This is a genomic window from Bradyrhizobium sp. CCBAU 11434, from assembly GCF_028128895.1.
GTDB classification, from domain to species: Bacteria; Pseudomonadota; Alphaproteobacteria; order Rhizobiales; family Xanthobacteraceae; genus Bradyrhizobium; species Bradyrhizobium zhengyangense.
Genome location: NZ_LBJX01000097.1, coordinates 1 through 54,870, shown reverse-complemented (window position 1 = coordinate 54,870; position 54,870 = coordinate 1). Strand labels below are relative to the sequence as shown.

At 63.4% G+C, this 54,870-nt stretch carries 58 protein-coding genes, 2 tRNA genes and 1 pseudogene (1 of these 61 only partly in view); 22 read left to right on the top strand and 39 right to left on the bottom strand.

Annotated elements, in window-relative coordinates; all coding sequences use genetic code 11:
• The 3 genes in view from XI06_RS28310 to XI06_RS28300 are tightly spaced (at most 50 nt apart) and all read right to left on the bottom strand, a layout consistent with a single transcriptional unit that may run on beyond the window.
• Positions 1-471 carry the beginning of an ArnT family glycosyltransferase gene (locus tag XI06_RS28310; RefSeq protein WP_271607029.1) on the bottom strand. The gene continues 1,272 nt to the left of window position 1, outside the view, so 471 of the gene's 1,743 nt are visible here — the first part of the coding sequence; it begins with the start codon at positions 469-471; its stop codon lies beyond the left edge, outside the window.
• A gap of 50 nt (positions 472-521) precedes the next feature.
• The gene (pbpC, locus tag XI06_RS28305) at positions 522-2,729 is read right to left on the bottom strand and encodes a penicillin-binding protein 1C (protein ID WP_237869066.1); all 2,208 of its coding nucleotides are present in this window, start codon (positions 2,727-2,729) and stop codon (positions 522-524) included.
• Between the two features lie 8 nt (positions 2,730-2,737).
• Positions 2,738-7,945: an alpha-2-macroglobulin family protein gene (locus tag XI06_RS28300; RefSeq protein ID WP_271607028.1), complete on the bottom strand. Its 5,208-nt coding sequence runs from the start codon at positions 7,943-7,945 to the stop codon at positions 2,738-2,740.
• Between the two features lie 404 nt (positions 7,946-8,349).
• On the opposite strand from XI06_RS28300, the gene XI06_RS28295 reads away from it, so the two are divergent.
• Together XI06_RS28295 and XI06_RS28290 are read left to right on the top strand one after the other, a co-directional pair.
• Positions 8,350-8,426, top strand: a tRNA-Arg gene (locus XI06_RS28295).
• Between the two features lie 169 nt (positions 8,427-8,595).
• Positions 8,596-8,808: a hypothetical protein gene (locus XI06_RS28290; protein ID WP_237862501.1), complete on the top strand. Its 213-nt coding sequence runs from the start codon at positions 8,596-8,598 to the stop codon at positions 8,806-8,808.
• Between the two features lie 142 nt (positions 8,809-8,950).
• Here the strand turns inward: XI06_RS28290 and XI06_RS28285 are convergent, their stop codons facing one another.
• Complete coding sequence (locus XI06_RS28285; protein WP_237862502.1) at positions 8,951-9,253, bottom strand: hypothetical protein; 303 nt, start codon at positions 9,251-9,253, stop codon at positions 8,951-8,953.
• A gap of 152 nt (positions 9,254-9,405) precedes the next feature.
• On the opposite strand from XI06_RS28285, the gene XI06_RS28280 reads away from it, so the two are divergent.
• Positions 9,406-9,576 (top strand): hypothetical protein, encoded by a 171-nt coding sequence (locus XI06_RS28280; RefSeq protein ID WP_237862503.1) that lies wholly within the window; start codon positions 9,406-9,408, stop codon positions 9,574-9,576.
• Positions 9,577-9,881: 305 nt separating this feature from the next.
• Here the strand turns inward: XI06_RS28280 and XI06_RS28275 are convergent, their stop codons facing one another.
• The 3 genes from XI06_RS28275 to XI06_RS28265 all read right to left on the bottom strand — a co-directional run bounded on the left by XI06_RS28275 (position 9,882) and on the right by XI06_RS28265 (position 11,393).
• Positions 9,882-10,673, bottom strand: a complete 792-nt coding sequence (locus XI06_RS28275) for a hypothetical protein (protein WP_237862504.1) — start codon at positions 10,671-10,673, stop codon at positions 9,882-9,884.
• A 171-nt stretch (positions 10,674-10,844) separates the two neighbouring features.
• Complete coding sequence (locus XI06_RS28270; protein ID WP_237862505.1) at positions 10,845-11,081, bottom strand: hypothetical protein; 237 nt, start codon at positions 11,079-11,081, stop codon at positions 10,845-10,847.
• A 75-nt stretch (positions 11,082-11,156) separates the two neighbouring features.
• Positions 11,157-11,393: a hypothetical protein gene (locus XI06_RS28265; protein WP_237862506.1), complete on the bottom strand. Its 237-nt coding sequence runs from the start codon at positions 11,391-11,393 to the stop codon at positions 11,157-11,159.
• Between the two features lie 259 nt (positions 11,394-11,652).
• Here XI06_RS28265 and XI06_RS28260 point away from each other — a divergent pair, with 259 nt between their 5' ends.
• Positions 11,653-12,000, top strand: coding sequence for a DUF6481 family protein (locus tag XI06_RS28260; protein WP_237862507.1), 348 nt, complete (start codon positions 11,653-11,655; stop codon positions 11,998-12,000).
• 156 nt (positions 12,001-12,156) lie between these two features.
• Here XI06_RS28260 and XI06_RS28255 read toward each other — a convergent pair whose 3' ends face one another.
• Complete coding sequence (locus XI06_RS28255; RefSeq protein WP_237862508.1) at positions 12,157-12,402, bottom strand: pentapeptide MXKDX repeat protein; 246 nt, start codon at positions 12,400-12,402, stop codon at positions 12,157-12,159.
• Positions 12,403-12,748: 346 nt separating this feature from the next.
• On the opposite strand from XI06_RS28255, the gene XI06_RS28250 reads away from it, so the two are divergent.
• From XI06_RS28250 to XI06_RS28240, 3 genes are read left to right on the top strand one after another with little or no spacing between them, the layout of a single operon-like run.
• The gene (locus XI06_RS28250) at positions 12,749-13,771 is read left to right on the top strand and encodes a TRAP transporter substrate-binding protein (protein ID WP_237862509.1); all 1,023 of its coding nucleotides are present in this window, start codon (positions 12,749-12,751) and stop codon (positions 13,769-13,771) included.
• Positions 13,768-14,322 (top strand): TRAP transporter small permease, encoded by a 555-nt coding sequence (locus XI06_RS28245; RefSeq protein WP_237862510.1) that lies wholly within the window; start codon positions 13,768-13,770, stop codon positions 14,320-14,322. The genes XI06_RS28250 and XI06_RS28245 overlap by 4 nt, the downstream gene beginning before the upstream one ends.
• Positions 14,319-15,677, top strand: a complete 1,359-nt coding sequence (locus tag XI06_RS28240) for a TRAP transporter large permease (RefSeq protein WP_237862511.1) — start codon at positions 14,319-14,321, stop codon at positions 15,675-15,677. Before XI06_RS28245 ends, XI06_RS28240 begins: the two co-directional genes overlap by 4 nt.
• A 97-nt stretch (positions 15,678-15,774) precedes the next feature.
• Here the strand turns inward: XI06_RS28240 and XI06_RS28235 are convergent, their stop codons facing one another.
• Genes XI06_RS28235 through XI06_RS28220 form a run of 4 tightly spaced genes read right to left on the bottom strand, consistent with a single transcriptional unit; the run spans position 15,775 to position 21,462 of the window.
• Positions 15,775-16,686 (bottom strand): hydroxymethylglutaryl-CoA lyase, encoded by a 912-nt coding sequence (locus XI06_RS28235; protein ID WP_271607027.1) that lies wholly within the window; start codon positions 16,684-16,686, stop codon positions 15,775-15,777.
• 1 nt (position 16,687) lies between these two features.
• Complete coding sequence (locus XI06_RS28230; RefSeq protein ID WP_237862512.1) at positions 16,688-18,691, bottom strand: acetyl/propionyl/methylcrotonyl-CoA carboxylase subunit alpha; 2,004 nt, start codon at positions 18,689-18,691, stop codon at positions 16,688-16,690.
• A 4-nt stretch (positions 18,692-18,695) separates the two neighbouring features.
• Positions 18,696-20,300, bottom strand: a complete 1,605-nt coding sequence (locus XI06_RS28225) for a carboxyl transferase domain-containing protein (protein WP_237862513.1) — start codon at positions 20,298-20,300, stop codon at positions 18,696-18,698.
• A 34-nt stretch (positions 20,301-20,334) separates the two neighbouring features.
• A complete protein-coding gene (locus tag XI06_RS28220) occupies positions 20,335-21,462 on the bottom strand; it encodes an isovaleryl-CoA dehydrogenase (RefSeq protein WP_271607065.1) in 1,128 nt (375 codons plus the stop codon).
• Between the two features lie 159 nt (positions 21,463-21,621).
• Here XI06_RS28220 and XI06_RS28215 point away from each other — a divergent pair, with 159 nt between their 5' ends.
• Entirely contained in the window at positions 21,622-22,650 is a 1,029-nt protein-coding gene (locus XI06_RS28215; protein ID WP_237862515.1) for an AraC family transcriptional regulator, read from the top strand.
• A 92-nt stretch (positions 22,651-22,742) separates the two neighbouring features.
• Here the strand turns inward: XI06_RS28215 and XI06_RS28210 are convergent, their stop codons facing one another.
• The 5 genes from XI06_RS28210 to XI06_RS28190 form a co-directional block, all read right to left on the bottom strand.
• Positions 22,743-24,176, bottom strand: a complete 1,434-nt coding sequence (locus XI06_RS28210) for an HlyD family type I secretion periplasmic adaptor subunit (RefSeq protein ID WP_271607026.1) — start codon at positions 24,174-24,176, stop codon at positions 22,743-22,745.
• A complete protein-coding gene (locus XI06_RS28205) occupies positions 24,166-26,310 on the bottom strand; it encodes a type I secretion system permease/ATPase (RefSeq protein WP_271607025.1) in 2,145 nt (714 codons plus the stop codon). The genes XI06_RS28210 and XI06_RS28205 overlap by 11 nt, the downstream gene beginning before the upstream one ends.
• Positions 26,311-26,332: 22 nt before the next feature.
• Positions 26,333-27,277 carry a hypothetical protein gene (locus tag XI06_RS28200; protein WP_271607024.1) on the bottom strand — a complete coding sequence of 315 codons (945 nt, stop codon included), beginning with the start codon at positions 27,275-27,277 and terminating at the stop codon, positions 26,333-26,335.
• A 216-nt stretch (positions 27,278-27,493) separates the two neighbouring features.
• Entirely contained in the window at positions 27,494-27,991 is a 498-nt protein-coding gene (locus tag XI06_RS28195) for an Lrp/AsnC family transcriptional regulator (RefSeq protein ID WP_237862519.1), read from the bottom strand.
• A gap of 93 nt (positions 27,992-28,084) precedes the next feature.
• Complete coding sequence (locus XI06_RS28190; protein WP_237862520.1) at positions 28,085-28,390, bottom strand: ETC complex I subunit; 306 nt, start codon at positions 28,388-28,390, stop codon at positions 28,085-28,087.
• Positions 28,391-28,705: 315 nt separating this feature from the next.
• Between XI06_RS28190 and XI06_RS28185 the strand changes: the two genes are divergently transcribed.
• Both XI06_RS28185 and XI06_RS28180 read left to right on the top strand, forming a co-directional pair.
• A complete protein-coding gene (locus XI06_RS28185; RefSeq protein ID WP_237862521.1) occupies positions 28,706-29,884 on the top strand; it encodes an OpgC domain-containing protein in 1,179 nt (392 codons plus the stop codon).
• Between the two features lie 211 nt (positions 29,885-30,095).
• Entirely contained in the window at positions 30,096-30,521 is a 426-nt protein-coding gene (locus XI06_RS28180; RefSeq protein ID WP_237862522.1) for a translational machinery protein, read from the top strand.
• Positions 30,522-30,537: 16 nt separating this feature from the next.
• Here XI06_RS28180 and XI06_RS28175 read toward each other — a convergent pair whose 3' ends face one another.
• Positions 30,538-30,732: a hypothetical protein gene (locus tag XI06_RS28175; protein WP_271607023.1), complete on the bottom strand. Its 195-nt coding sequence runs from the start codon at positions 30,730-30,732 to the stop codon at positions 30,538-30,540.
• A gap of 305 nt (positions 30,733-31,037) precedes the next feature.
• On the opposite strand from XI06_RS28175, the gene XI06_RS28170 reads away from it, so the two are divergent.
• Complete coding sequence (locus XI06_RS28170; RefSeq protein ID WP_237890054.1) at positions 31,038-31,196, top strand: hypothetical protein; 159 nt, start codon at positions 31,038-31,040, stop codon at positions 31,194-31,196.
• Between the two features lie 389 nt (positions 31,197-31,585).
• On the opposite strand, the gene XI06_RS28165 is transcribed toward XI06_RS28170, so the two are convergent.
• The 4 genes from XI06_RS28165 to XI06_RS28150 form a co-directional block, all read right to left on the bottom strand.
• Positions 31,586-31,662 (bottom strand) — tRNA-Pro (locus tag XI06_RS28165).
• 131 nt (positions 31,663-31,793) lie between these two features.
• Complete coding sequence (locus XI06_RS28160; RefSeq protein ID WP_271607022.1) at positions 31,794-32,279, bottom strand: DUF192 domain-containing protein; 486 nt, start codon at positions 32,277-32,279, stop codon at positions 31,794-31,796.
• 162 nt (positions 32,280-32,441) lie between these two features.
• Entirely contained in the window at positions 32,442-33,074 is a 633-nt protein-coding gene (locus XI06_RS28155; protein ID WP_237862583.1) for a cold-shock protein, read from the bottom strand.
• A 199-nt stretch (positions 33,075-33,273) separates the two neighbouring features.
• On the bottom strand, positions 33,274-34,035 hold the full coding sequence (locus XI06_RS28150; RefSeq protein WP_271607021.1) for an SIR2 family NAD-dependent protein deacylase: 762 nt from the start codon (positions 34,033-34,035) through the stop codon (positions 33,274-33,276).
• Between the two features lie 270 nt (positions 34,036-34,305).
• On the opposite strand from XI06_RS28150, the gene XI06_RS28145 reads away from it, so the two are divergent.
• Positions 34,306-34,470: a hypothetical protein gene (locus tag XI06_RS28145; RefSeq protein ID WP_164933808.1), complete on the top strand. Its 165-nt coding sequence runs from the start codon at positions 34,306-34,308 to the stop codon at positions 34,468-34,470.
• Positions 34,471-34,542: 72 nt separating this feature from the next.
• On the opposite strand, the gene XI06_RS28140 is transcribed toward XI06_RS28145, so the two are convergent.
• Positions 34,543-34,827, bottom strand: coding sequence for a hypothetical protein (locus XI06_RS28140; protein WP_237862526.1), 285 nt, complete (start codon positions 34,825-34,827; stop codon positions 34,543-34,545).
• Between the two features lie 279 nt (positions 34,828-35,106).
• On the opposite strand from XI06_RS28140, the gene XI06_RS28135 reads away from it, so the two are divergent.
• Both XI06_RS28135 and XI06_RS28130 read left to right on the top strand, forming a co-directional pair.
• The gene (locus XI06_RS28135; protein WP_237862527.1) at positions 35,107-35,337 is read left to right on the top strand and encodes a hypothetical protein; all 231 of its coding nucleotides are present in this window, start codon (positions 35,107-35,109) and stop codon (positions 35,335-35,337) included.
• Between the two features lie 78 nt (positions 35,338-35,415).
• The gene (locus XI06_RS28130; protein WP_271607020.1) at positions 35,416-35,541 is read left to right on the top strand and encodes a hypothetical protein; all 126 of its coding nucleotides are present in this window, start codon (positions 35,416-35,418) and stop codon (positions 35,539-35,541) included.
• Here the strand turns inward: XI06_RS28130 and XI06_RS28125 are convergent.
• The 5 genes from XI06_RS28125 to XI06_RS28105 form a co-directional block, all read right to left on the bottom strand.
• Entirely contained in the window at positions 35,538-35,735 is a 198-nt protein-coding gene (locus tag XI06_RS28125; protein ID WP_237862528.1) for a hypothetical protein, read from the bottom strand. The genes XI06_RS28130 and XI06_RS28125 overlap by 4 nt on opposite strands.
• A 140-nt stretch (positions 35,736-35,875) precedes the next feature.
• Positions 35,876-36,226, bottom strand: a complete 351-nt coding sequence (locus XI06_RS28120) for a GrlR family regulatory protein (protein ID WP_271607019.1) — start codon at positions 36,224-36,226, stop codon at positions 35,876-35,878.
• A 464-nt stretch (positions 36,227-36,690) separates the two neighbouring features.
• Positions 36,691-36,831: a hypothetical protein gene (locus XI06_RS28115; RefSeq protein ID WP_237862530.1), complete on the bottom strand. Its 141-nt coding sequence runs from the start codon at positions 36,829-36,831 to the stop codon at positions 36,691-36,693.
• Positions 36,832-37,336: 505 nt separating this feature from the next.
• Entirely contained in the window at positions 37,337-37,633 is a 297-nt protein-coding gene (locus XI06_RS28110) for an HU family DNA-binding protein (protein WP_128962535.1), read from the bottom strand.
• 190 nt (positions 37,634-37,823) lie between these two features.
• On the bottom strand, positions 37,824-38,615 hold the full coding sequence (locus XI06_RS28105) for an AraC family transcriptional regulator (RefSeq protein ID WP_271607064.1): 792 nt from the start codon (positions 38,613-38,615) through the stop codon (positions 37,824-37,826).
• Positions 38,616-38,713: 98 nt separating this feature from the next.
• Between XI06_RS28105 and XI06_RS28100 the strand changes: the two genes are divergently transcribed.
• On the top strand, positions 38,714-40,255 hold the full coding sequence (locus XI06_RS28100; RefSeq protein WP_271607018.1) for a carboxylesterase/lipase family protein: 1,542 nt from the start codon (positions 38,714-38,716) through the stop codon (positions 40,253-40,255).
• 157 nt (positions 40,256-40,412) lie between these two features.
• A complete protein-coding gene (locus XI06_RS28095; protein WP_237862532.1) occupies positions 40,413-40,715 on the top strand; it encodes a hypothetical protein in 303 nt (100 codons plus the stop codon).
• Positions 40,716-40,763: 48 nt separating this feature from the next.
• Here XI06_RS28095 and XI06_RS28090 read toward each other — a convergent pair whose 3' ends face one another.
• The 3 genes from XI06_RS28090 to XI06_RS28080 all read right to left on the bottom strand — a co-directional run bounded on the left by XI06_RS28090 (position 40,764) and on the right by XI06_RS28080 (position 41,560).
• The gene (locus XI06_RS28090) at positions 40,764-40,928 is read right to left on the bottom strand and encodes a hypothetical protein (RefSeq protein ID WP_271607017.1); all 165 of its coding nucleotides are present in this window, start codon (positions 40,926-40,928) and stop codon (positions 40,764-40,766) included.
• Between the two features lie 6 nt (positions 40,929-40,934).
• Positions 40,935-41,141, bottom strand: coding sequence for a hypothetical protein (locus tag XI06_RS28085; RefSeq protein ID WP_237862534.1), 207 nt, complete (start codon positions 41,139-41,141; stop codon positions 40,935-40,937).
• Between the two features lie 98 nt (positions 41,142-41,239).
• Positions 41,240-41,560 (bottom strand): hypothetical protein, encoded by a 321-nt coding sequence (locus tag XI06_RS28080; protein WP_271607016.1) that lies wholly within the window; start codon positions 41,558-41,560, stop codon positions 41,240-41,242.
• Between the two features lie 73 nt (positions 41,561-41,633).
• On the opposite strand from XI06_RS28080, the gene XI06_RS28075 reads away from it, so the two are divergent.
• Together XI06_RS28075 and XI06_RS28070 are read left to right on the top strand one after the other, a co-directional pair.
• Complete coding sequence (locus XI06_RS28075; RefSeq protein ID WP_333909373.1) at positions 41,634-42,569, top strand: LysR family transcriptional regulator; 936 nt, start codon at positions 41,634-41,636, stop codon at positions 42,567-42,569.
• Positions 42,570-43,191: 622 nt separating this feature from the next.
• Complete coding sequence (locus XI06_RS28070) at positions 43,192-43,509, top strand: PilZ domain-containing protein (RefSeq protein WP_237862538.1); 318 nt, start codon at positions 43,192-43,194, stop codon at positions 43,507-43,509.
• 28 nt (positions 43,510-43,537) lie between these two features.
• Here XI06_RS28070 and XI06_RS28065 read toward each other — a convergent pair whose 3' ends face one another.
• From XI06_RS28065 to XI06_RS28045, 5 genes are all read right to left on the bottom strand, one after another.
• Positions 43,538-45,418, bottom strand: coding sequence for a hypothetical protein (locus XI06_RS28065; RefSeq protein ID WP_271607015.1), 1,881 nt, complete (start codon positions 45,416-45,418; stop codon positions 43,538-43,540).
• Positions 45,357-46,232, bottom strand: coding sequence for a hypothetical protein (locus XI06_RS28060; protein WP_271607014.1), 876 nt, complete (start codon positions 46,230-46,232; stop codon positions 45,357-45,359). The genes XI06_RS28065 and XI06_RS28060 overlap by 62 nt, the downstream gene beginning before the upstream one ends.
• Before the next feature lie 276 nt (positions 46,233-46,508).
• The gene (locus tag XI06_RS28055; RefSeq protein ID WP_271607013.1) at positions 46,509-47,144 is read right to left on the bottom strand and encodes a hypothetical protein; all 636 of its coding nucleotides are present in this window, start codon (positions 47,142-47,144) and stop codon (positions 46,509-46,511) included.
• 53 nt (positions 47,145-47,197) lie between these two features.
• Entirely contained in the window at positions 47,198-47,518 is a 321-nt protein-coding gene (locus XI06_RS28050; protein WP_271607012.1) for an AzlD domain-containing protein, read from the bottom strand.
• Complete coding sequence (locus XI06_RS28045) at positions 47,511-48,236, bottom strand: AzlC family ABC transporter permease (protein WP_271607011.1); 726 nt, start codon at positions 48,234-48,236, stop codon at positions 47,511-47,513. Before XI06_RS28045 ends, XI06_RS28050 begins: the two co-directional genes overlap by 8 nt.
• A 24-nt stretch (positions 48,237-48,260) precedes the next feature.
• Here XI06_RS28045 and XI06_RS28040 point away from each other — a divergent pair, with 24 nt between their 5' ends.
• From XI06_RS28040 to XI06_RS28030, 4 genes and pseudogenes are all read left to right on the top strand, one after another.
• Complete coding sequence (locus tag XI06_RS28040; protein ID WP_237869146.1) at positions 48,261-48,884, top strand: CGNR zinc finger domain-containing protein; 624 nt, start codon at positions 48,261-48,263, stop codon at positions 48,882-48,884.
• A 215-nt stretch (positions 48,885-49,099) separates the two neighbouring features.
• A pseudogene (locus tag XI06_RS28035) lies at positions 49,100-50,176 on the top strand (tannase/feruloyl esterase family alpha/beta hydrolase); the annotation flags it as partial.
• A 126-nt stretch (positions 50,177-50,302) separates the two neighbouring features.
• Positions 50,303-50,719: a tannase/feruloyl esterase family alpha/beta hydrolase gene (locus XI06_RS44010; RefSeq protein ID WP_442869481.1), complete on the top strand. Its 417-nt coding sequence runs from the start codon at positions 50,303-50,305 to the stop codon at positions 50,717-50,719.
• A gap of 220 nt (positions 50,720-50,939) precedes the next feature.
• Positions 50,940-51,758: a hypothetical protein gene (locus tag XI06_RS28030; protein ID WP_271607009.1), complete on the top strand. Its 819-nt coding sequence runs from the start codon at positions 50,940-50,942 to the stop codon at positions 51,756-51,758.
• Between the two features lie 122 nt (positions 51,759-51,880).
• Here XI06_RS28030 and XI06_RS28025 read toward each other — a convergent pair whose 3' ends face one another.
• From XI06_RS28025 to XI06_RS28015, 3 genes are all read right to left on the bottom strand, one after another.
• Positions 51,881-52,669, bottom strand: coding sequence for a hypothetical protein (locus XI06_RS28025; protein ID WP_271607008.1), 789 nt, complete (start codon positions 52,667-52,669; stop codon positions 51,881-51,883).
• Between the two features lie 60 nt (positions 52,670-52,729).
• Positions 52,730-53,755, bottom strand: coding sequence for a restriction endonuclease (locus XI06_RS28020; protein WP_271607007.1), 1,026 nt, complete (start codon positions 53,753-53,755; stop codon positions 52,730-52,732).
• Positions 53,756-54,135: 380 nt separating this feature from the next.
• Positions 54,136-54,798, bottom strand: a complete 663-nt coding sequence (locus tag XI06_RS28015) for a PIN-like domain-containing protein (protein ID WP_271607062.1) — start codon at positions 54,796-54,798, stop codon at positions 54,136-54,138.
• Between the last annotated feature and the right edge of the window lie 72 nt (positions 54,799-54,870).

Genomic DNA, 54,870 nt, shown 5'->3' with positions numbered 1-54,870 from the left:
CGCGGCAAGCACCGCCGCGCGCCGCGTGACGAAGCCCAGCGCCGTCCAATAGGTCATCAGCACCGCGCCGATCGCCCCGATCAACGAGGGCAGCCGATAGACCCAGATGCGCAATTCGGCCTTGGGCAGCTTCAGCGCCGTCGCCGCTTCGACGGCCGCCGATTGCAACCAGTAGATGCCGACCGGCTTCTTGTAGCGAACGTCCTCCTGGAAGCGAATGTCCACATAGTCGCGGCTCTCGACCATCTGCTTGGTGGCCTGCGCGAACCGTGCCTCATCGCGGTCAACGGGCGGGATGGTGAAAAATCCCGGCAGGAACAGCAGCAGCGCGCACAGCACCAGGAAGCCCACCGCACGGGCGTGGCTGGCAGTGACGACGTCGAGCATCAGCACGAGCCGACTGCCCGGATTCACGGGCGTTTTCGGCTCTCGCGGCGCTCCAAATCGGGGAGTCGGATAGGTCTCGGCCATTGGTTCCGCATACGCTGAAACCGCCATCGCCACAACCGCTTGAGCCGCTCTCATTGAATTCGAATGACGACTGTGTCCGCGGCGCCCGTGGCGTCGATCACCGTCAGCCGTGCAAAGCCCGGGCCGGGCGGATCGATCAGGCGCTGGCGGCGTCCGTCGATCTCGCCGCGCGCCGCACCGTTGACCATGACAGTCATCGGCAGCACCCCGCCGGCGACCTTGACGGGCATGGCAGCAGCGTCAGTGCCGCCTGAGCGATCCACATCGATCCGGGAGCCGTTGAGCGGGAACTGGATGTGGAGCGCCTGCTCGCCGCCGGTCCGGACGAGTTCCCCCACGGGGCGGAACCGCTTCAGCGGCAATGGCAACTTCGCGTTGCTGGCAAGCAGGGTGCCCTTCGGCGGCTTGGGCAGAGGGGTCAGCGTCTTTCCGGTCCGTGCGAAGGCATCGAACAGGATGGGCGCGGCGGCAACGCGGCCGATAAGTCCGGGAACCGGCGCGCCATCGGGGCGGCCGACCCAGACGCCGATGGTCATGCGGCCATCGAAGCCGACCGACCAGGCATCGCGATAGCCGTAGGAGGTGCCTGTCTTGAAGGCGATGCGGTTATGAGCCGCGTTCTCCGGCGGCGGGGTTCCCAGCAGCACATTGCCGACCTGCCAGGCCGCCACCGGGTCCAAGAGCCGCAGCGCCTCGCGATCATCCGTGGCGGCCATGATCTCGCGCAATGGCCTGGTGGTGCCGAGCCGGGCGAACCCTGCATAAAGCTGCGCCAGATCCTGGAGCGTGACACCAACGCCGCCGAGGCCCATCGCGAGCCCCGGCGCCTCGTCCTTGGGCAGAACCAGATTGCCGCCGGCCTGGCGGAGCCGCGAGGCCAGCCGGCTCGAGCCGACGCGGTCGAGCAGCACGATCGCTGGCACGTTCAACGAGAGTTGCAACGCCTTCTTCACCGGCACCGTGCCCTGGAACGTCATGTCGAAATTTTCAGGCGCGTAGGAGCCGAAGCGCACCGGGCGGTCGTCGATCAGGCTATCCGGATGAACAAAGCCGTCTTCAAAGGCGAGACCGTAGATGAAGGGTTTCAGCGTCGAGCCCGGCGAGCGGATGGCGCGGGTCATGTCGACCTGCCCTGCCCGACTCTCGTCGAAATAATCCGCCGAACCGACACGCGCGAGCACGTCGCCGCTCTCATTGTCGACCACGATGATGCCGACCGAGATGTTCGGTCCCAGCGCAACGGCGCGGTCGCGCGCCAGCGGCTCCAGCACCTTCTGCAGATTTGAGTCCAGCGTCAGCTTGATAACCGGCGCATCCTTGACCGTTGCCAGCGCGCTGTCGGAGGCGTGCGGCGCCAGGATCGGCATCGGCTTGCGCAGCGTTGGCACGGGCACGGCCTTGGCCTGCTTGGCATCGTCGATGCCGACCACATGCTCTTCGACCATGCGGTCGAGCACGCGATCCCGCGCGATGCGCGCGGCTTCCGGAAAACGGTCGAGACGACGTGTTTCCGGCGATTGCGGCAGCGCCACCAGCAGCGCAGCTTCCGCCAGCGACAGCCGCTTCGGCTCCTTGCCGAGATAGGCGATCGATGCGGCACGGATGCCTTCGAGATTGCCGCCATAGGGCGCAAGCGCGAGGTAGAGGTCGAGGATCTCGTCCTTGCTCATCGTCCGCTCCAGCTCGATCGCGCGGACGATCTGGTGCAGCTTTGCATAGAGCGAGCGCTGCCGCCGCGGCTCCATCAGCCGCGCCAGCTGCATCGAGATGGTCGAGCCGCCCGACACGATGTGGCCGCGCGTGGTCAGCTGCACCGCAGCCCGGCCCAGCGCCAGCGGATCGATGCCGTCATGGGCATAGAAGCGCTGGTCTTCATAGGCGAACAGCAGCTTCAGGTAAGTCGGATCGACATTGGCCTTGGCATCGACGGGCAGGCGCCACCGCCCGTCCGCCATCGCATAGGCGCGCAACAGCTTGCCGTTGCGATCGACAACGGTGGTCGAGACGCGGCGCGCTTCGTCGAGCGGCAGCGGGCCGAGGGAATAGACCCAGCCGACGAAGCCGATGAGGGCGAGGATGAAGGCGAGCGCGGCGATCGAGAAGAGACGACGGCCGTGCCCTACGGCTCGGCCGTCGTTCCGGGATGGTCCGAAGGACCAGACCCGGAACCTCGAGATTCTCAGGCGCGCAATCGCGCGCCTTAGTTCGGTGCTGCGCACCGCCCCGGAATGACGAGAAACGCGATCAGCCTCGCTCATCTCACTCCTCACTTCGCCGCCCGCACCTCGACTGTACCCGTTCCGGTGCGGCCGTAACGCGAGGGGTTGTACATGTCCTCGACATTGGCCTGCGGCAACACGTATTTGCCTGGTGAGACCACGCGCACGACATAGGCGACGGTGAAGACTGCCTTGGAGTCCGAGGCCCGGTCGACGGCCGCGGTGAAGCGGTCGTCGCGGAATTCGGTGTCTTCAGGCTCCTCACCATCCTCGATCCAGTCCAGCGTGCCGCTGTCGCCCGACGAGACCAGCTTCGGGTTGTCGATCTCGAGCCCCGCCGGCAGATAGTCGGACACCATGATGTGGCCGTATTCGGGCTTGGCTTCCGTAATCTTCAACACCACGGCAAAGCGATCGTTCTGCTTGACCTTGCTGATGTCGGCCGGCTTGCCGTCGAGCGTGAAGTAGTTCCGCTCGATCTTGAAGCCGTTCGACGCGGCCGGCTCCGGCGTCACCGGCGAGCCGGACACCGAGATCACCGCCTGCACCGGCGCATCGCCGGTGTTGGTGATCTTCAGCGGCTTGCCGCTCAGCGTCTCCGCCTTGTAGCTGCGGTAGAGCGCAGTCTTGATCGGCTGACCGTCGACCTCGATCGAGAGGTTTTCCTTGGCCAGCGCCCGCGCGGCCAGCACCAACCACGCATTCTCCTGCGTGGAGGTGTAGGGCGTGAGCCCGCGCGCGGTCTCGACCCGCGCAACGGCCTGCGTCAGCGTCGCCTTCGGCGCATTGCCTTCGCTCGCGAGCGAGACCAGCGCGGCGGCATCACGGAGCTGCGAGCCGTAATCGCTGCGGCCGAACTCCAGCACCGGCTTTGGCGCGAGGCTGTCGAGCGCTGCACCATAGACCCGCTCGGCGCGGTTGCGATCGCCAACCAAAGCGAGCGCCGCCGCGAGCTGAGACTTGGCGATCGGCGTCGCCAGATTGTTCAGCTTGGTGTCGGCGAGATAGCGGAGGTCGCCGATGGGAGCAGCGCCGTTGCGGGCGAGCACGTAGAGGCCGTAGGCGAGATCACGGCCGCCGTCCTTCTCCGGCTCGTTGCCGTTGACGACGGAGTTGCGGATGCGATCAAGCGCGTTCTTGAACAGGACGTCAGGCACCACAAAGCCCTTTTCGCGGGCGCGCGTGAGGAAGTCGGTCACGTACGCATCGAGCCAGGCGTCATCGCCGCCGGCCGACCACAGGCCGAACGAGCCGTTGGAGCCCTGGCGCGCCAGCAGCCGCTCGATGGCGTCGCGGATGCGCTGATCGACCTCGGTGTCCATGGCCAGATGTGCGCCGGCCGCGAGGTCGTTGACGTAGAGCAACGGCATCGCGCGGCTCGTGATCTGCTCCGAGCAGCCATAGGGATAGCGGTCGAGCGCTTTCAGGATGGTCGCCGCATCGAGCGCCGTGGACAGGCTCGCCGAGACCGAGACGCTGCCGGTGCCCGGCACCAGGTCGGAGAACATGTCCGAGGTCAGCGTCAGGCTCTCGCCCTTCGCCAGCGTCCGGATCGAACGCCGCGCCAGCACTTGCGTCGCCGCCTTGACGTCGAGCGCGTAGTGGCGCGCGAGCGTGAGGCCATTCGGCCCCTTGATGTCGACATCGAGCGTCGCCTGCCCGGCCGCGGTCGCATCGACCGCCAGCGCGAACGAATTGCGCTGCTTGGCGGCGAGCTTGACGGTGGTTGCGGGATTACCGGTCATCTTCACCGGGCCGCCGGTCTTGACGTTGATGACGTAATCGCCGGCCTGGCCTTCGACATTGTCGATCTCGAGATTGACCGTGCCGTGGTCGCCATTGAGCAGGAAGCGCGGCAAGGTCGTGGTCAGCACCACGGGGTCGCGGATCACGACATCGGTGTTGGCGCGGCCGAGCTTGGTCGCGGTCCACGCCACCGCCATGACGCGCGCGGTGCCGGCGAACTCCGGAATGTCGAAGCTGACTTCCGCGGTGCCGTCGGCGCCGACGGTGACGATGCCCGAATAGAGCGCCAGCGGCTTCTGCGCGGGCGGTGAGCCCTGCAGTTCAGCCGCACCCGCGTCGCCGCCGGATTTGATCTGGCCGCGCGTGCCGGACATGCCGTCGATCAGCTGCCCATAGAGATCACGTATCTCCGCAGTCAACTGGCGCTGGCCGAGATAATAATCATCCGGCGCCGGCGGCTTGTAGTTGGTGAGGTTGAGAATGCCGACGTCGACCGCGGCAATGACGATCTTGGCGTCTTCGCCGGGGTTGAGCCCGTCGAGCTTGACCGGGATCTTCAGCATCGAATTCGGCCGGATTAGATCCGGCGGCGACAGCTTCACGGCAAGCGTGCGCGCCTGCTTGTCGATCCCGAACCATTTCAGGCCGATCGCGCGGCCCGGCATACGCTGCGCAGCTGCATCGAGCGGACGGCGCAGCGTTGCCACAACATAGGCACCGGTGCCCCAATCCTTGCCGACCGGGAGCTTGACCTGCACGGTGCCTTCCTTGACGTCGACGGTCTGCGTCGTCAGCAGGCGGTCGCCGACCACGTTGACGGTGAGCTTGCCGGCGGAGCGGACGTTGACCGACACGGTCATGGTGTCGCCCGACGCGTATTGCGGCTTGTCGATCGAGGTCTCCAGCAAATCAGGCGTGTCGGCGCTGCCGTCGGAATACCAGCCGACATCGAACTGCACCGAGGTCACCGGGCCGTCAGCGTCATTCGACTTGACGTCCAGCCGGTAGCGGCCGGGGCGCGGCGCCAGCGAGATGCGGGTCGGCTTGTCTGCCGCGATCGTCACGTCACCATCGGCGACGCGCGAGGTCGACTTGACCGGCTCGTACTCCCAGTAATTGTTCTGGCGGTACCACTGATAGCGCGACTCCATCTTCAGGAGCTCGTAGCGCAGGCCGTCGCGGGGAAGCGTCTTGCCTTCCGGTGAGACGAACACGACGTCGAACTCGGCCTTGTCGCCTTCCGCGACGTTCTTGTCGCCGAACAGCGGCTTGACGCCGATCAGCGCGGTCGCCGGCGCGACCGGCAGCACCAGCTTGCGCTCGACGGCACGGCCGCCGGTCTCGACCATGCGGATGAAGATCTGCGCCTCCTGCGGACGCGTCGAGGACGGCTGCTTGTCAAGCGTCACCGGGAAGGTCGCAACGCCATTGGCGTCGGCCTCGGGCAGGTTCTCCAACGGTGTGCGCTCGTTCGACGTGGTCTGCTCGTCATCGACGCCGAACTGGTAGCCGGCAAAGCCGGGGCGACCAGCCGCCGCGGGCGCAATCAGCATGTCGCCTTCGAGGCTGAGGCCGGAGGCCGGCGCGCCGTAGAGGAAATGACCGTCCGCCTTAAGCTCCACAGGAGCGTTAGCATTGATCAGCTTGTCCTTGGCGGACAAGTCGAATTCGATCCTGTCGGGCACGTAGTCTTCGACCATGAAGGTGGTCTCGCCGACCGACGAGCCCTTCGGATCGGTGAAGGCGCGCACCCGCCATGTCCCGGTCGGAACGGCCGAATTGAGCGGCACGGCAAGCGTGCGGCCGCCGGCGCCCTGGTCCGCCAGCACGGCGCGGCGGAATTCGACGCCATCGGGACGCTCGATCACCAGGGTCAGCGGTCCGCCGTTGACGGCATTGCCCTGCCCGTCGCGCAGCAGCGCGGTGAGATAGACGGTCTCGCTCGAGCGATAGACGCCGCGCTCGGCGTAGACGAAGGCATCGGCGCCCGCAGGCACGGCGCGGCCCGCAACGCCGCGGTCGGACAGATCAAAGGCTGAGGTCTTCAGGCTCAGGAAAGCGTAGTCCGCCTTCTCGCCTGTCACCGTCAACATCGCCGGCGACAGGCCGCCCTCGCCCCGCGCGAGGCCCGCCTCGAACAGCACGTGACCGGCATCATCGGTCTTGCGCGTCGCCAAAATCTCGTTGTTGCGGGCGACCAGCCTCACCTCGGCTTTGCCGACCGGATCGGTCGAGGCCAGCGAATTGACGAAGACATGGATGCCATCATTGCCGGAATAGGCCGCGACGCCGAGATCGGACACGATGAACCATTGGGTGGCGAGCTGATAATCATCGTCGCTGCCCGGACCCTTGGCCGCCGCCGTCATCACATAGACGCCGGGCTGCAGCTCACCCAGCGCCTCGTCGACCGGGAATGCGGTGGTGACGTCCTGGTTCAGCGTCATCGCGGTCGCAAGCTCGCCGGACCAGACCTTGACGCCGCGCTCGTCACCGAGATCGCCGAGCTGGTACTTCGACAACGTCTTCTGGAAGTCGCTGTCGACCACCGTGTTGATCAGGTTGCGATCGCCGATCCGGAAAACATTAATGTTCACGGCAGGCGTGTTGACGCTGACCACGGGAATGCCGCGCTGGCCGGTGCGCGGCAGCACATAGGCGCGGCTGGTGAAGCGCACGAACGGCTTGCGGTCGCGCACATAGATGTTGAATTCGGCCGATTTCGGCAGGCCTTCCTTGACGGTCGATGGCAGGCCGGCGCGCAGATTGATGTTGTAGCGCTCGCCATGCTTCAGCCCGTCAACGCAGAGCTGCTTGCCCTCGGCCGACAGCGCCGGCTTGTCCTGACCTGCGAGCGCCAGAAACGGCGCGAAATCGGTGCGCTTGGCGAGTTCTTCCGAGAACTGGAAGCAGGCGCGCGGGCTCGCCGAATCCGAGTCCACGGTATAATCGAGCAAGCGGAAGCCGTGCTCGTCGCGCAGCTTTTCATATTGGCCGCGGACATCGGCGACCTCGCGCATGTCCAGCGACAGCCGCAATGCGTCGAGCGCTGGGCGAAACAGGTGCCGTTCGGCGAGCGACCTGCCGAGCACGGCGAGCGCATCGGCTTCCTCACCCTGATTGCCGGCGCGCATGTAGGCGATGTAGGCGGCGGTCGAGGCGCGCTCCCAGAGGAACGTCTGCTCGCTCGAACTCTTCGGCGTGATCTGGAAGATGACCTTTGCAAGCCGCAGCCAGTTGCCGGCGTCATCAGGCGTGGTGGCGGCAATCTGGCCGAGGACCGAGAGCCCGGTGCGGTAATCGTTGCGCCTGAATGCGGCGTCGGCGTCGGTCTTCAGCGTCGCGTTGGTCTTGGCGACCGGCCCCGCTTCACTCTTGATCTGCGCCTCGAGCTTGATCGCGGAATCGGCGAGATCGTCACGCTTGAATGCCTTGTCTGCTGCCTGCGCAGCGCAAAGGCCAAACGCCAGCACGGCGCAGAGAGCGACGGCGCGAACCAGACCAATCATGAAAGGACTCCCGGAAATCGCGGACGAGCGCCGCGGCGGCGATAATGTGTGCGGAAAGGTGACGGACTCATGGCGATGGAACCAAAGGTGCAAAACGTCGCATTCGCCATGGCAAGGCACGCCCAAAGGAGACCGATCGAGATACCGCCGCGCACGCCGTCCTGAGGCGCAGGCAACACCTGAAACAGTCGACCGGCGACCGTGTCCCGGAAGCTGGCCAGCGTTGCCGGCGACGTAATCCGTCGTCCAGTCCGCTGCCGCTCAACCCGGCACCCTGACACTCCGCCGTTCCGGTTTGTCGCTGCATTGAGGAAAACGGTTCGGTTCAGGCTTGGCGAAAGACCAGATTTTTCATATTGCCATGATATATGAACAGCCGGCCCCCAAACCGGGCTGGCCGGAACGGTCCCGTAGCTCAACTGGATAGAGCATCAGATTTCTACTCTGAGGGTTGCAGGTTCGATTCCTGCCGGGATCGCCAGGCGTCTGGTCGACATGCGCTGACGTTCATCATTAACGCGCCACCTGACTTCCTATCGCAAATCTGTCGTGTTTCACGAACGCGTGGGCCGCCTTGCCGCGGGCTTTGAACCCGGAGGGTGCGCCCTATCTAAGCGCGACGAGCGGTTGCGCTCAAACAAGGACTTTCGATGCCGCGGGCCGAATTGACGAGAATGGGGATCGCCGTTGCGGTGGCGCTGGTCGCGATGTCGTATCTGGCAATCGACGCCGGGCTCGTGGACCTCAGCTCCGGCGCGATCACAAAGCGCATCGAAATAGCCCAGGCGTCGATTGCCGATGCCGCCATGAGTCAGCATCAACTGGCCTCCGCTGTCCAGGCGTGGACGCACCGCGATCGTTAGAAGCCGCGGTCGGCGATGAGGTGATCTCGGTCTTTCGCGCCATCGCTGCGATCGCCAGCACTGCAACGCGCACGATGGCCGACGGTACTTTTCGATTCGATGGGGCGGCTGGGACCAAACGGGGCGGTAGGGCCGAATGCGGTCAGTCCGTGTCCGTGGGCTCGTCATCGCGACGATCGCGCGCAAGCTGATGCCAGGCCAGCGCCAGTTCGATGAGGCGTTGCCGGTCGGGGCCTTCCGACGCCGCGGCGCGCTTCATTGCCGCCTCGGCTTCGTGCTGTGGATCGTACTTGGTACACATGAGTGCCGACTCTAACCGCTCGATCCGGACAAGTGCGTGGCAATTTCGTCCGTATGATTGCGGATAATTGGGCGTGTTACCGACGATTTCGGCACGCTCTAATTGTGACCCGCATAGAATTGCACTGGCGGTTTCAAACCGCACGCAAATCCCCTGCTGCGCGCGATTGTGACGATCATACGCACAAATCGGTGAGGCCCGTTCATTTGCGCCGATCTGTGAATTGCATCACAGCCGTGGCCCGGCGCGTTCGCTAAGAAGCAACATAGTACTCCGCAGAACGCGACAGAGGATCGATGGCTGTCCCCCTCACGAGACGAGAAGCCGAAGCGCAAGCGCCCACGTCAACGCGCAAGGCCGACCTGCACGGCTTCGCCTTTCTCGCAACAATCGCCGTCGTGATGACCGCCTGGATCGGCGCCCTGGTCTGGGCTGCGATGGCGTTCCTGACCTGGCTTGTCTCGTAGCGCGGATCGCGCGCTATAACAGACAGTGCACGATCTGCACCGTCTTGATCCCCCCGCAAACGATCATGGCCCACAGCGCCAAGCTGATCTGGATCGCGTCCAGCATGTTCCCGTCCCCTGCGACTCACCTTTGATTTTTTCTTTGATCAATCGCGTGATGCCGCAATGAGCGCTAGTGGAAATTTGAGGCAGTTGTTGTGCGCCGCCACAAGGGTTCACCTGCAAAAGCGCAGGCTTCGGCGACCTCCGGAACAAATGAGGCGGACCTGAGCCCGCCTCATTCAGTTCAGATCTCGCTCGAGCGCTCAGTAGCAGGCGCGCGGATCGGCCTGCACGTACTGGCCACTCGGATAGCGATAGTAGCAAACGCCCTCGGCGACATAGTAGCCGGGACGCGAAGCGGCCGTTGCTCCAGCGATTGCGCCGGTCGCGCCACCGATGATGGCACCCGCGGCTGCGCCCGAGGCTCTGCCGGAAATCAGTCCGCCGAGCACACCCCCGACGATGGCGCCGCCCAGCGCGCTCGCGCCGGGATCGGGGGGCGGCGGCGGGGGCGGCGGCGGTTCGTAGGCCACGGGCGGGCCCGGTGGCGGCGCGTAGGCCACCGGCGCGTCGTCCACATAGTCCTCGGAGATATAGGCGGGCGGGCCATCCATCCGTTGCGGATAATAATACCAGACGCCGCCGACATCCCACCACCAGCCGGGACGGCCATTGTGAACCTCGTGACGCCAGCGTCCGCCCTCCCAGGCGAGATTGCCGCGGTAGGCGTGTCCACCCCAGTCGCGCGCGGGCGCCGGACCGCGCGCCATGGTGCGGCCGGGCCCCGGGGGCGGCGCAGCGGCACGGTGCGGACCGGGACCCGGTCCGGGCGCCATATGGGCCTGACCACTGGGTTGCGTCACCGTACGCCCTGCCTGCGGCGGCGGACCTTTGCGCGCGTTCTGATTGGTCGGCGGCGGGCTGCCTGCGCCCTGCCCTGGCGGCTGGCCGGCACCCTTGGGCGGACCGGCGTCCTGCGCCTGCGCGGACAATGCCAGCAACGACATGGCCGAAACCACGGGAATGATGATCTTCATGCGGCTGGACGCACTCATCGGTGCCTACCCCTTACTTTCAGAAATTGCCGTGGCCCACGCGCGATAGACGAATCGGATCGCATTTGGCTGATGCCGGCTGACATAATTGACCTGCCAAGGCCATTTATGTCCCGTTACAAATGTTTAAGATCGCGGCGAATTTTCGTCCGGACGGGCGGCGGGCCGGGCTTAGCGAGCCGGCTCGATCACATCGCAATTGCGTCGCCCCGACATCAGGCAATCCTGCATCTTGCTGGCGGCGGTGAGGTCCCGAGCGAGCCACAGGCCGAGCGCGAGAAGAACGGCAGCAATGATGAGACCCGCGATCGCTCCGCGACGACTGTCGCCGGATGGGCGCTTGGGCGAAGGATTCGGCGAAGCTTTGGGCTTCCCTACGGGATCGGGCATCGAGTCCGGCTGGGACATGGCGACCTTGGCGCTCGGCGAGGCCGTTTATCACCTCTGCGACCTCGCGTCACATCCCCGCGCGGCTTTCGCCGTTCAACCCTTGGTCTGCCTCACCGCTTCCTTGCGCAAGGTCTCGACCGCCGGGATCGCCTGCTGGGTGCGCGGCGCGCAGCTCGTCAGGATGAATGCGGTTTGGGTGCACTCCCAGGCGGCTCCAAGAACGGTACTTTCGATGGGCTGCGGACGGGCAGCCAGCAGCACCGCGCCTACGACCGCCACTGCGGCGACCACGATCGCAAGGGCTTTCAGGCTCAGCCGGAAAAAGATCATGCCCGTGCTCCGTCTCGTATGGCGGACGCTAGGCGCCGCCGCTGGGTGTCCTTATGAGGGACATCACAATTCGGCAGTTTTTCCGGGCTACGAATGGTCGGCTGGTTAAGCGATTTCGTGGACCTGATCGGCTGCGATTATGGGTGGCTTCACGGCGCGTGGCGATGTACACGCTTCTGCGTCGTGTGGTGCCTGCTTGTGCCCAGCCGACGTACCAACAGTCACCCATTTAGGATTGAAAGCGAGGAAGGCAAGGCCCGTGAGTGGATTTAGGGAACCAGGCTTCACCGACCGGCAGAAGGCGGCGCAGGAAGCGCGCAAAAATCTTTTGAACAAATTCAAGTCGCAGCCGGGGCACGACGATCCTGCGGTGGCGGCGAAGCGTGCCGAGCGCGAGGCGCTTGCAGCCAAGCGCACCGAAGCCAAGGCCGCGCGAGAGGCCGAAAAGGCCGAGCAGAAGCGCCTCGCAGAAGAGGCCAAGGCCGCTGAAGCTGCACGCCTTGCGCGTGAGGCCGAGGAAGCGGCCGCCAAGGCGGCAGCGCTCGAGGCCGAGCAGAAGGCCAAGCGCGACGCCCGCTACGCCGCCCGCAAGGCCAAGCGGAAGTGATCGTCAGCAAAATTTGACCTGAGGCGCGTGCGCTTCAGGTCAAATGATGCCGGACCGGTCGCGCCAGCGCGCAACCGGCGATGGACCGTGGGCGTACACTGATCAAACGCAGGCCGGGCTCGCCTCGTTGGAGGCGGCCGGCATGACGACAGGAGATCAGTTTTTCTTCATCATCCCGTCGTCTTTCTTCATGCCATCCTTGGACATCGTATCTTTCTTCATCATGCCGTCGTCCTTGGACATGTGATCCTTCTTCATACCGTCCTTGGACATCGTGTCCTTCTTCATCATGCCGTCGTCCTTGCCCATCTTGTCCTGGGCAAAAGCGGCCGGCGACAGCGCCAGGCCAAGCGAGAGAGCGGCAGCCGAGACGCCGAGCACGATGCGGGTGCGAATGGTCATGAGAAATATTCCCTTCGAGATGGTGTTGTGAAAGCGACAGGTGCCGCTACTCAATCTCGACGGATCGGCACGCATGCTTGTTACGCGGCATCGCGAACTTTTTTCGTAAGCCGCCTGACGCCTGCGCGATCGCTCCTTGACCAAAAGCGTTAACGACCGAAACACGAGGGCCCGGCGAGTGCAGCGCAGCAAGGCGAACACTTGCCGGAGCCTTCGGTCTCGAACTATCAGATGAGAGAAGTTCGGGTGAAAGACCGGCTAGGATGGGCCTCTGCGCCGGTCTCTTGATCCACCCAAATTACGTCAAACAAGAACCGTCCCAAGAAACCGTCGAAGGGGATACTCCATGTTCACGCGTCGTCACCTGCTCGCGACTGCTGTCGCAGCCCCCGCCATTCTCCGCTTCGGCATCGGCACCGCGCATGCCGCGACCACGCTGAAGATCTCACACCAGTTTCCCGGCGGCACCATCGACAAGGGCGATTTCCGCGACCGGCTCTGCCGCATGTTCGCGGCTGAAGTCAGTAAGCGCAGCAATGGCGACATTGCCGCCGAGATCTATCCGAACTCCTCGCTGATCAAGACCAACGCGCAGTTCTCCGCGATGCGCAAGGGCGCGCTCGACATCTCGCTGTATCCGATGCCCTATGCCGGCGGCGAACTGCCGGAGACCAATATCGGCCTGATGCCCGGCCTCGTCACCACCTACGACCAGGGCATGCGCTGGAAGAAGGAGCCGGTCGGCAAGGCGCTCTCCGACTTCCTCGCCGACAAGGGCATCATCCTGCTCTCTTGGGTGTGGCAGGCCGGCGGCGTCGCCAGCCGCTCCAAGCCGATCGTGGCGCCGGAAGACGCCAAGGGCATGAAGGTGCGCGGCGGCTCGCGCGAGATGGACATGGTGCTGCAGACCGCCGGCGCCTCGGTGCTGTCGGTGCCGTCCAACGAAATCTACGCGGCGATGCAGACCGGCGCATGCGATGCCGGCATCACCTCCTCCACCAGCCTGATCTCGTTCCGCCTCGAAGAGGTCGCGAAGTCGCTGACCTCGGGCGCGGGTACGTCCTACTGGTTCATGCTCGAGCCTCTGATGATGTCGAAGGCGATCTTCGACAAGCTGCCGAAGAACCAGCAGGACATCCTCGTCGCCGTCGGTGAAGAGTTAGAGGCCTTCGGCCGCAAGGGCGCGCAGGATGACGATATCGAGGTCGCCAAGGTCTATGAGAAGGCCGGCGCCAAGGTCTCGGCGCTCGATGCCGCCACCGTCGGCAAATGGCGCGACATCGCCCGCGATACCGCGTGGAAGGATTACGGCGCCAAGACCGCGACCGCCGCCAACCTGCTCAAGCTCGCCTCCGACGTCGCTGCATGAGCCACGGCCCTCTGCCGGATCGTGACGATCAGGCGAGTGCTGCCGCACGGACCGGCCTTGCGGCAGCGCTCGATCGCGGTCTCGCGATCCTCAACCGCATCATCCTCGTATTCGCCGCACTGGCGCTGGTCGCGGCCTGCGCCATCCTGAGCTACAGCGTGCTGAGCCGCGCGCTGTTCAAGGCCGCCAATTACTGGCAGGACGAGGCCGCCGTGTTCCTCCTGGTCGGCGCGACCTTCATGACGGCGGCCTACGTGCAGCAGAACCGCGGCCATATCGGCATCGAAGCCTTCGTCGGCCTGCTGTCGCCGCTGGCAAACAGGATCCGGCTCTGGATCGTCGATGCCGCAACGTTCCTGTTCTGCGCCTTCTTCACCTGGAAGTCGTGGACGCTGACACATGAGGCCTATGTCGACGGCCAGGTCTCGAACTCGATGTGGTCGCCACCGCTCGCCGTTCCCTATTCCCTGATGGCGCTTGGCATGAGCCTGCTCTGCGTCCAGATCCTCGTGCAGCTGGCGCTGCCCTTCGCTGGAGCCAGGCGGTCATGAGCGTTTTCGGCATCGGTATCGCTTACGGAGTGGCGACGCTGCTCGTGATGTTTTCGGGCATGCCGATTGCGTTCGCGCTCGGCGCGGTCGCGGTCGTGTTCATGGGGATCTACATGCCCTCGGCCTCGCTCGATACGGTGACGCAGAACGTCTACGAGGAGATGGCCTCGATCACGCTGCTGTCGATCCCGCTCTTCATCCTGAAGGGTGCGGCGATCGGCAAGTCGCGCGCTGGCCAGGATCTCTATTCCGCGCTGCACGCCTGGCTGCACCGCGTGCCCGGCGGCCTCGGCGTCGCCAACGTGTTCGCCTGCGCTTTGTTTGCGGCAATGGCGGGCTCAAGCCCTGCGACCTGCTCGGCCATCGGCTCGGCCGGCATCCCCGAGATGCGCAAGCGCGGCTATTCCGGCGGCTTTGCCGCCGGCATCATCGCCGCCGGCGGCACGCTCGGCATTCTCCTGCCGCCCTCGATCACCATGATCCTGTTTGCGGTCGCCGCCGAAAAGTCGCTCGGGCGGCTATTCCTCGCCGGCATCGGTCCCGGCCTGTTGCTGGTCTCGCTGTTCGGTTTCTACGCGGTGTTCCGCTTCCGCCGGGAATATGCCGCGGCCGAAGCGGCCTACAAGAACGGCGGCCCGGAAGCGGCAATCCTTGCCCGCGACGAATACACACTCGCCGAACGTTTCAGCGTTCTGCCCCGCGTGATCCCGTTCGTGCTGCTGCTCACCGGTGTCATGGCAGCGCTCTATGGCGGCTTTGCCACGCCGTCGGAGACCGCCGGCCTTGGCGGACTTTTGGCGCTGGGGCTGATCGCGGCGATCTACGGCGTGTGGCGGCCTGAGGATCTCGGCCCGATCATGAAGTCGACGGTCCGGGAATCGACCATGCTGATGATGATCATCGGCATGTCGCTGCTCTATTCCTACGTGATGAGCTATCTGCACATCTCGCAATCGGCCGCCGAATCCGTCGTCGCGATGCATCTGCCGCGCTGGGGGCTGCTGTTCGCGGTCCTCGTCATGGTGGTCGTGCTGGGCTTCTTCCTGCCGCCGGTCTCGATCATCCTGATGACCGCGCCGATCATCCTGCCGCCGCTCCGCGCCGCCAATTTCGACATCATCTGGTTTGGCGTGGTCATGACCATCGTGATGGAGATGGGGCTGATCCATCCACCCGTCGGACTCAACATCTTCGTCATCCGCAACGTCGCCCCGGATATTCCGCTGAGCGAGGTGATCTGGGGCACACTGCCCTTCGTGCTCCTGATGATGGGCGCGGTGCTGCTGCTGTGTCTGGTGCCGGAGATCTCGACCTGGCTGCCGGATTTGGTGATGGGGCCGGACGGAAGCAGGTGATGCGCTCACCACCGTCATTGCGAGCGCAGCGAAGCAATCCAGAGTCTTTCCGCGGTGGGATTCTGGATTGCTTCGCTGCGCTCGCAATGACCGAGGACTAGGAGGCAGCCCGCTTCTTCTTCGCATTCAGCGCCGAAGCCACGCGGCTCACCGGCGGCTTGCCCAGCACGACACTCATCGCGTTCGTCGCCGCGAGCAGCTTGTCAATATCGACCCCGGTCCTCACGCCCATGCCCTCGAGCATGTAGACGACGTCCTCGGTCGCGACGTTGCCCGTCGCCCCGGGCGCGTAGGGACAGCCGCCGAGCCCACCAGCGGCAGCGTCAATGACGCAGACGCCCTCCTCCAGGCCAGCATAGAGATTGGCCAGCGCCTGGCCGTAGGTATCGTGGAAATGCATCGCGAGCTTTGCGGCGGGAACGTTGGCGGCGACCACGCGCAGCATCTCCTTGGCCTTGGCAGGCGTGCCGACGCCGATGGTGTCGCCGAGTGAGATCTCGTAGCAGCCGAGGTCCCACAACGTGCCGGCGAGATCGGCGACCGCCTTCGGCTTGATCTCGCCGTCGAAGGGGCAGCCGAGCACGCAGGAGATATAACCGCGCACCTTCACGCCATCGTCCCTGGCGCGCGCCAGCACCGGCTTGAACCGCTCAATGGACTCCGCGACCGTGCAGTTGATGTTGGCGCGCGAGAACCCTTCCGAGGCGGCCGCAAACACCGAAACAACTTTCGCGCCGGCCGCGCGGGCGGCGTCATAGCCCTTCTCGTTCGGCACGAGCACGTGGAATTCAGCGCCCTTGACGTGGCTGACGCCGCGCAGCACGGCGTCGGAGCTCGCCATTTGCGGGATTGCCTTGGGCGAGACGAAGGCGCCGACCTCGACGGTATGAAGTCCAGCTCCAACCAGCGCCTCGATGAAGGCGATGCGGGCCTCAACGCCGACCAGCGTCTTCTCGTTCTGGAGCCCGTCGCGGGGCCCCATCTCGACGATGCGGACGGGATCGCTCATGTCACTCTCCGGAAGCTTCGACCACGGCGAGCTCGATGCCTTCCTGCACGATGTCGCCGACCTTGCACTTGATGGACTTCAGCACGCCGGCATAGGGCGCCCGCAAGGTCTGCTCCATCTTCATCACTTCCAGCGTAAGGATCGGTGCGCCCTTCTCGAGTTTGGCGCCCTCCTCGGCCAGCACGGCGACGACAGTACCCGGCAGAGGCGCTGCGATCTTGTCCGCGCCGGTCTGCTCGTCGGTCTCGCCGCCGAATGGATCGACCCAGTGCAGGTCGAAGCGGCCGTTGCGCGTACGCAAATACAGCTCGTGGCCGTCGATCACGGCGGCGACGGATGATTTGACGCCATCCAGTGTCAGATCGAAGCCGCCGTCCTTCGGCACAACAGTGAACGCCAGCTCACGCTCGCCGATCACGAGCGTCGACGGCCCGCTGCCATAGTTCAGCGCGATTTTCTGCTCGGGGCCATGGCCGACGCGCAAGGCGAAGTTGCGCTGGCGACGGCCGACCGGCTGCCAGCCAAAGGTCTGCCACGGGGAGTTTGCCTCGCCTTGCGCCGCCCGCCGTTCGTCATTGACGATCGCGGCAACTGCGGCGCAGAGCTCGAGCTCGCCAGGCGCTGGCGCTCCCGAGGTGAGCGCCGCCAGCTCGCGCTCGATGAAGCCGGTGTCGATCGCATTGGCCCGCACCTTCGGGTGCGTGATCAGCGCGGACAGGAACGGGATGTTGGTGACGATGCCACGGACGTCGGAGTCTTCCAGGCCACGGTTGAGGCGGTCGATCGCCACGTCACGCGTCGGCGCCCAGGCGATCATTTTTGCCAGCATGGCATCGTAGTACGGCGAGACGCTATCGCCATCTCGATAGCCGGCATCGATGCGCAGGCCGCCCGTCTCCGCCGGCAATCGCCAGGTCGATATCCTGCCGACCGACGGCATGAAGTTCTTGGTCGGGTTCTCGGCATAGACACGAGCCTCGACGGCGTGGCCGTTGAGCTTGATCTCGTCCTGTTTCAGCGGCAGCGCCTCGCCGAAAGCGACGCGCAGCTGCCACTCGACGAGGTCGACGCCCGTGATCAGCTCGGTGACGGGATGCTCGACCTGAAGACGCGTGTTCATCTCGATGAAGAACACGTCCTTGCCGTCGGAGACGAATTCGATGGTGCCGGCGCCGACATAGTTCACCGCGCCTGCCGCCTTGCGCGCGGCAGCGCAGACGGTCTCACGCTGGGCGGCATTGAGCGTCGGCGACGGCGCTTCCTCGATCACCTTCTGGTGCCGGCGCTGCAGGGTGCATTCGCGCTCGAACAGCGACAGCAGATTGCCGTGGCTGTCGCCGATGATCTGCACCTCGATATGCCTGGGATTGTCGACATATTTCTCGATCAGCATACGGTCGTCGCCGAATGCCGCCTTGGCTTCGCGCTTGGCGCTGACGATCGCCGGCCCGAGTTCGGCAGCCGAACGCACGATCCGCATGCCGCGGCCACCGCCGCCGGCGGAGGCTTTCACCAGCACGGGGAAGCCGGCCTTTTCAGCCGCCTTTGCCAGCGTCGTATCGTCCTGCGCATCGCCGTGATAGCCGGGCACCAGCGGCACCCCGGCCTTCTCCATCAGCGCCTTCGAGCCTGACTTCGAGCCCATCGCATTCATCATCTCGGCGGTCGGGCCGACGAAGACGAGGCCGGCGTCGTAACAGGCCTGTGCGAATTCGGCATTCTCCGACAGGAAGCCGTAACCGGGATGCACGGCCTCGGCACCGGTCTTGCGCGCGGCTTCGATTAGCCGTTCGACACTGAGATAGCTGTCGCGGGCGCGCGCGGGTCCGAGCAGCACGGCCTCATCGGCGAGCGCGACATGCATGGCATCACGGTCGGCCTCGGAATAGACGGCGACCGTGCGCAGCCCCATGGCACGGGCGGTGCGGATGACGCGGCAGGCGATCTCGCCGCGGTTGGCGATCAGGAGGGTGCGAAAGCGGCGGTAGAGTTTTGTGCGGTCCATCGCATCACATCCTGAACAGGCCGAACTTCGTCGGCTCGATCGGCGCATTCGATGCCGCCGAGAGGCCAAGGCCGAGCACGAGACGCGTGTCGGCCGGATCGATCACGCCGTCGTCCCACAGACGCGCGGTCGCGTAATAAGGATGCCCCTGGCTCTCATACTGATCGCGGATCGGCTTGCGGAACTTATCTTCCTCCTCCTTCGACCAGCTATCGCCTTTGGCCTCGATATTGTCGCGCCGGACCTGGCTCAGCACCATGGAGGCCTGCTCGCCGCCCATCACCGAGATACGCGCGTTCGGCCACATCCAGAGGAAGCGCGGCGCGTAGGCGCGGCCGCACATGCCGTAATTGCCGGCGCCATAGGAGCCGCCGATCACGACAGTGAATTTCGGCACCGAGGCGGTCGCCACCGCCGTCACCAACTTGGCCCCGTCGCGCGCGATGCCACCGGCCTCGTATTTCTTGCCGACCATGAAGCCGGTGATGTTCTGCAGGAACACCAGCGGAATGCCGCGCTGGCAGCACAGCTCGATGAAATGCGCGCCCTTCAGCGAGCTCTCGCTGAACAGGATGCCGTTGTTGGCGATAATGCCGACCGGATAACCCCAGATATGGGCGAAGCCACACACCAACGTCGTGCCGTAGAGCTTCTTGAACTCGTCGAACTCGGAGCCGTCAACCACACGCGCAATGATGTCGTGCACGTCGAACGGCTTGCGGCCATCGACGGGCACCACGCCGTAGATCTCCTCCGCCGCAAACAGCGGATCGCGCGGCGGATGCATGTTGAGGTTCGGCCGCGCGGACGGCTTCAGTGTGCCGACGATACGGCGGGCAATGCCGATCGCATGGGCATCATTCTGAGCGTAGTGATCGGTGACACCGGATTGCCGCGAATGCACGTCGGCGCCGCCGAGCTCTTCGGCGCTGACGACCTCGCCGGTCGCGGCCTTCACCAGCGGCGGGCCGCCGAGGAAGATGGTGCCTTGATTGCGCACGATGATGCTCTCGTCCGACATCGCAGGCACGTAAGCGCCGCCGGCGGTGCAGGAGCCCATCACGATGGCGATCTGCGGAATGCCTTGGGAGGACATCTGCGCCTGGTTGTAGAAGATGCGGCCGAAATGCCGCTCGTCCGGGAAGATCTCGTCCTGCAGCGGCAGGAAGGCGCCGCCGGAATCGACCATGTAGACGCAGGGCAGATTGTTCTGCCGAGCGATGTCCTGCGCCCGCAGATGCTTCTTCACGGTCATGGGATAATAGGTGCCGCCCTTGATGGTGGCATCGTTGGCGACGATGACGCATTCGCGGCCCGAGATACGGCCGACGCCGGTGACGATGCTCGCCGAATGCACGTCGCCGCCGTAGAGGCCGTGCGCCGCCAGCGGCGACAACTCCAAGAACGAGGTGCCGGGATCGACCAGCAGATCGACGCGCTCACGCGCCAGCATCTTGCCGCGCGATGTATGGCGGTTGCGCGAGGCCTCGCCGCCGCCGCCAGCGACCTGGGCGAGCTTTTCACGCAAATCCGCAACGAGGCCGCGCATGGCATCCGCATTGCGCGCGAAATCGGATGACGATGGATCGATGCTGGAATGGAGCGGCATGTGGTCCCGCGTTTCTGATGACGTGGTTGAGGGTTTAGGCGGTTTCCGACATCAGCTCACGGCCGATCAGCATGCGGCGCACTTCTGATGTCCCCGCGCCGATCTCGTAGAGCTTCGCGTCGCGCCAGAGCCGGCCGACCGGAAATTCGGATGTATAGCCGACGCCGCCGAGCGCCTGGATCGCCTCGCCCGCCATCCATGTCGCCTTTTCGGCGGAATAGAGAATGGCCGCCGCCGCGTCCTTGCGCAGTGTGCGCGCGTGGTCGGCGTGGTCGCAGGCCTTTCCCACGGCGTAGACGTAAGCGCGCGTAGCCTGCCAGGTCGCATACATGTCGGCGAGCTTGCCCTGCATCAGCTGGAAATCGCCGATCGGTTGGCCAAATTGCTTGCGCTCGTGCATGTAGGGCACGACAGCGTCCATGCAGGCGGCCATGATTCCGAGCGGTCCGCCCGACAGCACAGCGCGCTCATAGTCGAGGCCCGACATCAGCACCTTGACGCCTTCGCCGACCTTACCCATCACGTTCTCTTCAGGCACCTCGCATTCGTCGAAGAACAGCGGATAGGTATTGGAGCCGCGCATGCCGAGCTTGTCGAGATGCTGGCCGTGGCTGAAGCCTTTAAAGCCCTTCTCGATCAAGAAGGCGGTCATGCCGCGCGGGCCGGCCTCGGGATCGGTCTTGGCGTAGACCACCAGCACGTCGGCATCGCCGCCATTGGTGATCCACATCTTCGAGCCGTTGAGCACATAGCGATCGCCGCGCTTGTCGGCACGCAGCTTCATCGAGACGACGTCGGAGCCGGCGCCCGGCTCGGACATTGCGAGCGCCCCGACATATTCCCCTGAGATCAGCTTCGGCAGATAGCGCTGGCGCTGGGCGTCACTGCCGTTGCGGCGGATCTGGTTGACGCAAAGATTGGAGTGCGCGCCATAGGACAGGCCCACGGCCGCGGAGCCGCGCGATATCTCCTCCATGGCGACAATATGGGCGAGATAGCCCATGTTGGAGCCGCCATATTGCTCCGGCGCGGTCATGCCGAGCACGCCGAGGTCGCCGAGCCGCTTCCACAGGTCGGCCGGGAACAGATTGGCCTTCTCGATCTCGGCGGCGCGCGGGGCGATCTCCGCCTCTACGAAGGCGCGCAGCGTGTCGCGCAGCATGCTGATGTCGTCGCCCAGATCGAAATCGATGCTCGGGATGTTCAAGGCGATTCCTCCTAGATCTTGTCGGGTCCGAACCTACCCCCGCCCGGGCGTTCTGGCGGTCGAAAAGGTTGCATTTTCCGCCAAGTTTGGCGAGGATTTTCCAAAGGACATCCAATGCCTTTCCAGGCCGCAACAGCCACGCCCCGCCGCGCCATGACCCCCGCCGCTTTCGTCCTCGGCGTGGTCGCGGCCTATGCCCGCCATGGACGGGATCCGGCTGAGGCGCTCGCCAAGGGCCAGGTCCCATCCGATCTCGTTCGGTCGGCCAACGGGCGGATTACGGCCGCCCAGTTCGAGGCGCTGGCCGGCCACGCCATGCGCGAGCTCGACGACGAGGCGCTCGGCTGGTTCTCGCGCCGCCTGCCGTGGGGCAGCTACGGCATGCTGTGCCGTGCCTCGATCACCGCGCCCAATCTCGAGGTCGCGCTGAAACGCTGGTGCCGGCATCACCGCCTGCTGACCGAGGACGTGCTGTTCGAGCTTGCGGTCAGCGGCGAGACCGCGACCATCTCCATTCGCGAACAGCGCGATCTCGGACCTTTGCGCGAATTCTGCCTCGTCACCCTGCTCCGTTATGTGCTCGGCTTCTCCTGCTGGGCGGTGGATTCCGCAATTGCGTTACGTGCGGCGGAATTTCCTTATGCAGAGCCCGCCCATGTCTCGGTCTATCCGACCATCTTCTGCAAGCACATCCGCTTCGACGCGGACGCGGCATGCATCGTCTTCGACAAGCATTATCTCTCGCTGCCGCTGACGCGCAGCCCCGCCGACCTCGACAGCATGCTCAAGGGCGCGCTGCGCCTGACGGTCCTGCCCTATCGCCGCGACCGCTTGCTGGTCGAGCGTGTCCGCCGCGTGCTGCGCGAGGGGCGCGGACGCATTCTCGGCGCAGAGGATGTCGCAAGCGAACTCGCGCTGTCCACCCGCACCATGCATCGTCGGCTGCGCGAAGAAGCAACTTCGCTGCGCGACCTGAAGGAAGAAGCAAAGCTCGAGCTCGCCAAGCAGGAGCTGATGCGCGGGCGCACGCCGATCAAGCGGATCGCCGAGATCGCCGGCTTTCGCAACGAAAAGAGTTTTTCCCGGGCTTTCCGCTCCTGGACCGGCGCGAGCCCGCGCGAGTTTCGCGACCGCTATCGCTAAAACGGCGAGCGACCTCATTGTCAGCTCACGAACGCCCGCAATCACGAGTGTTTCGGCGGCGCGAGCGGCTGTGCCCATGCCGGGCAAGCCCCTCACCTCTCGCGCAAGGATTCCTGCTCGTACCGCAGCAGCGGCGAAAGAAGATATTCGATGATCCGCCGCTTCCCGGTCTTGATCTCGGCGGTCACCGCCATCCCCGGCTCGAGGTCCGTCATGCGGCCGTCGACGAGCATGCTCGTCCGACCAAGCGCAATGCGGGCGGCATAGAGGAGGTCCTCCCCCGCCGGCGCGCTCGCCGCAGCGTCGCCGGACCTCTGCGAACTGCCGCCATGGGCGGTCGCCTTGTCGCGGGTGATGGCATCGCGCGATAAGCTCGTTACTCTGCCGCGCAGCACCCCATATTTGGTGAAGTTGAAAGTGTCGACCTTGATCTCCGCCTCGTCGCCGTCGCGAACGAAGCCGACATCGCGGTTGGCCAGCATCGCTTCGATTTCAATGGTCGCCTCGGCGGGGACCACCACCAGCAGCGGCTGAGCCGGCGTGACGACACCGCCGACCGTGTGAACCGCAAGCTGTTGCACGGTGCCGTCGATTGGCGCCCGCAGGATCTGGTCCTGCATGCGCCGCTCGGCTTTGACGAGGTCCTCGGTGAGCTGCGCCGCCTTCTGCTCGGCCTCGACGAGGTCTGTCGTCAGTCCGCGGACATATTCGGCACGGGCCTGATCGCGCTGGCCGACGGCCGAGCGTTGTGCGGCCTCGACCTCGGCGAGACGCCATCGCTGCACCACCAGCTCGCGCTGCAGCTCCGTCAACCGCACCTTGGCATCGAGATAAGCGATCCGGTTGCCGTATTGAATGTTCATGGCCTTCTCGCGCACCTCGGCGGCCTCGGTGACGAGCGGCAGCTCGGCTTCGACCTTGTCGATTGCCGCCTTGACGCTGTCCGCTTCCGCCCGCTTTTGCGCGATCTGCTGCTCGAGCGCCTCGATCTTGGCGATCTGCTGCTCGGCCTGCGCGGTCATGACGGCCCTGGCCCGCGCGACCTCCCGCGCCCGCGCCTCGGGCGGCGGTGCAAAGTTGACCGGGTGCAAATCTCCGTCGAGCCCGGCAATGAGCGCCGAGAGCCGCGCAACGTCGAGCCGGACGCGCTGCAGCTCAGGCCGGATGCGATCGCGGTCCGCCATGCTGGCCGTCTGATCCATGGCGATGAGGACGTCGCCCTGCTTCACACGGTCGCCGTCCCGGACGTTGATGCTGGCGATGACGCCGCTGTCCAGGGGCTGGATGGACTTGACCCGATCGGTCGGCACCACCTTGCCTTGCGCGGTCGCGACGATGTCGATGTGGCCGAACGAAGCCCAGGCGATCGCTATCAGGAGCGAGGCGCCGATGGTGGCGGCGATGGCGCGGCCGAGCGGCGAAGCAGGCGTTTCCATGATCTCCAGCGCCGCGGGCAGGAACTCGCGCTCGTCGCTGCGGAGACCGTTTCCGCCCCAGGCGTCCCGCGCAATGGTGCTAGCCGACATCGCGGAGCCCTCCCTGCAGGCGGTGGAGATTGGCATAGCGCCCGTTGCGCTGGATCAACTCGTCATGGCTGCCGTCCTCGACGAGCCGGCCGTGATCCAGCGTCAGGATGCGGTCGGCGCGGCGCACGGTCGAAAGCCGGTGCGCGATGACCAGCACGGTGCGGCCGTGCGCTATTCTGTGCATGTTGTCCTGGATGATACGCTCGCTCTCATAGTCCAGCGCCGAGGTGGCCTCGTCGAAGATCAGGATGCGGGGGTCGCCGATCAGCGCGCGCGCGATGGCGATGCGCTGGCGCTGGCCGCCGGACAGGCTCGCGCCGCGTTCGCCCACGATCGTATCGTAGCCCCGCGGCAGCTCCAGAATGAAATCGTGCGCGCCGGCGAGCTTTGCAGCCACGATCACGCGCTCCATCGGGAACGCGGGATCGGCGAGCGCGATGTTGTCGCGGATCGAGCGGTTGAGCAGGAAATTCTCCTGCAGCACGACGCCGATCTGGCGACGCAGCCAGGCGACATCGACGAGCGCAAGGTCCGTGCCGTCGATCATGATGCGACCGCTCTCGGGCACGTAGAGCCGCTGCACCAGCTTCGTGAGCGTCGATTTCCCGGAGCCGGAGGGACCGACGATCCCCACCACCTGCCCCGGCGGCACGTGCAGGCTGACCTCGTGCAGGACCTCCGGTCCGTCGATCCGATAGCGGAAACCGACACGTTCGAAACTGATCCCGCCCTTGATGGGTGGCAACGCGGCGTGACCGGTGAGATGGGCCGGCTCCGGCGCCGTGTTGAGAATATCGCCAAGCCGCGCGATCGACAGACGCGCCTGGTGGAAGTCCTGCCACAGCTGCGCGAGCCGCAGCACCGGCTGCGACACGCGGCCGGCGAGCATGTTGAAGGCCACGAGCTCACCGACCGACAGCGCGCCCTCGATCACGAGCCGGGCTCCGAAATAGAGCGTCAGCGCAGTGACGAGCTTGCTGATCAGTTGCACGGCCTGGCTCGCCCAGTTGCCGAGCGCGAGCACGCGGAAACTCGCACTGACATAGCCGGCGAGCTGCTCCTCCCAGCGGCGCTGCATCTGCGGCTCTACCGCCATGGACTTCAGCGTCTCGACGCCGGCGACGCTTTCGACAAGAAAGGCCTGGTTCTCGGCGCCGCGGTTGAATTTCTCGTCGAGCCGCGCGCGAAACAGCGGTGTCACCCCGGCCGACAGCGCCACGTAAAGCGGAACCGAGCCCACCACGATCCAGCTCAGGAGCGGCGAGTAGGAGAACATCACCGCCAGGAACACGATGGTGAAGACCAGATCGACCACCAGCGTCAGGGCCGAGCCCGTGAGAAAGTTGCGGATGTTCTCCAGTTCGCGAACGCGCGCCACGGAATCCCCGACCCGCCGCGCTTCGAAATAAGCGAGCGGCAGCGCCAGCAGATGTCGGTAGAGCCGAGCGCCGAGCTCGACGTCGATGCGGTTCGTGGTATGCGCGAAGAGGTGGGTACGCAGCGCCGCGAGCAGCGTTTCCAGGACGGATACCGCGATCAGCCCGAACACCAGAACGTCGAGCGTGGTGAGGCCGCGATGCACGAGCACCTTGTCGATCACCACCTGGAAGAACAACGGTGAGATCAGCGCGAAGACCTGGAGAAAGAACGAGGCGGCCAGCACCTCGGCGAACAGGCCGCGATATTTGTGCATCGCCTGTAGGAACCAGCCGACGTCGAAGCGCCGGACCAGCTCGCCGAGCGAGGCGCGGCGCGTCATCACGATCAACCCGCCGCCCCATGCCGCCTCGAAGGCGGCGCGCGGCAGCAGCTCGGGCTTTCCCGTCGTCGAATTGTGGATGATGACCTTGTCCTCGGACAATTTCGCCACGATGACGAAGCTGCCGTCGCGCCATTCCGCGATGGCCGGCAACGAGGTCTTGCAGAGTCGCGTCCAATCCTTCCGGACGCGACGTGCCTTGAGGCCGAGATCCCGGGCGCAGCGCAAAATCTCGGTCGTGCCGAAGCGCACACCGCCAAGTCGGTGCCGAAGCTGCTCCGCATCGCCGGGGATGCCGAAGAAGCGGAGCAGCAGGGTCAGCGACTCGAGCCCGCTGTCAGGCGTGACGGCGACGTCTGACGACGTTGTGGGCATGACCCTGATCCCCGACCCGGCTCTAGGAGACGTGGGCCGCGGCTGCGATCACGGCCCCGGCCGGAGGGCCTGCGACCATTTCCACCGGATGCGAGACGATCACACCGCCGCTGCCGTCGGCGGACAGCGCGAAATCCGCATTGGTGAACTGCCCGATCAGATTGAGCTTGGCGACGGTCGCGCCGTCGGAGATCGTGAGCACGCCTCCCGTGTTGGCGGCATTCTCCGAAAACGCAAAGGTGGCGCCGGCGCCGGACTTGATGTTGTGCAGGTCGATCTTGTCCGCCGCCTGCCAGCCCGAGATGTATCCGGTGAAGTCGCTGGCCAAGGCGAGATCAAGTGTCGCGTTGGTGCCACCGAAGGCCATGTCCTTTGCCGTGCCGCCCGCCTGGACGGACAGGAGGCCACCGGTCTCGACCTTGGTTTCGTCGGCACGGCCGCCCTTGAACACGATCTCCTTGCCGCCGGCGCCGATGTCCGTTTCCGCGGTGCCGCCCCAATCGTAGAGCACGCCGCCTTTCTCGACGTACGTGAAACCCGCCCCGCCCCCCGACTTGACGACCTGCGCCCCGCCCATCAGGTAGGTATAACCTGCGATACCGCCGGACTCGACGACCTGAAAGCCGCCGCTGTGGATCACGGCGGTGTTGGAGGCGCCCCACAGATCCTGCACACCGCCGCTGTTGACGATGGTGTCGAAGGCGTTGCCGTGAGCGTCCTGCACGCCACCGGAATTGATGACCGTGTTGTACGCGGTCGCGCCCTCCCGGAGGTTCTGGAGCCCGCCGTCGTTGATCGTTACGTCGTGCGTCCTTCCGCGATGATAGACATCTTGAACGCCGCCGTCGTTGATCGTCGTATTGAAGACGTCACCGCCGACGACGATTTCCGTGCCGCCATTGATGACCGTGTCGGCGTCAGCCATGCCGACCACTCGGATCTGGCCCTTCCCGATAGTGCCTGCCATTTTGATCTCCATAAATTTTGTCAAATGCCTGAAGCGAACATGTCGCTGCGCAAATGAGTTTTGATGAACCGTAGCGTCCGGTTGGTCGCGTCCGGAAACCGGCGGTTCAAACGAATTTTTTTGCGGAGATTTTCCGGGATTATAGGGAAATAAAGCAGGACTATGCGGAAATCCGAAGCGTCGTCGGCGACCCCGTCGCCCTCTCCCTCCCACGCGCTAGCCGGCCGAAACGGTCCCTGCCGCAAGCTCCTCAACCGGCAGCGGCACGTCCTTCGCAACGCCAAGAACCGGAAAGCTGCGGACGTTCTTCACGTTGGGCATGGCGGCGAAATGCAACAGCTGCTGGCGCATGCTCTCGACGCTCGGCGCCACGCATTTGAGAAGATAGTCGGTGTCGCCCGAAATCCGCCAGCACTGCTGTATCCGCGGGATCGCTGAGATCGAGCCCTCGAAGGCCGCGAGCACCGGCTGCGCCTGGCTGCCGAGCTGGATCGAGACGAACGACACCACCTCATAGCCGAGCAGCCGTTCGTCGATGACCGCGCGCACGGCGCGGATCACCCCGCGCCTGAACAGCGATTTGAGCCGTCGCAGGCAGTTCGGCGCGGACACGCCGACGCGCAGCGCCAGCTCGTTGTTACGGACGCGCCCGTCCTGCTGCAATTCGGAGAGTATCTTCAGATCGACGCTGTCGAGCTGGTCGCGCCCGGCCATCCCCTACCTCGTCATGGTCCCGTCATAGGACCAGCGAAGCACGGGGGGCGCGCAGTGCCAAGGCCCGTTCCGTCGGACGGCCGAAGGAGCCCCTTAATGCGTCCAGGGCTCACCGCGGCGGAAAGAGAAATTGTCGGCGTAGGCGACCTGGCGGTGCAAGGAATCCTTGGGCTCGATCACCTGGTAGGCGATGCCCTTGCGCTCGCAATAGGCGACCGCCTCGTCCTTGGTGTGGAAGCGTAGCGTGATCTGCTGCTTCATGTCGCCGGACGAGGTCCAGCCCATCAGCGGCTCGACCGAACGGGGCTGCTCCGGCTCGTAATCGAGCTGCCATTCCTTGGTCTTCGACCGGCCGGATTGCATCGCGTTCTTGGCGGGCTTGAAAATGCGTGCGGTCATTGGCGGTCCGGCCTCTTCGTCTTTCGTTCGATTTTCATGCGTCACGGTAGCGATTGGTGCAAACCGCGGGCATAGTATAGAGACACCTTTCGGGAACTGATCGGTGATTCCGGCCCTCCCAGGTCCCTCACCGATGGGTATAGTCATTATGCTGCACTGTGACAATTGCGTACCCGCCTTCCGTCCGGGAATCCCGCCCGGCGGCCAAGCCTTGCCAACACAAGCCTTGCCAACACAAGCCTTGCTAACACCTGCCTTGCCAACATTCGCCTCGCCGACCTCAGCGTATCCGTCCCTTTCGAGAGCTTCCGTCGCATGGCCTTCCTGAACATCAACGCCACGCTGCCCGAAAAGGGCCGTGACCTCAGGCTCGACCTGTTTCGCGGTATCGCCAACTGGGCGATCTTCCTCGACCACATCCCCGACAACATCGTGAACTGGATCACGACGCGCAACTACGGCTTTTCGGACGCGGCCGATTTGTTCGTCTTCATCTCCGGCTACACGGCTACGTTTGTCTACGCCCGGATGATGCTGGAGCGCGGCTTCATCGTCGGCGCCACCCGCCTGACCAAGCGGGTCTGGCAGCTCTATGTCGCCCACATCATCCTGTTCGTGATCTATATCGCCTCGATCAGCTATCTGGCGCTGCGCTTCGGCGATTCCGAGATGATCAACGAGTTCAACGTCGCCGGCCTCGTCGACAACGCCACCGAGACCTTGCGCCAGGGCCTGTTCCTGCGGTTCAAGCCGCTCAATCTCGACGTGCTGCCACTCTACATCGTGTTGATGGGCCTGTTTCCGCCGGTGCTGTGGTTCATGCTGCGCAAGCCTGATCTGACGATGGTGCTGTCCATTGTCCTGTGGCTCTCGGCGCGACACTTCGGCTGGAATTTGACCGCCTATCCGGGCGGCCAGTGGTATTTCAACCCCTATTGCTGGCAGGTGCTGTTCGTGTTCGGCGCCTGGTGCGCGATGGGCGGCGCACGCCGTTCGGGCTGGCTGATCAATTCGTCGGTTACGTTGTGGGTCTGCCTCGCCTATCTCGCCTTCGCGCTGGTCATGACCATGGCCGGCCGTTTTCCGGCGCTTGGCGGCATGTTCCCGGAATGGCTGTTCTCGGCGTTCAATCCGAACGACAAGACCAACCTTGCGCCCTACCGCTTCATCCACTTCGTCGTGATCGTGATCCTGGTGATCCGCTTCGTGCCGAAGGAATGGCCGGGGCTGGAGTGGAAGGTCTTCGATCCCGTGATCGTCTGCGGCCAGCAATCGCTCGCCGTGTTCTGCGTCGGCGTGTTCCTGTCCTTCGTCGGCCATTTCGAGCTGTCGATGAGCTCGGGCTCGCTGTTCGCGCAGCTGTTCGTCTCCATCGCCGGAATCGCGATCATGACGACGGTGGCCTATTACATCTCGTGGTCGAAGCGGCAGGACAAGCCGCTGAAGCCGCCGCCGGCGAAGTCCGCAGCTCCCCCCGCGGCAAAGGCCGCCTGAGCCGTCGAACGCCCGCTGGTTCAAGCGAGCGTTCGACGTCCGTTGCCATATCCGGCTTGTGGGGATCAGGCTGGCCGGGTCAACTTGACTTGGGTCAACCAGGAGCGATGCCGATCAGCCTAGGGTTATCGTGACACGCGCCGCCGCACTGATATCGGCGGCCTTCCCTCGGACAAGGCCCAAGGACAAGGCCCAAGGACAAGGCAAGCACATGCCCTCTCATTTTCACGCCGTGGTCTGGATCGATCATTCGCAGGCCCGGATCTTCCATCTTGGCCTGAGCGGCTCCGACGAAGTCACCCTGCATCCGCAGCTGGCAACGCGGCATCTTCATCACAAGGCCAACACGATCGGCAGCGGCCACGCCGCGCCGGACAAAACCTTCCTCGCCGAGGTGACCAAGGCCATCGCCGATGCCGGAGAAATCCTCATCATCGGTCCGGCGAACGCGAAGATGGAGCTCGCCAGCCACATTCGCGCCCATGCGCCCGATCTCGCCAAGCGGATTGTCGCGGTGGAAGCGGCCGATCATCCCACGGACAACGAGATCGTCGCTTACGCCAAGCGTCACTTCAAATTGCCGCTCCCGCGCATACAGGCCCCCGGCGCCGCCGCGGGGGAAAGACATCAGGGCTGAGCGAAGCGCCTCCGTTTCAGGCCGCCGCCTCGCCGTCATACTCGGTGAATTTCTTGTAGATCCAGTCGCGGCCGTCGTGACGACGCCAGACCTTGCCGTAGACGAGCTGCCCATTGATTGAGCGGCGCGGCACGATGACGGTCCAGAGATGCCAGATCTCGGTCCAGGTCGGCCGTTGGCGGGATGTTTTCGTGGTGAGATCGAAAGCCATGACGGACAACTCGCGCGAAACGAAACACCGCGGCGAATGTGATCTCGTGTGAGCCGCTGCTGGGCGTCGTCGCGGGCCGGGACCAGTTGATATCATCGGCCAAAATGACCGCAACGATGGTCCGCGCTTAACCTAACCGATCAACCTTACCCGTCGTCGGAAGGCCGCGTTGCCAGTTGAAACGCCTGCCCATCTTTCCTAAGATGCATGCGCAATTTGAGAATGAATGCGCCGTTTCCGAAGAGCGCACCGGGGCTGATTTCAGGCTGATTTTTTCAAGCGACTGACTGCGCGGGTCGACGATCATGAATTTGCAATGTGCCTATTTGCGGCTGGCAATGGCTTCGCCGCCCCCGACACCGGTCGCTATGCGGCCGCCGGATCAATCGCCAAAGGCTGTCAACGACAATCATCCGGTCTGGCCGCTGATCCCGTTTCCGGCGGGCTGGTACGCCTCGGGCTAAAAGCCCCGAAAAGCGCAACGCCGCGCAAGCGGAGTATCCTCGCTTGGCGGCGTCCGTTAGGCATTGGGCGCTGAAATCCCCAACACCGATATGTCTATGGCGACGTCCAAAGGTTCGATGAGGCTTTGGTCATTCTGCGCGCGTTAGCTTTGGTGTTTCAGAAGGTTGTCCATCTGGTCTGAACCTAGGAAGCTGAGGTTGCGAAGCTTCAACGTTCCAAGGAAAGACCAGATGAACGTCCACAAGAATGCGCCTTTGACGCCCAAAGGTCGAGAGGCGATGGAGTGCAGCGTCGTCGAGGACGCGCTGAGCCAGGCCAACGTGTGCGGTCGGCTAACCTGTGTCAGCGCTCTTGGATCTCTGGGGATGAAGAGGGTCCACGCCCGGACTGGTCGGGGCAGCTGGATTCGAACCAACGACCTGCAGTACCCAAAACTGCCGCGCTACCAGGCTGCGCTATACCCCGAATGTCCGGCGAGCCCCGTCGATACACGCTTCCCGGGGGGGCATCAAGCTTTCCAAGCCGCCAGGCAAGCGAAGCCGCCGACAGGATACCTCCCGGATTTACCGGGCCGGGCCGCAATAGCCCTACCCGACCTATTTGCTGCCGAACAAGGGGTGTCCGACGTGATCGCCGGGGCGGATACCGTATTTCTGCGCTGTTCCCGCCACCACCTCAAGGACGGCCCGGGCGGGCCCCTTGGACGAGATAATCTTGGTCGAAAGCGGTTCGGTGTTTTCGGCGATGCGCAGGATGCGGCCGTCGGCGCGAATGAAGATCATGTCGAGCGACACATAGGTGTTCTTCATCCACATCGACACTTCCTGCTCGGGATTGAAGTCGAACAGCATGCCTTTGCCGTCAGCCAATTCCTTGCGGTACATCAGCCCGGTCTGCTTCTCCTCATCCGTGGTCGCCATCTCCACCGAGAACACCTGGACGCCGTTCTTGGTGACGATCTCGAGCGGCTGGAAACTGGCGGCGCGAACGGGAGCGCCGGCGACGGCGAAGCCGACAATGACGAGAGCGGCGGCAAGAAAGCCCCGGGCAACGGACCGGACGGCCTTTCGATCAAAGCTCATGGCGGGGATACTCGGCAGGAAATGCGGCAAGAAAGTCAGGACCACAATGACTGGCCCAACGGTTACGGATTGCGACATCCTTACGCGGCCACCGCCCCAAAAGCCAGAAGCGCGCAGGCCACCCCGCGCGCTTCTGCCCACCAATACGGAAATTTGAAGCTTCTAGTGCGACTGGAGACCCGGCGAGCCGGTCTCCGGATGGATCTCGGCCGCCATCATCCCCTTGGAGCCGGGCCCGAAGCGAACCAGCACATACTGGCCCGGGCGCAGCTCGGTCATGCCGAAACGGCGCAGCGTCTCCATGTGCACGAAAATGTCGGGCGTGCCCTCGCCGCAGGTCAGGAAGCCGAAGCCCCGCAGCCGGTTGAACCATTTGACCTGGGCCCGCTCGAGGCCGCTGGTCGCGGTCACCGTGACGTGGGTGCGCGGCGGCAGCATCTGCGCCGGATGGATCGCGGTCGACTCGTCCATCGAGACGACGCGGAAGGCCTGGTAGCCCTTGGCGCGCTGGATGCACTCGACGACGATGCGGGCACCCTCATAGGCGGTCTGGAAGCCGTCGCGTCTAAGCACGGTAACGTGCAGGAGGACGTCGGGCCAGCCATTGTCGGGGACGATGAAGCCGTAGCCCTTTGATGCATCGAACCATTTGATGACGCCATGAACCTCGACGAGGTTGGCGCTGCCCTCACCTAGCCCGGTGAAAGGACTGAGCGCATTGTCGCGACCGGCGCCGTGCTCGCCCGACGCGGGAACTCCCAGCTTCTTGGACTCAAATCCGTCCGACGACCCCATAACCCCGGACCCCGCAACTGCCATGCAACCCGCCACATTGGCGGTGCTCGAATCACGCGTCTTAAGAGAATCTTCTCACCTCGACGCGACGCGAATCTTTCGACTCAAAAGATAACACTCCCGGTTGAGACGCATAGATAAAAAAGAGATTCGGCGGAACCTATGAACAGCTTGCACAGCCGCGAATCAAACTAACGCCTCAATTGCCGACAAAGGGTCCGAGCGTTTCGCCGATGTCGTGGCGGATGACGAGGTCGGCGATGTCGTCCTGCTCGGTCGGCTCGCGATTGATGATCACCAAACGTGCACCCGAGTTCTTCGCCATCATCGGGAAGCCGGCCGCCGGCCACACCACGAGCGAGGAACCGATCGCGATGAACAGATCGCAGGCCTGCGCCAGCTCGGTCGCGCGTTGCATTTCATCCTCGGGCATCGCCTGACCGAATGAGATCGTTGCGGTTTTGACCGGCTCGTCGCAGGCAGTGCAGTTGGGCGCCGCACCGTCCGCGTCGAACCGGCGCTTCACCCAGTCGAGCTGGTAGGTCTGCCCACATCCGATGCAGCGCGCGTAAGTGGTATTGCCGTGAAGTTCAATCACGCGATCGGCCGCGAAGCCCGAGGCCTGGTGCAGATTGTCGATGTTCTGGGTGATGACCGCCGGGATCTTGCCGGCACGATGCAGCGAGGCGAGCGCGCGATGGCCGCGTCCGGGCTTGGCTACGGAAAACACCTCCTCCATCGCAAAGCGCCTTCGCCAGGACTCGTCACGCGCCTCCTGGCTTGCGACGAACTCGTCGAACTGGATCGGACGATTGCGAGTCCAAATTCCGCCCGGCGAGCGGAAGTCGGGGATGCCGCATTCAGTCGAGATGCCCGCGCCGGTGAACGGCACGATGATTTTTGCGCGCGCGATCATGTCGTCGAGCCGTTCGACGCCGCTCTGAAGATTTTCTGCAATCACGCGCCGCCTCCCGATTCAATTTCGCGCTAGCTGCAACATGTGCAAGCGGCAAGATTGTTGACGCTCTTATCCACCGGCGTGCAAGAGTTCTGCAACGACAGGGCGGCAATTTTTTCCGACCCTCGCTTATCACAATCCTGCAATGCCTCCTCCCCATTGACGCCCCAATCAGAAGCGCCAATGCATGTGTTGACGCGACTCAACGTGATTGCGGCGGCAGTGCTTGAGTTCACAAGTGCACACATACTCAGGTGTAGTGGGGATTTTGACATGACCGAGGACGAACAACGCAAGATCCGCGAACGCGAAGAGATCGCCGCCCGTGTCGCCGCCTTCCGTGCCACGCAAGAGAAATTCAAGCGCGAGCGCGAAGAGTATTTCGTCTCGACGCTGGAGAACGCGCGCAAGGTGGAACGGCCCTCGCTCTGGCCGTGAGCGCATCGCGCGGGACAGGCGCCAACGAAAAAAGCCCGGAGCATCGCTCCGGGCTTTTCGATTCCTCCACCGTTACCAATGACGGTAGTAGCGATGGTGCCGGTAATACGGCCCGCCATAATAGGCGTACGGGCCAGGGCCGTAATCATAATAGGCCGGGCCGCCGTAATAGCCGTAGCCCGGGCCGTAATAGCCATAGCCGTACGGATGGGACGCGGCGACGGCGCCGGCTGTGATCGCACCGGCGGCGAGACCGAACGCGAGGCCCGGGCCAATACCGCGCGCCTGTGCAGGGGCCGCAACCGCGGTCACGCCGACGGCGGCGACGGTGGCAAGGATTGCGAGTGTCTTTTTCATGATCTCCTCCTTCGCATCTGGGCGGACAACGCGAGCTGACGGCAAAGGTTCGCTCCGGATGGAACCGCAGCGGGCAGAAATAATCTCGCGGCGGATGGAACGATTTGGCGGGCGGTGGATTGATGCTGTACATGCGAAGGCCTCCGCCATCCGGGTGGGGCAAGAGCATGAAGACCCCGTCAGCATCTCCGCGGTGCTGGCGGGGTTTTCAATTTCGCGGACAAGAATGGCAGCAGACATCAACGGCTGCCAACGGGGCGGGAGGCCGAGGAGACAAGATTGCCGATATCCGCTTTGCTCGCCCGCATCCGCAGGCTCGTTCCCACAACCAACACGCAGCACTACGACGAGATCGTCCGGAGCTTCGGCGTCGGTGCGCTCCGCCCGCCGCCAACGCCGATGAGCGACGGCGAGCTCGCCCGCGCCATCGCCGAGTTTCTCAAATCATCGCCGTCCACGGAATCGGTTGCGACGCTCGGCCGGCGGCTCGATCCCACCTCGCCGCTTTGAGCGGCGTTTCCTCGCAAGCGGCGGAACAAGCGCCTCGCGCGCGGGTTGAAATCGTCTCCCCGCAAGAGGAGGCTCATCATGCCCGTCTGGCTCGAAGTCTTGCTCAATCTGTCCGGCTATGCCGGCTTCGTGGCGCTCGCAACAAGCGGCGCTGCGTGCTCGCGCAATTCCGCCGAGGACGAGACCTACCGCAGTAAACGCTAATTCGCCGGCGGCGCGTGACCCGCGGTGCGCACCAGCCGGTCGGCCTTGAGCGCGACGCGCGTGTCCTCGTCCTGCGGCCGCAGCGAAACGCTGATCGCCACGAAGGCGAGACAGAACAGCGCGCCGACGACGGCGACACGGCGATAAGTCTGGCGGTCGCCCTGATAAAATGACGGTTCTAAAAAGGGTGTCATGGCAATAATAGGTTTTCTTGTTGTCTTTGCCAGACACCTACCCCAACGCGCAGACGACGCAACGCGATTGGGCTTTTAACCTAACCGAATAGGGTTATCGCGAGGGCGGCAAGCTTTCGTTAGGAGATCGCGCGAGCGCTTCAGACGTCGGCGAGCCACTTCAGCGTCGCGCTAAAGCCGAGGCTGCGATGGCCGGCGACCAGCACGGTGCCGTATACTTCGGCCCCCTCCTCGGTGAACATCCCCGAGAATCCGCTGGTCGCCTCGGCGCCGCCAAACAGCGGCCTGGCAAGCGGATCGGCAAACGGCGAATGCTGGTTGGTGGCAAGCTCGCCCTTCCAGGTACCATTGCCTGACGTGTAGGACCCGCGTGACCAGAAGTAAGGCCCGCCGCCGAGCAGGACGCCATCGCGCAGGATCAACACGCCGCTGTCGCGGCCCTTCACGCCGTCGAGCATGCGGATGTGGATGGAGTAGAGCCCGTTCTTCATGGATGCGCCTGCCGTCCCAGCGACGATAGCGCGGCGTGCGGAGAGCGTCGAGACAGAGGCTTGCCGCCTGTTGCGGTCCGCCGACCATCTTTGTTCCAGCTTCGCCTGCATTTCGTTCTCAAAAGAACGAATCGGAATCAACGAAATCGCGCGGAACAGGTCTTAACAAATCATTTGCATGCGAATGAGCGACAAACCGCCGCAAGCAGGCGATCCCGCCATGTCGTCGATCATTGATTTGCGGCGACCGCAATGACGACACCGTGGTGCGGAGCATCGCGCTGACTCGTGTTGGCACAGGGCCGCGCGCTGAGGCCCGGACACACACGACCTGTTCTGCATCCGACTCCATTTCGTTCTCGAAGAACGAATCGGAGGCGAGTCAATCAGTGGGAAGCATTTCCTAACGAGCGATGAAGCGACGCGCCGTCACGTAAGATCGTCATCGCCTCGAGCGGAGGTGCTCAAGCCGCCGCGCGCTTGGCGTTGCCCCTCTCCGCAAAGCATTCCAGGATCTGGATGCGGATTTCCTCTGCGGCCGGGCCCTCGACCTTCCTGAGCTGGTTCCAGAGCCGGATCACTTCGCGCTGCTTTTCAACGGTCATGAGTCATCTCCTGAGCTGATGACTCACTAGAACAAAATAAGAACAAAAAGTCCAGCCCACACGCCAAAATTCCTGTGCGTGTCGCGTTGAACCTTTTCGGCGCGCCCGAGACCTATGGAAGCTGGGGATTTCAGCGCCCAGTCATATGGCAGCGCCGCGATGGACGAACATATTCCGTCACCGCGGCGCTGTTGCTTTTTGCGTTTTCAACCTTAAGTTAGGCGAGCGACTGGCGGCCAGGCGCTGAAATCCCAACGCCGTCAGCGAGAGAGCCCCGTGCGCAAGCGCGGGGTTTTTTCGTTGTGCTGGCGATGGGCGTGCAACATTCCACGCTGAACTTTTTCAGCGCTGGCGCGTCTTATCAATGAAGCTTCCCCCCAAGGCTTCACCCCATCAGAAAACCCCGCTCCCCCCAAGCGGGGTTTTCCCCTTTTTGAAGACATCACGTCTTCCAACATCTCACTCCGCCCATCCGCGTGCCGTCCGGGCGCGCGCGCGGCTCGGATCAGACGGCGTCCTTGGCCACCTTCAGCGGCGAGGCCTTGACCGACTTGCTCGCCGGCTTGGCAGCAAACTGCATCGGCTCCTTGGTGAAGGGATTGACGCCCATGCGGGCCTCGGTCGCCGGCTTGTTGACGACCGACATCTTCACGAAACCGGGAATAACGAACTCGCCGGACTCGTTGAGCTCCTTGTAACCGACCGTCGCCATGTACTCGATGACCGACTTCACGTCGTTCTTCGCAAGCTGCGTGCCCTCGGCAATCGCATCGATCAACTGAGTCTTGGTCATCTTCGGCATGTCTGGAATTCCTCTGAATGGGTGCGCGCGAGCTGCGCTGTAGCCTTGTCCCGGAAACGGTAAAACTACGCGCGCCGCGTCTGTTCGTGCCTGAAGGCCACGAAGCAGCCGGGCTTAGAGCCCATTAGGGGCGAAAACGCAAGCAGCAGTTCGGCTCGAGTTCCGTCATGTTTCCGGCGCCCCGCGGCGACTACGTCGCCTGGGCAACAGTGGCGAGATATTTCGCCGGCGGCTTGCCAAGCGCCTTCCTGAACATCGTGATGAAGGCGGCGACCGATTCATAGCCGAGATCGGCCGAGACCTGCTGCACGCTTGCGCCCGCGGCAAGCTCGCGGATCGCGACGATCAGATGTAGCTGCTGACGCCAGCGTCCGAACGTCAGCCCGGTCTCTTTCGCAACGAGGCGCGCAAGACTGCTCTCGCTGAGCGCGACGTGATCGGCCCATTGTGCCAGCGTACGACGGTCCGCGGGATTGTCCGCCAAGGCTGCAGCAATGCGCTTCAACCGCGGCTCACGCGAGAGCGGCAGATGCAATTGCTGCACGGGCATGCGCGGCAGCTCGCCAAGCAGCACGCCGATCAGGCGCTCCCGCCTCGCCTCGTCATGCTGCGCGCCATCGGACAGCTCGACGACCAATTCGCGCAGCAAGGGCGAGATCGAGATGGTGCAGCAACGCTCCGGCAGATCGACCAGCTCCGCCTCGACATAGACGAAGAACAGCCGCGCATTCGCGGTGGCGCGATTGCTGTGCGGCATGCGGCTCGGAATCCAGACCGCGCAATGCGGTGGCACCATCCACAGTCCGCTGGGAACGCGGCAGGTGACGCCGCCGCCGAGCGACACCACCAGCTGCCCCTTGCGATGGCTGTGCTCGGGGACTTCCTCCTTGGTCCCGTCGGCGTCGACGCGCACGGCAATGACAGGTGCGGCGCGGTCGTCCACATCGAGATCTAGCCAGGGGTATCTGAGCTTTTGCCGGATCATTGACTGAATTTAGCGATCGATTGCGATTATGCAAAAATTCATCCAACGCCAAAGTCGATAGATCTCGCCTCACGTCAACCCAAGGAGATGCGACCGTGCACGGCTCGATCATGCCTTCAGCCCGGATGGGCCGAACCATTCGCACGCAGGCCGGCCAGGTCCGCGGCGCGGTGCCAGACGGCAACGGCGTGCTCGCATTCAGGGGCATCCCCTACGCTGCACCTCCCGTCGGATCGCTGCGCTGGCGCGCGCCGCAAGCACCGACGCCATGGAGCGGCGTGCGCGATGCGCTCGACTTTGGCGCGGCGTCGCTCTCATCGCTCGAACATGATCCGCGGCCCGGACCGCGCAGCGAAGACTGCCTTACGCTCAATGTGTGGACGGCGGCGAAGGCGCCCGACGAGAAGCGGCCCGTGATGGTGTGGATCCACGGCGGCGGCTTTCAATTCGGCTCGTCGGCCAATCCCGCCACCGACGGAAGCGTGCTGGCTGCGAAGGGCGTCGTTATCGTCAGCTTCAACTACCGGCTCGGCCTCTTCGGCTTCCTCGCCCACCCTGATCTCGATACGCAGGCGCCCTCGGGCAATTTCGGCCTCCAGGATCAGCTCGCGGCGCTGCGCTGGGTCAAAGCCAACATCGCCGCGTTTGGCGGAGACCCCGGCAACGTCACCTTGTTCGGTGAATCCGCTGGTGCGATGGCTGTCGGCCTCCTGATGGCCTCACCGCTCGCGCGCGGGCTGTTCCACAAGGCGATCGGCCAGAGCGGAGCGTTCTGGGACGGCCGGCACGGGTCGCTGCAAGGGTTTGACGAAGCCCGTGCCCGCGGCCTCGCCTTCGTCCGTCAGCACGGCAACGGATCGATCGCAGCGCTGCGCGCGATGCCGGCCGAACCGTTGAACGCGGCCGCGCCATGGAGCTTCGCGCGCGATCACGTCACGCAAGCCTTCTCGCCAAGCATCGACCGTTACGTGGTGCCTGATGTGCCCGCGCGACGCTTCCTGCGCGGCGAGCAGATGCATATCCCGTTGCTCGCGGGATGGAACAGCGCGGAGGAATTTCCCTTCATGCCGCTCTCCCTGCCCGCTCACTCGGCGCAAGCCTTTCGTGCCGCGGCAGCAGAGCTATTCGGCGAGGGCCGGATGGCGGATTTCCAAAAGCTCTATCCTGATGACACGGACGCAGAAGCGAGGGCGTCGGCCGCCGCGCTCACGGGCGACATGGTGGTCGGCGAGCAGTGCTGGCAGGCGCTGCGACTGCACCGGTCCAGCACGCGTGCACCCGTCTACGCCTATCATTTTTCCTATACGTCGCCCTACACGCCGATCGCCTCGCACGTCACCGAGATCCCCTTCGTCTTCGGCACGCTGACGCCGCAGCGGATCATCGGCAGCACGACGCCGCCTGATGATGCCGACCGCGCGCTGGCGGAGGCGATGATGAGCTATTGGGTGAATTTTGCGACGCGCGGGAACCCCAATGCATCAGGCCTGGCGCCCTGGCCGCCCCATGATGAGCGCGATCTCGTGCATGTCCTCGGTACGACGATCGAGGCCCGCCCGAATCCGCAGGCTGACCGCTTCGCCTTCCTCGGCAGTTTCAGGGAGGACGGCATGCTTCCGATGCGCTGGCGCGCGTAAGGCCGCGAAAGAGAGCTCCGCGCGTGCCTTGAGGGGAGTTTTCCACACGAGGCGTCACCTCAACGTGAAACTTCCATCTTGATGGATGTTGTTCAGACTCTGGTAACCCAACGCATCCACTCTCCATCCAGTCTTGTTGCGTTGGAGTACCCGAAAAGTGCTGAATTTTGAGGAGCTGCGTGAACTCGCAGCCGATGTCCGCGTGTTTGTCGATGTCGCCGAAGACAAGGCCGAGGCGCTCAGGTCGGTCATCAGGGCCTACGACGTGGTGCTGGCGATCTTCCCGTCCGGAGACGGCATGGGCCTTCACGTCATCAAGGGCAAAGAGATCCTGGACGAAATCGCAAAGTCGCGCACGCATGCGATCTACAGCCATACGGCGATCGCGGTGCCCGACCTCGAACATGCCGAAGTGCTGAAATATTTGACGGCGCCGGCAGAGCAACGGATCGCGGCGTAGGCCGCAAGAGCCGCCACAGCGAGCGATCGTTCTCGCAACGATCGCTCCTCAGTGCCCCCACACCGCGATGGCGAAGCCGATCGTGAGAATGCCGATGCCGACGATCACGCCCCCGGCTTCGGCTGCGTCGTCCACACCGAACATCTTGGCGATGAGGGTCCCGACCGCGCTCAGGACGATGTCGAAGACGAAGCCGAGCAAGGCGTCAAGCATGGCGGCTCATCCGGCCTTGCCGTGCTTCAGGCCGTGCACCGCGTCGCCAATCGAACCGCCCACGACCAGCGCAGCGAAGACAGGCCAGCCAGCAGACACGACTAGGATCGTCGCCAAATGCGCGTCCTCGCCCGGCCGCCGATAGGCATCGAAGCCGGCGAAAAAGACCACTGCGATCAGGCAACTGACGACGTATCGCTTGAACCATTCCACAACGAATGACCTCGTTTCCAGGCATTCGTCGCCTCGAGCGCCACCCCGGTTCACTGGGCCGGCAACCCCGCCTCCTCCCCCGGCCGGACATCAGCCGATCAGTGGTTCGGCACGATTTCCCACGACGACACGTAATTCATGATGGGACGCTCGAACCTTGCACCCTTGCTCGTGAACACCTTGCCGAGGTCAAGCATCGGCTGAAACGTATCAAGCTGCTTGGCATCCTCCGGGGTACGCCACAGACTGACCTGGGCGAGCGCATGCGAAGCCTCATCCTCTCCGGAGTAGAAGTGGATCAGGCCGCGCATCTGCCGGATGCCAGGCGCGAGGACGTCAAGCGACTCCGCCATCATTTGCCTGAATTCGGCGAACTGGTTGGGATCGCAGCGCATCACGGACACACGGACGGTCGGCATGTTTGTCTCCTCACTCAACCCACGATCAAGCGGCGGGCCGATATGCTGAAGGATAGTGCGCCGGATCCAGCCGTTGAAATTCCTCTTACTTGGTGCTGCTATCCATTTCATGGATACCAAGAAGGTCGATCTCAATCTGCTTGTCGCGCTCGATGCGCTTCTGGCCGAACCCAACGTCACGCGATCGGCCCGCCGGCTCGGCCTGAGCCAGCCGGCGCTTAGCGCGCAGCTGGCGCGCCTGCGCGATCTGTTCGGCGACCCGCTGTTTCTGCCGGCGCAACGTGGCCTGACACCGACGGCGCGCGCCATGGAGCTGCAGGCGCAGGTACGACAGGCACTCGACCAGGTGCAAGGGGTGCTGGCGCGGGGACGCGGGTTCGATCCGGCCACCGCCGACGTCACCGTCGCGCTCGCCTGCTCCGACTATGTGCAGGTCGCCATCATCACTCCGCTGGTGCTCGACCTGCGCGTCAGCGCCCCGAAACTGAAGCTAGCAATTCGCCAGCTGGATGGCAGCCTGCTGGGCCAGCAGATGGTATCAGGCGTTGTCGACCTCGCCGTGATGACGCCGGCGACGGCGCCGGCGGCACTGCGAACGCGACGGTTGTTTCATGAGCGCTACGTCACGATCGCGCGGCGGCAGCATCCGACGGTGAAGGGACGCCTCACGCTCGATGATTTCGTCGCGCTCGAGCATGTCATGGTCTCGCCGCGCGGGGGCGGTTTCGACGGACCTGTCGACACGGCCCTCGGCAAGCTCGGGCGCAAGCGCAGCATCGCGGTGTCGACGGCGAGCTTTTTGTTCGTGCCCGACCTCGTCGCCCGCTCCGATCTGATCGCGACGGTGCCGGAGCGGCTGGTGCGCGGGCGCGCCGAGCGCCTCCAGGTGCTGGAGCCGCCGCTCGCGGTCGACGGCTTTGCCATCGGCCTCGTCTGGCACGAGCGCACCGAACAGCACCCGGCGCATCGCTGGATCAGGCAGCGCCTGCGCACATTGTGCGCCGGATGAAGCGGCGAAGCAGGAAAGGTCGATGCTGCAGGGGCTAAGGTTCGCCTATCCTGCCTGGCCAGGATCCATCGGCTGGGTCCTTGCTCGCGAAATGGCATCCAGCCGCAACCAGGCCCAGCGCAATGTTCACGCCAAGCAGGATTTGCAGGACGAGGCCCATGTCCTCGCTCACGTACCTGACGTCGTGGCGGAGGACATAGCGCACGGGATGCACACCGTCAGGCTCATGAGGAGAGATGGCCACAAGCGCAAGCAACGCGACCGTCCCGCAAAGCGCAGCAACCCACGCAATCCGTCCAAGCCTTCGTAGCCAGCGCTTCATGCCAATCTCGTCAGGGCCGCTCCCCCGTTTTGCTTGCCGATGGCAGGCTCGCGATCGCGAGATTGGTCTTGAGGGTGTGAGCCATGTGACTTAGTCGCCCTGGCTCGCCGGCGGTTCAGGGGGCACCTCGCCACCTGGCACCCCGGTCGATGCGCGCAACAGTCAGTAGTGCTCGGCAGCGCAACGATCGCGTGCAATCTCACCGTGATTTCAAGTCTCCGCCGCCGCCTTCTTCACCGAAGATCAAGCTTCTCGCTCCATTCTCGACCGCCGCTTGGGGATCATCAGCGGGGGTGCGCGATGAGCGAGGGAGAGCAACGCAAGGACCGGCGCGTCGCGTTCGAACGGCCCCTCGACGCGCGCGTCATGGCGATCGACGGCACATGGCAGCGCGCCTGCAAGATTCACGACGTCTCCGAAATGGGGGCGAAGCTGGTGATCGACGGCGCGGTGACGGATATCGGCCAGAAGGAATTTTTCCTGGTGCTGTCCCCCATCGGCCTGGCCTACCGACACTGCGAGCTCGCCTGGATCAATGGCGAGTTCGTCGGCGTCCAGTTCATCAATCGCGGCAGAGCATCGAAGCGAGCGCGTCGCGGCGAAACACTGGTGAAGTGACGGCCTCATCAAGCCGCCATTTCGTGGCCTAGGTAAATCTCCCGTTCGGATCCGTGTACCGATACGTGTAGGTGTTGTTGTTCATGTCCTCATAGGTCCGGATTTCGAGCACCACATAAACGATCTTCCACGAACCAGAGCCGGGATCGATATTGTTCGGAAGAAACGCGCTGGGGTTCGCCGTCGTGGCATTCGAGTTGCCGTAGGTGATCAGTTCCTGCACCCAATAGCCCGGACTCAGTCCGGATGCGTCGCCGGGCTGCGGATCGGGCAGCAGCAACAGCGCGAAGCGGTAGGACGCAATCACGCTGCTGGCCCAGGCCGGGTCGATCGCGAGTTTCGCACTGTCAGGCAGATTGCCCCAGTTCGGTGGCCCCCACGGTGGGGTTGCGCTGAACGGCTGCAATGAAACGCCCCATTGCGCGGTCTTCGTGTCGATCGTGGTGCTCGAATAGCCGCCTTTGACCCCGAGCATGACGCTGCCCGAGCTCGAGACTCCACCGATGAGCGGCACCCCTGCCTTGGCGTCCCAATAGAAACCGAGCGCGACCGAGCCGCCGACATTCCAGGAGCCATTGTGCATGGAGGTTTGCAGCCCCGTGAAAGCGGAGCCGGTCACTCCGCCAAGCGTCCAGGAGAAGTTGAGATATTTTTGCGACTGCTCGCCGGCGGCTGCGCCGAAGTCGAACGCGGCCGGCCAGATCACGGAATCGAAATAGTCGGTGATTGTGCCCTTCGTCAGCGCAGCCATCGTGGCATTGATGCCGCAGGGCGTGCTGTCGGAGCGCGTCCCGTCGATCGTATAGGTCATGAGATCTCCGGGCGTCACCATGAACGGCACGTAGTCGTAACCGTTGGACTGACCGGTGCTTGGATTCGTCACCGCGAAGATCGGTGCCTGCGGGGCCGAGATGGTGGCGTTCTGTGTGCCGTCGCTGATCACATTCTTGTTTGCGTCGAGGAAGCGCAAATTGGTGATCGACACCGAACCCGACGCTGCGAACACCGTGCCGTAGGGGACAATGCCGTTCCCGATCATCGACCCCTTATCGACGCTCGCGGTTGCGGGCTGCTGGAGCGGCTGCGTGAGGGTGCTCGAGGTCGAGGTCGACCATGTCTTGACGTAACCGCCGGAAGCCGACGCATCCCAGGCCATGCCCGCGCCGCCGCCCTCGCCAAACGATTCGTCGCCGACCTCGGCACCAATCTTCCCGTTGGTGGTCAGGGTCCCGCCCAAATTCCAGCTCTGCTCGCCCTGCTCCTTCTTCTCTTGCGACGTTCCGTAGATCACCGAGCCGAGATCGTTGGTCGTGCTTTCGAACTGCCAACCGATGATGTTCGAGACAGGCAGCGGGATCGGTCCTTCGATGATCCCGGTAACGACGACGGCGGGTCCCACCGTCGGCGAATACAGCGAGATGTTGGCGTAGTTCGAGATCACCTCGGCCGTGCCGTATGGCTGCACCTGCGCCACCGTCGTCCCGCCATAGAACAACAGCTGCAACAGCTGATAGGAGGTGGTGGTCATATTGCCGGTGCCGTCCGCGTTCGGCTCCGGCGTGGACTGCGCCGGATTGGTGGTGTCGACGATGAACAGCATGCTGGCCGGCGTGCTCGTGTCCGCCGAGGAAGCCGTCACGGTATACTGGCTCGCATAGGCGAGCGGCCCGTAGGTCGAGAACGTCTCGAACAGCAGGGCCTTCGACAGGTTCTTCTCGCTGGTGACCGACGACCCGCAGGCGATGATGCGGCCCGCAGGATCGGGCAGCACCGTGAGCGGAGATTTGGTTGCGACCGGGCTCGACCAGGCGAGCGCCGGCTGTCCCGCAGCCGGCGAGCCGTTGTCGTCAAGCGGCCAGGTGAGCGCAACCTGGAACGACGCCTTGTTCGATCCGTTCGCGTCGGCCATGGTCAGCGTCAGGACCGTCACCATGTCGCGCGAGGTTGTTGCTGCTATCGGCGTCGCTGACTTGCGGGACGATCGCGAGGCCGATCCGATTGCCGAGGCTGATGCCCGAGCGGCCGGCCACCGGAGGCAGCAATGCGCCGATTTCGGCAGCGCTCCGCGCCGTCGACGAGCCGTTCCGCGCGGGCCAGCTTCCGAACACGCCTGCGCTGCTGGTGATGGTTTTGGTCGGCTGCTGGTCGGCCACGTAATAGACGCCGACCATTGCGAAATCCATCAGCTTGCCGTTCTCGATCGGAAACGGCTGCACCATTCCCACCAGGAATGCCTGCGATCCCAGGGACACTGCGCTGACGGAGGCCCCGTCCTGCAGGGCAAAGGGAAGATTGTTCTCGTCGCATAGCACGAAGCCGGCGAGCCAGTCCGTCGGCGCGCTGGAGCTTCCCGGCGGCGGCGTGACAGATGTCAGCGAGCTCACCATGACGCCGGCGTTGTTCGATTCCTTCCACAAATCAGGCTGATTCCAGAACAAATACAGGGCCGGGACTTCGCCGGACTGGATCGCGAGCGCGCATCCGCCCTTGGTTTGCGGCGCAAATCCGTTCGGCAGCGTGAGCCGGCTGTTCGACCATGAGCTCTTGTTGCCAAGCGTGGTGGACGCGAAGCCCAAATCGGTCGAGTAGAGCGACTGCTGGATGTCGGAATGTTCGTCCGCGCCGACGACGAAGATGTCCGCGCCGAACAGTGCGACGGCATTGCCCTGGGGCCTTGCCCCAAAGCCGAGCTGAATTTCCGGATTTTGCGCGGGGGTCGCCATTCACACACCTCCTCCGGCAGACGCCTGTCATGCCGCCGGCGGCATTACAGTCTATGGTTGCGACAATTGGAAGTCGCATTCTGGTGACCATGCACATGTCTGGCGGGCTCGCGGCAAAGCCACCATCGCCGCAAGTCTTGTCGCTGGGCAGCAAGAGACCTGCGGACTTACGGCACTTCCGAAGGTGGTAGGAGAAGCTGGGGCGTGTGATGCGGCCGGGAGCGAACGTGACTCGCTCGCATCCGTCGCGAAGCATGAACGCTGCCAGCAACAACTTCAATTCGTCGTGGTCTTGCCGCCGCGCATGGACACGAGCTTGTCCTCACGAAATCCGAGAATGAGCCAAGCGGTCTCATCGAAACCGTGTGCGAGCTTTCCCGCGTGAGAATACACCATCTGAGCCGCTTCCGACTTCGACGGCGGTCCCAACGCCGTGATGATCTCCTGACGCGACATGCCCAAATGCAGCTTGCCGTCGAAGACGACAGGCGAGAATTTTTCCGGGATGATGGCGCAATCGGTCGAGGCCCCGGCGTCTGTCTCGGTGAGCTCTTCAACGATCTCCGTGACGCGATGGTCCGGGCCGCCCATCTCTCCGCTGGACACCACCCATATCAGATGCTGCGCGCGCCGATAACACAGCCAGTAGATGCTGCCTGCAGCGTCGCCCTGGTGTTGGATGGTCCCTTCGCCCACGGCTTTGCGGACCGCGCCGAGCGGCGTCTCCTCGAAGCGGCCGGCGAATGCGCCCAGCGAAAATCGGATCGCCAATCTCTTCACGACCGTCGGCGGCACGCGCTCGAGCGCATGTTCGTCGAATGGCGGCGGCGGCGGCGAATGCGCGGAGCAGTCGCGCGTAGGAATCCCGAAAAGGAGAAGCAGCAGCAAAAAGAGCGTCTTTGTCCGAGCCATGCAGCTTAGTCGCGTTGGCTCGACAAGGGTTCAGACGAACTTACTTTCTCTCATTAGGGAGAGCCTGCCGCCGCAAGACGCACGCCGGCGACGAGTGCGGCGGCAGCGAAGCCAACGGCCAACGCCGCCCACTCCTTGCGCGTCACTGTCATGACGGCAAGCGAGGCCGCGCAGCCGACGATGCTTGCCAGCCCACCTTCGAGGCAGGCGGCCGCCACGAAGGCAACGAAGAGATTCCCGGGAGCCAGTTGGAAGAACCTTGCCATTGCGCTGCCCTCTCGCATCAATCCGCCCGCGAGAAACCCTCCTGATCGCATGGCATAGCTGACAAGCCCCAGCACACAGATGGCCGCGAGCGTACGCCAGTCAAGCATGGTCGGCGCGCATCATGCTGAAGCCGGTGCCGATCGCGCCGCCGGCCAGCATGGCCCAATTCGGCGATACGAATCTGCCGACAAGAAGTGCGCCCGCAGCCGACAGCAGCCAAGGCAGAACAGAACGCGCGCCACGCCACTGGGTCGGCAGCAGGGTGACGATGAACGCTGCAGGAAGCAAAGCTGCGGCGACTGAAAGCGGGCCATCCGGTGCCAGCGGCAGGCCGTAGCCAAGGGCGGTCCCTCCCATCCAGCCGACGGCCATGGGCACGCTCGCGCCCAGCAGATACCCGATATCGGCATCGTTGCTTTCCGCGTCCGCGCTCGTCATGAGCCAGGAGGCGTCCGCCAGGAGAAACAGGATCGGCAGCGTGATGCGCTTTCTGAGTTGGCCGAAGATCTGGTAGAGGTGAGCGCCCATGACGAGATATCGCGCGTTTGTCGCGATACAGGCCACCGCCATCGGAATGATCGGCGGGACCGCGGCCCACATACCGAGAGTGACAGCCTGCGCCGTGGCAGAGTAGACGACGACGCTGAACAGAACTGAAGGCACGAAGCCGAGCCCGACACCGCGATAGGCGACACCCATGACCACGCCAGCCACACCATTGCTCAACAGGAACGGAAGCGCCGCGAGCAAGCCGCGCCGAAACCCTGCGCGTGAGCAGATCGCCTTTACCGAAGACGCGGGTTGCGTTGTAATGGTCATGACCATTATATAGGCCCGGCAGGCTCAGCCATGTCAAGGGATCCCCAACGCGCAGCGACGCAATTTTTCGGCGGCAGAGTCTGTCTCGACTTCGCCAACACGTTGGATTGGCGGACATCTGGTGATCCGCAGGAGCTGATCCCCGACTACACCGCCTTTCTCGGCTGGTGTGCCCGCCGGGGAACCCTGTCACATCAGGCGATCAAGGCGCTCGAAGTGATCGCCCAAAAGAAGCCGGCTGCCGCTGCCGCCGCACAAGCCGAGCTCCTCTCGCTGCGCTCGGAGATCTGGAGCATCTGTGATGCGCTACGCCGGGGCGAGCGCAGCGACTTGGCATCTGTAAATGCTCTGCTCGCGCAAGCTCCGCCGCAGCCGAGCCTCGTTCGAACCGACGGCCCGTATGTGCACAATTTTTCGGGCCGGACTCTCTCCGAACCGCTCTGGCCCATCCTGTGGTCCCTGACTGCGGTTCTGACGTCGGCAGATGCATCGCGCATCGGTTGCTGCCAGGCTGACGGTTGCGGCTGGTTCTATGTCGACGAAAGCCCGAACCGAACCCGCCTGTGGTGTTCAAGCGAGGTCTGCGGAAATCGCGAGCGAGCGCGACGCGCCTACGCCAAGCGCCGAAAGACGATCCCCGGCAAGAGAGGCTGACACTTCGAAGGGAATGAGGCGCGACGAAATTCCGGAATTGCACACAACTCATCAGCTCCATGCGGCTCGCATCGGCCTGACGCGGTTGAAAGCCTGCGCCGCTGGACTGCACCTCCCGAATATCTCAAGATGGTTTCAGTATCAGTGCACCAGATCGTCCGGGCCCGGCGCGAGTGACGTGCACCGCAATAAAATTCAAAAAACGGCAGGGAACGATGCAGCGAAAAGGAAATCTGGCGCTCGATGGTGCCATGGCTGGCCTGGCTCTGGTCGCGGCCATCACGGTCATTACGATCTCGCCGGCAAGCGCCGACGATTCAGCCAACATACCGCCCGCGCTCAAATGCGCTGACTTGGCCGGCTGGAAGATGCCGGGATCGACGGCGTCAGTCACCAAGGCCGAAATGGTGCCGGAGGCGCCGCCGGGGACCGTGCAGCCGTCGCCGCCGGCGCCGGCCACCGTATCGGTGGCGCTTCCGCAAAACTGCCGCGCCGATGGCGTGATCGATCAGCGCGTCGGGCTCGAGGGCAAGTCCTACGCGATCGGCTTTGCCGTCGCCCTGCCCGATCGCTGGAACGGCCGGTTCCTGTTTCAGGGCGGCGGCGGTTTGAACGGCTCGATCCGGCCGCCGCTGGGTTTCCAGGCGGCCGGCGAGGTGCCGGCGCTGGCGCGCGGCTTTGCCGTTGTTACGACCGACAGCGGTCATCAGGGCGCGGTGTTCGATGCCTCGTTCCTGAAGGACCAGGAAGCCGCGCTCAACTTCGCCACTGCATCGGTCGGCAAGGTGACGATCGCCGCCAAGGCGATCGTCGCGCATTACTATGGCCAGGGCGCAAAACGTTCCTATTTCACGGGCTGCTCGACCGGGGGCCGCGAAGGCATGCTGGCGTCGGCGCGCTATCCCGAACAATTCGACGGCATCGTCGCCGGCGCGCCTGCGATGCGCACCGGCAACTCCAATATCGGTCTCGCCTGGGCCAACGCTGCCTTCAGCCGGATCGCGCCGAAAGATGCGTCCGGCAAGCCGGAGCCCGCCAAAGCCTTTTCCGCTGATGAGCGCAAGCTGATCACCAACGCGATCCTCGATGCCTGCGACGCCAAGGACGGCGTCAAGGATGGCCTGATCTTCCACGCTAAGGCCTGTCAATTCGATCCCGCGGTCCTCACCTGCAACGGCGATGTCAAGGAGTCCTGCCTGGCGCCGCCGCAGGTCGATGCCCTGAAAAAGGCTTTTGCCGGACCGAAGAATTCGCGCGGCACGCCCATCTACCCGCCGTTCCCGTGGGACAGCGGCGTGGCATCCGAAGGCGTTGCCCTTCCCGGCATCCTGGCGACAGGCGCGCGCAGTCCGGTCGGACCGCCTGTTTGGGAAAGCATCGACGTCGATCAACTCGAAGACCGCGTCAACGCGAGCGGGATGGATCGCCTCGCCAACACCGCCTACTGGACCAACCTTTCGAGCTATTTCGGCCATGGCGGCAAGCTGCTGTTTTACCACGGTGTGAGCGATCCCTGGTTCTCGGCAAACGACACCGTTGGCTACTACGAGCGCATGGCGGCGGATTCCGGCGGCATGGAGACGGTGCGGGAGAAATCGAGCCGGGCCTTCCTCGTGCCCGGCATGGGGCACTGCTCGAGCGGCGCAACGCTCGATCATTTCGATCTCCTCAGCGCGGTCGTGAGCTGGGTGGAAGACGGCAAGGCGCCCGATGCGGTGGTCGCGACCGGACCAGCCTTTCCCGGCCGCAGTCGGCCACTTTGCGCCTATCCGCAACATGCGCAGTACAAGGGCCAAGGCGATCCGGAGAGCGCGGCGAGTTTTGAGTGCAAGTAGGAGGAGTGTGCGGTCAAATGCAGGCCATGGAGCGCGATAGCAAGGACTGGCGCACGTGGCAGGACCATGACAATGCGAGCAAGCTCTAACCGAAGCGTGTTCAAGACGTCGCGCATCGAACTACGGTGACAGTCCAGCACTGTCACCGTAGTTCCCGTCGGCTTGCTAGGTGATCTAGTCGGAAATTCCACAAGCCCATCTTTCCGCTGCTGGTGCTCCAATGCGTTACTTCAATCATCTCAAGCGCCTACCCATATCGCTCAAGGTAGCGCTCCTATCCACGCTCGTAATTTTCGCGCTGAACGTCGCGTGGGCACTAAGCCAAACCGCATGGAAGCTTGATCCAGGTACTGCCACCTTAGCTGGTGCAGTTATTGGTCTTGCCATCATCGGCCAGCAGACCCGACGAGGCTTTATCAATCTCGTAAAATCGCAAAACAATCAGGCTGAGCTTGATCGAGCGGCTCGCCTTCATGCAGCCGAACTCGAAGAACAAGCCGCAGCCAAGACCATCAAAGCCGACCGCATCAACTTACTTGCGGCACTCAGGTCCGAAATCGTCGGATTACTTGCGGCCGCGCACACCGCCACCAATACCTCCGCTCGTTTCGCGGAGATCGCCGACGCGCTGGCAAAGAACAATATGCCCGCCACGACAAAGACCATCACTTATCCGACTTTTGATGCGCCGATATACCTCGCTAACCTCACTCGTATTGGACTCATCGGCCCCTCTCTCGGCGGCGATGTCGTGAAGGTCCTATCACGGACCCGAAACAAGAAATCGGACTTGACCTCGGATGGCGTCATTCCACATTCTGGTGTTAAGATGCTCTACGAAGCAAGTGCCGAAAGCTTTAAGAATTGGGCGGACGATCTTTTGCACGTGGCGATGAGAATCAGATCGGTAGAGGAAGGTTGGCCCGATCCAGGCACGCTTGCCGAGACCCACGATGCCAGGCGTGCGGGCACCTTCGCGTATACTCAGGCTCCCGGCTATGCCGAGGCGCTAGCTAAAGAAGCAGACGGTCATCCCTAAATGCACGCCTCCATTCCGGAACTACGGTGACAGTGCACTTACTCGCCCTGGCCGCGATTTGAGTTGGGTGCAGTCCAGCGCTCCCCAATTTGGAAGCAGCACATGTGGTGTTGGTAAGGCTGTCAGAGGTCATCTATCTCAGTGCGGTCATTGTGGGATACGATTTCCCTGACCGATGTAATCTTCTGATCGAGTAACTGATTCTGGAAATATTCGTCGATCTCCAGCACGCGACGTACAAGTTGTCGCTTGGCATCAATATCCAGGTTTACCTTGGTACCTAGCTTTAGCAGTGCATCGGCGTTCTCAATTTTTTGTTTCAGTATCTTTTGCTTTGTTTGTTCTCTCGCCAGCCGCCTGTCCTCCAGTGCAATTAACCGGTCTGCAATTCCGAGAATAAACTTGGAGATATGACCAACAATACGACCCGCTCCTGCGATGTCTACGAATCCTGGGCTGGCATACTGAATGGCGGCAACGTGCAGTGATGGGATATAGGCGACATCCGTTACGAAGCGTCGGACGACCGCTTCACGGTAGTAATCTTCTACTTCAATTTCTAAAGCCTCATCGTTTGTCCATGCGGGGCCGAACCTCAAAGGTCGCCCTGAAAAGCGAAGATTAAGCCCAAGCCACATTCTATCATTGTCTTCGGATTCCTCGGTATCGCCGAACGATGCGATCTCGTTGAGGACCTCGATCTCCTTGAAGAGCTCCGAAAACTCAGCGGGAGTCCAAGCCCCATCAATCTCAACACGCAAGATGCCGTATTCATCCGCCATGAGGCTACCCCTCAATATTTCACTTCGGCTTCCTAACAATCTACGATTACGCCCTGATTCATGCACGCGGAAAGGCGCATATGCGTTAGCGAGAAGATACGACGATGGCAGCATGGCGAGCGAATTCATTCGCGATGCCCCTCCCCCGCATCTCTGCGCACACTCTCACGTAAAGATTGTGCACTTTACCTACCGTTCGAGCTTCATGAGCATTTCGTCCAGTCTCTCGAATAAGAGTGTATTGGGATCGTCACCGGCGTCCTTCATCTCAAGCATCTTGCACATGTCATCGAGACTTAGGCTTAATATCAATTTTCCATTTTCCCTCAGCGCGCCTCGCATAATGGCCTTCGCGTTTTTGTTAGCTCCTTTACGAGAAATGACTAAGGCGACAGATCGCATGGCCGGAACGAATAGGTATTTTTCCGTGCTGTAGATCTCACCTTGAGTAATAAAGCGAGTATGATTCTTAAATTCGAAAACGACGTACCATGTCTTGAAATACCTGACTATTGAGGCCCAGAAATCGTGATCGGAGGCAATTCGCGCAACTAGGTCATATCGATGGACCCCGGAGTCCGAGGTCTTCTGCAGTGCCCAATTCACGAAGTCTTCTGCGAACAAGTATTGCAGCGCCTCGGAAGCCTTGGTCTCAAATTGACGGGCCCCGGCCTTTCCAATTTTTACAAGGCGAAGACTTTTCGCAAGCTCTTCGCCTTTGGGGGGTGGCGGTGTTTCCACCCCTGCTGGAGCCGCGTAAGCGTCGCCGAGAATCCGAGCAGCCACGATGTCGGCATCGTAACCCGCTGGCATAGGAGAAATCTGCCTGGCGATTGAATCGAGCCGAGCAGCGAACGTGGGATACTTGGCGACCATTTCACGCAGCTTCGTCATGTCGACCACGATCGTCGCACCCAAGTTGACAATCGGAATATTCAAAGTGCTACCGAGTACAAGAACCGCCTCGTGCGCGTTGGCGGCTTGACGCTGGTTCTCCAGAGCCATCGCGGCTCTGATGACTAATGTCCGGGAAATGACTCGCGTGCGGTAGAGCTTCACCTCGATGATAACTACGTTTCCCTCGGGGGAGGTGACCCTAAAATCGTAACCCTTGTCGGCTCCGCGCAGTGGTGCAACGCGCTTATAATCAAGCGCTTGGTAGATTTCATAAACTAGCGCCTCAAACTCTTCTTCTAGTGATCGGTGATTGCTCATTCACTTGCACCGGTAGGATATAGCTGACCACTCAACCTTGAGTTACGGCTATGGTGCTGAGGTAGCAACAGAAATCGGCCCAGGAATGAGCGAACCAATCCCCCGACGCACACGTTCCCCCCGCCCCCTGCCCCTCCCCCTACTTTCCTGCTATCTCTCCTCCGCCGTTCCGGCCCAAAGCAAAACCCTCCGAATACCCAAAGGGCAATTACGGTGACAGTGCACCAAACCCACTCGCGTTGGTCCATCCGCCATGAGCGAGCATAGCCGCACGTACGACTTGCGTGTATTGAGTGCACTGTCACCGGTCTTCCGCTAGAACAATTGGGTAGTGCTTTCGAACTCCCATATGCCACGATCGTACGAGAGGCCGTTGAAACCTACTTTTCCTCTTCCTCCTCCTCCTCTTCGCGGGCTTCAGCGGCTCTATCAAGCGCCTCCATCCGTCTGAGCAGACTTCGCCTTCGTAAAGTCAGATCTGCGATTAGTTCCCGTTGCTCGGGCGATGCCGTCTCAGGATCGCCTAACTCCAGAAGCCGACGCTCGGCCATACGGATCCGGCGTTCGAGACTTCCTCTGTAACCTCGAGATCTTTGAGGCAAGCTTTGCAAGGCCTGCGTCGTCGCCAGCCAATTTGCTGTATTTTGCGTCGCCGCGAGCCAATTTGCAGTGTTTGCTTCCTCTGCCTTCCGCACATTCTTGACCGCGTCTTCGGGCACGCCAAATATTTCTAGCAGCTTGGACAGGGTGACAATATGAACTGTGCGCCCGCCGGTTGTGGAGCGATATTCTTCGATTAACTCAACCCTTGGTTGAAACGCACCTGAATTGCGAACCCACCAGTCCGGCTTCTCCTCGGCGGAAACGAAAACACAATCCTTGTTCCGACTCTTACCTTCGGCCAGAATCGTCTTCCAAATCAAAAGATCGCCCGGCCCTCCCTGCAGTTTCTTCCCATCCTTGTAGCCCGGTGGAATGCGCAAGCTCGCGCGCTGCTTCAGATCCTCATGAAAAGATTTCTGCGCCTCCGCAGTCTCTAGCAGGCTGTTGAAAAAAGGCGCTCGCCGCCGACCGGTGACGGTGATTCATTGGCTCCGAAGAGAAGATTCGGAGAT

What these genes read in the sequence shown, in the direction of transcription:
- XI06_RS28065 (WP_271607015.1), bottom strand. Translation starts at nt 45,418, where the DNA reads ATGGCCGACGCGAACGGATCGAACAAGGCGTCGTTCCAGGTTGCGCTC.
- XI06_RS28185 (WP_237862521.1), top strand. Translation starts at nt 28,706, where the DNA reads ATGGCCTTCCTGAACATCAACGCCACGCTGCCCGAAAAGGGCCGTGAC.
- XI06_RS28210 (WP_271607026.1), bottom strand. Translation starts at nt 24,176, where the DNA reads ATGTCGGCTAGCACCATTGCGCGGGACGCCTGGGGCGGAAACGGTCTC.
- XI06_RS28130 (WP_271607020.1), top strand. Translation starts at nt 35,416, where the DNA reads ATGCCCGTCTGGCTCGAAGTCTTGCTCAATCTGTCCGGCTATGCCGGC.
- XI06_RS28240 (WP_237862511.1), top strand. Translation starts at nt 14,319, where the DNA reads ATGAGCGTTTTCGGCATCGGTATCGCTTACGGAGTGGCGACGCTGCTC.
- XI06_RS28025 (WP_271607008.1), bottom strand. Translation starts at nt 52,669, where the DNA reads ATGAATTCGCTCGCCATGCTGCCATCGTCGTATCTTCTCGCTAACGCA.
- XI06_RS28030 (WP_271607009.1), top strand. Translation starts at nt 50,940, where the DNA reads ATGCGTTACTTCAATCATCTCAAGCGCCTACCCATATCGCTCAAGGTA.
- XI06_RS28140 (WP_237862526.1), bottom strand. Translation starts at nt 34,827, where the DNA reads ATGAAAAAGACACTCGCAATCCTTGCCACCGTCGCCGCCGTCGGCGTG.
- XI06_RS28055 (WP_271607013.1), bottom strand. Translation starts at nt 47,144, where the DNA reads ATGGCTCGGACAAAGACGCTCTTTTTGCTGCTGCTTCTCCTTTTCGGG.
- XI06_RS28180 (WP_237862522.1), top strand. Translation starts at nt 30,096, where the DNA reads ATGCCCTCTCATTTTCACGCCGTGGTCTGGATCGATCATTCGCAGGCC.
- XI06_RS28125 (WP_237862528.1), bottom strand. Translation starts at nt 35,735, where the DNA reads ATGACACCCTTTTTAGAACCGTCATTTTATCAGGGCGACCGCCAGACT.
- XI06_RS28040 (WP_237869146.1), top strand. Translation starts at nt 48,261, where the DNA reads ATGTCAAGGGATCCCCAACGCGCAGCGACGCAATTTTTCGGCGGCAGA.
- XI06_RS28265 (WP_237862506.1), bottom strand. Translation starts at nt 11,393, where the DNA reads ATGATCTTTTTCCGGCTGAGCCTGAAAGCCCTTGCGATCGTGGTCGCC.
- XI06_RS28215 (WP_237862515.1), top strand. Translation starts at nt 21,622, where the DNA reads ATGCCTTTCCAGGCCGCAACAGCCACGCCCCGCCGCGCCATGACCCCC.
- XI06_RS28255 (WP_237862508.1), bottom strand. Translation starts at nt 12,402, where the DNA reads ATGACCATTCGCACCCGCATCGTGCTCGGCGTCTCGGCTGCCGCTCTC.
- XI06_RS28250 (WP_237862509.1), top strand. Translation starts at nt 12,749, where the DNA reads ATGTTCACGCGTCGTCACCTGCTCGCGACTGCTGTCGCAGCCCCCGCC.
- XI06_RS28145 (WP_164933808.1), top strand. Translation starts at nt 34,306, where the DNA reads ATGACCGAGGACGAACAACGCAAGATCCGCGAACGCGAAGAGATCGCC.
- XI06_RS44010 (WP_442869481.1), top strand. Translation starts at nt 50,303, where the DNA reads ATGGATCGCCTCGCCAACACCGCCTACTGGACCAACCTTTCGAGCTAT.
- XI06_RS28080 (WP_271607016.1), bottom strand. Translation starts at nt 41,560, where the DNA reads ATGCCGACCGTCCGTGTGTCCGTGATGCGCTGCGATCCCAACCAGTTC.
- XI06_RS28170 (WP_237890054.1), top strand. Translation starts at nt 31,038, where the DNA reads ATGAATTTGCAATGTGCCTATTTGCGGCTGGCAATGGCTTCGCCGCCC.
- XI06_RS28175 (WP_271607023.1), bottom strand. Translation starts at nt 30,732, where the DNA reads ATGGCTTTCGATCTCACCACGAAAACATCCCGCCAACGGCCGACCTGG.
- XI06_RS28070 (WP_237862538.1), top strand. Translation starts at nt 43,192, where the DNA reads ATGAGCGAGGGAGAGCAACGCAAGGACCGGCGCGTCGCGTTCGAACGG.
- XI06_RS28275 (WP_237862504.1), bottom strand. Translation starts at nt 10,673, where the DNA reads ATGAGTGCGTCCAGCCGCATGAAGATCATCATTCCCGTGGTTTCGGCC.
- XI06_RS28155 (WP_237862583.1), bottom strand. Translation starts at nt 33,074, where the DNA reads ATGGGGTCGTCGGACGGATTTGAGTCCAAGAAGCTGGGAGTTCCCGCG.
- XI06_RS28200 (WP_271607024.1), bottom strand. Translation starts at nt 27,277, where the DNA reads ATGGCAGGCACTATCGGGAAGGGCCAGATCCGAGTGGTCGGCATGGCT.
- XI06_RS28270 (WP_237862505.1), bottom strand. Translation starts at nt 11,081, where the DNA reads ATGTCCCAGCCGGACTCGATGCCCGATCCCGTAGGGAAGCCCAAAGCT.
- XI06_RS28120 (WP_271607019.1), bottom strand. Translation starts at nt 36,226, where the DNA reads ATGAAGAACGGGCTCTACTCCATCCACATCCGCATGCTCGACGGCGTG.
- XI06_RS28205 (WP_271607025.1), bottom strand. Translation starts at nt 26,310, where the DNA reads ATGCCCACAACGTCGTCAGACGTCGCCGTCACGCCTGACAGCGGGCTC.
- XI06_RS28110 (WP_128962535.1), bottom strand. Translation starts at nt 37,633, where the DNA reads ATGCCGAAGATGACCAAGACTCAGTTGATCGATGCGATTGCCGAGGGC.
- XI06_RS28060 (WP_271607014.1), bottom strand. Translation starts at nt 46,232, where the DNA reads ATGGCGACCCCCGCGCAAAATCCGGAAATTCAGCTCGGCTTTGGGGCA.
- XI06_RS28225 (WP_237862513.1), bottom strand. Translation starts at nt 20,300, where the DNA reads ATGCCGCTCCATTCCAGCATCGATCCATCGTCATCCGATTTCGCGCGC.
- XI06_RS28290 (WP_237862501.1), top strand. Translation starts at nt 8,596, where the DNA reads ATGCCGCGGGCCGAATTGACGAGAATGGGGATCGCCGTTGCGGTGGCG.
- XI06_RS28280 (WP_237862503.1), top strand. Translation starts at nt 9,406, where the DNA reads ATGGCTGTCCCCCTCACGAGACGAGAAGCCGAAGCGCAAGCGCCCACG.
- XI06_RS28300 (WP_271607028.1), bottom strand. Translation starts at nt 7,945, where the DNA reads ATGATTGGTCTGGTTCGCGCCGTCGCTCTCTGCGCCGTGCTGGCGTTT.
- XI06_RS28020 (WP_271607007.1), bottom strand. Translation starts at nt 53,755, where the DNA reads ATGAGCAATCACCGATCACTAGAAGAAGAGTTTGAGGCGCTAGTTTAT.
- XI06_RS28090 (WP_271607017.1), bottom strand. Translation starts at nt 40,928, where the DNA reads ATGCTTGACGCCTTGCTCGGCTTCGTCTTCGACATCGTCCTGAGCGCG.
- XI06_RS28115 (WP_237862530.1), bottom strand. Translation starts at nt 36,831, where the DNA reads ATGACCGTTGAAAAGCAGCGCGAAGTGATCCGGCTCTGGAACCAGCTC.
- XI06_RS28220 (WP_271607065.1), bottom strand. Translation starts at nt 21,462, where the DNA reads ATGCTGCGCGACACGCTGCGCGCCTTCGTAGAGGCGGAGATCGCCCCG.
- XI06_RS28050 (WP_271607012.1), bottom strand. Translation starts at nt 47,518, where the DNA reads ATGCTTGACTGGCGTACGCTCGCGGCCATCTGTGTGCTGGGGCTTGTC.
- XI06_RS28245 (WP_237862510.1), top strand. Translation starts at nt 13,768, where the DNA reads ATGAGCCACGGCCCTCTGCCGGATCGTGACGATCAGGCGAGTGCTGCC.
- XI06_RS28230 (WP_237862512.1), bottom strand. Translation starts at nt 18,691, where the DNA reads ATGGACCGCACAAAACTCTACCGCCGCTTTCGCACCCTCCTGATCGCC.
- XI06_RS28045 (WP_271607011.1), bottom strand. Translation starts at nt 48,236, where the DNA reads ATGGTCATGACCATTACAACGCAACCCGCGTCTTCGGTAAAGGCGATC.
- XI06_RS28195 (WP_237862519.1), bottom strand. Translation starts at nt 27,991, where the DNA reads ATGGCCGGGCGCGACCAGCTCGACAGCGTCGATCTGAAGATACTCTCC.
- XI06_RS28235 (WP_271607027.1), bottom strand. Translation starts at nt 16,686, where the DNA reads ATGAGCGATCCCGTCCGCATCGTCGAGATGGGGCCCCGCGACGGGCTC.
- pbpC (WP_237869066.1), bottom strand. Translation starts at nt 2,729, where the DNA reads ATGAGCGAGGCTGATCGCGTTTCTCGTCATTCCGGGGCGGTGCGCAGC.
- XI06_RS28190 (WP_237862520.1), bottom strand. Translation starts at nt 28,390, where the DNA reads ATGACCGCACGCATTTTCAAGCCCGCCAAGAACGCGATGCAATCCGGC.
- XI06_RS28160 (WP_271607022.1), bottom strand. Translation starts at nt 32,279, where the DNA reads ATGAGCTTTGATCGAAAGGCCGTCCGGTCCGTTGCCCGGGGCTTTCTT.